This window comes from Bradyrhizobium sp. CB82 (assembly GCF_029714405.1).
Taxonomy (GTDB): Bacteria; Pseudomonadota; Alphaproteobacteria; order Rhizobiales; family Xanthobacteraceae; genus Bradyrhizobium.
Genome location: NZ_CP121650.1, coordinates 4,730,158 through 4,787,828, shown reverse-complemented (window position 1 = coordinate 4,787,828; position 57,671 = coordinate 4,730,158). Strand labels below are relative to the sequence as shown.

The following is a 57,671-nucleotide window of genomic DNA, read 5'->3' as shown; positions in this document are numbered from 1 at the left end:
CTGCTGCTCGATATTGCGCAATCCCTCGCGAGCGCCGGAAACCTGATTCTCCGCGGCCCGGGTCCGGTTAGCTGTCTGGTTGCCGTTGAACAGCGTCTGGGACACGGTGAGACCGGCAGCACGCGGTGCATTATTGCCACTTAGGATCTGGTGTATCACGCGGCCATTACCACTGGCCGCCGTCGAGTCGGTGTGTAAGTATTGCACGCCGACGCTCGCACTCAGCGAGACTTTGGGCCGATAGCCCGACAATGCTTGGGGCACGTTTTCGTCTGTCGTGCGGACAAATGCGCGCTGCGCGTTGAGCTGCGGATTGTCCTGATAAGCGCGCACCAGCGCGCCTTCGATCGTCTCCGCCAAGGCAGACGACTGTCCGGCGAGCGCCATCAAGAGGACCGAAACCGCAGCTCCGGTGAAGAGCTTCACCCCATGCATCCCAGAAATTCCGTTCATTCTTATCGCCGGCTCGTGCCCGCGAGCCGGGTGACCGAGAGTCGTTGCCCCCGGCGCACCATAGGACGGGGCCAAGCCCGACGGAACTACCTGCGGGTTGCTCGAAGCGGAAAGTCTTCACGTGCAGCATCCCTGCCACACTTCTGATTTAGAAAGGTATTTTTAAGGGGTTCCACCACGTCAAATCCGGGTTCCACCTCGTCAAAAGACGAAGGCGGGCGACCGCGCGAGGCCGGGAAGGACCGGGGCTGCTGCGTCGAACAGCGCCCGGTGGCCGAATTCGCCGTGGGCGCGGGTCACGATCATGGCCCGCTGTGGCGTCGTCTCCGCTGACACGCCGACCAGCCGCCCACCCTCCTTGAGCTGCTCGAAAAGCGCGCTGGGCGTCACTTCGGTCGCCCCATTCAGGACGATCACATCGTAGGGAGCCGCGGCCGGATGCCCATCCCCGCTGGGCGCCGCTGCGCACGCCACATTCGCAAATCCCAGGGCGGCTAGATTGCTCTTCGCTTTTGCCGCGAGTGCTGAATCGCTTTCGGTCGCCGTGACTTGCGCAGCGAGCCTGGCGGCAAGGGCGGCGACGTAACCGGTGGCGCAGCCGACCACCAGGACACGATCGGCCTCGCGAATCTCGGCCGCCTGCAGCAACTTGGCGGTTAGCGCCGGCTTGATCAGATAGCGCTTGGCCGATCCGCCCTCGGCAACATCGAGATCAAGGTCGAGATAGGCCAGCGCCTGCCGGCTTGCGGGCACGAAAATCTCGCGGGGAATCGTGAGCATGGCATCGAGGATGCGGCGATCGGTGACGTCACTGGTGCGCACCTGGCCATCGACCATCTTTTGGCGCGCGGTCGCAAAACCGGACATTGGGGAACCCTGGAATGCGGACGGCGCCGCGGGAAAACGTGGCGGCATCTTTGGAACATGCCTCGCCAAAACGCAACACGGCGATTGCCCGAAGGCAGCAGCCTCGGGCCCGGTCCACCACAGGCCCTGGCGCCTTACACTCCTATTCGATCGCGACGGCGAGCCGGCCAATCAAGGCTGCAACTTCGTCCAGCCGGGCCGAATCGCGAGTCTCCACCGCGCGCGCGAGCAACGCGAGACATTCGTCGTCGCTGAGCTCGGGGATGTCGGAGGGCGGAATCGAGGGGGCGAACTGGGAATGGTCGATCTGAACGTTCGGCATCGGAATCAGCTCCGCGTAAGCCCGGCGTCAGGAAACCTCGATTTGAATTGAGTCGATTTGGCGTCGTTCCGATGTCGCGCGCCAGACAACGTGCACGACCGCGTGAATGGCTTCGCGCGCCGGCGCAGAGGTGTGCCGCAAGATACTGAATTTTATAAGGAATTTGGCTCCCCGGGCTGGATTCGAACCAGCGACCATCCGATTAACAGTCGGATGCTCTACCGCTGAGCTACCGAGGAAAAGGGCGAACCAGCGTTCGCGCGCGGCTGCGTATAACAAAGCCTCCGGCGCTTGCAAAGGACGAATTCGTCATATCCTCGCCCTCAGAGGCTGTGAATCTTTTTGACTGGTCGCAAGCGGTATAGCCGAAAGCTGGTGCTGTGTGATTCTCTTGCGGTGATGGATTCGCAGGAGGGATGATGGCCGCTGATGAATTGTTTGGGGATCTGCCGGAGCAGGCAAAGCCGCAAGCCGGTGCGGCGCCGCTCGCAGCGCCGCGACTTCGTGAGCCCCAACGCGATCAAATCGAGTTGCGAGCAGTGGATATCGAGAGCCTGATCGGGGAAGACCATCCGGTGCGCCTGATCTGGTCCTATGTCGAGGAACTCGACCTGAGTGAGCCGGATCAAAGCGCGGGGCGATCGGCCTGGTCACCCCGCGACATCGCCGCGGCTTTTGCTGGCGCTGTGGCTCTATGCCACCAGCGAGGGCGTCGGCAGCGCGCGCGCGTTGGAGCGGCTTTGCGAGAGCCATGACGCCTATCGTTGGCTGTGTGGCGGGGTGTCGGTGAACCATCACACGCTGGCGGACTTCCGGGTCGGTTGCGCCGACCTGCTCGACCGGCTGCTTTGCGAGCATTTGGCGGTGCTGGCGAAGGTCGGCCTCGTCAATCTGGAAACGCTGGCGCAGGACGGTGTTCGGGTCCGGGCCAGCGCCGGGGCCGCTTCGTTCCGGCGGGAGGCGACGCTCGATCGGCACCTGGCCTTGGCTGAGGCGGTGGTGGAAGACCTCAAACGCGAGGTTGACGCTCGTTCGGATGCTAGCAATCAGCGCATGAAGGCCGCCAAGGAGCGCGCCGCGCGTGAGCGCAGAGCGCGCGTCAAAGCGGCGCAGACGGCGCTCGCCGAAATCAAGCAGCAGCGCAAGGAGCGCGAAGAAAAGCGCGGCAACGGCAAGAAGCCGAAAGAGCCGCGGGCCTCCACGACGGACGCCGACGCACGGGTCATGAAGATGGCCGACGGCGGCTTCCGCCCCGCCTACAACGTGCAGGTGACGAGTGCCGCCGGCCAGCCGATCGTCGTTGACATCAAGGTCTGCAACACCGGGTCCGACCGCGGCCTGATGCGGCCCATGCTGGAGCGGCAGCGCGCGCGTCCTGGCGGGTTGCCCAAGGACCATCTCGTCGATGGCGGCTTTGGCAGTGCCGAGGACATCGAGTGGGCGCACGCCGAGGGCATCGATATCTTTTGCCCGCCCACTCAATCCAAGCACGGCACCGATCCCCATCTACCGCGACGCGGCGACGGCCCGGGGGTGTTGGCCTGGCGTGCGCGCATGGCGAGCGAAGAGGGCAAGGCCCGATACAAGCCCCGGTCGATTTGCGAGTGCATACATGCCCGCTGGCGCAACTGGGACCTGCGCCAATTGACCGTGCGCGGCTTCGAAAAGGTCCGCGCCGTCGTGCTCTGGTACGCCCTCGCCAACAACATCCTGCAAGGCAACCGCCTCGCTAGCGCATAGAGGAGCGTTCATCGACATCCCCCAACCTCGCCACAGCCGCCCAGCCCACGCGTTGCCACGACGAGGAACTGCCACATCCTTCGATGACCACGCAAAACGAGAAAGATTGGCAAGCTCTCAGGAGGAAGGGCGCTCGTCCCCTTCCCGCCGGTCGTGCCGCGGGCACACATACGCCGTGATCCGACGCTCACTCCGCGACGAAGGAGGTCGTCTTGGTGCCGGGGTCGTAGCGCAGGCTCAGCACGAACTTGCAGAGGTTGACGTTCTTCCACAGCACGGCCTCGTTGTAGTTCTGCCAGTCGACACGAATGTTCCAGACGCATCCTTCATCGTCGTCGTCGAACTCGACGTAAGTGCTTGCCTGGTTCTGCAAGACTTTGTCGAGTTCGTTGTCCCATTCGTCCTGACCATCGTCCAGCGAATTGAAGCCGAGGAACTTGATGGCGTAACCGGTCTCGTTGACGACGGAGACGTTGCGGGAATCTGCGGCCTGCGACGGCGCGGCTGCGATCGAGAGGCCGAACGCAATGAGTGCAGCAAGAAAATATTTCATGAGAAAGCCCCGATCAAAAGAACGTCCGGCGCCGCAACTCCCTGGGCAACCAATGGCGTTGCCGGCAAGGTTCGTCCGGAGCGCGATCGAGAGGTTCAACAACACGATCGATCTGCGCTCCGGAACGGTGCGCCACGCGAGAAGCGCACGGCCTGTTCTTATCGACTAGGGCTCATGCCAGCAATGAATGGGCATTCATAGCCGACACATTCGTTGCCTACTCTGCGGCGTCGGTTTGAGCCGCAGGCACACTCGCGGAAACCTCGCGTGCGACGCCATTGCTCTTGCCGGTGACGGCGCCGACCAGCGCCTTCACGGGATCCTCACCCGGCCTGCTGCCGCGCCTCGAGGTCCTTTTGCGCGATCGCCACCTCGTTGTCACGCACGATGGCGTTGCGGTCGCGCCGGCGGGTCTCATTGCGCCGCCGTCGAGTACGACCTTCTTGCCACCGAGGCCAGTGCGGACGAACGCCTCGTCGCGCGTGGCGCGCTTGTACAGGACGGTGAAGACGATGCCCAGGACGACGATCAGCGCGACGCCGATCATGGCCGGGACTCCGAGCAATCACGTTCCAGATCCTTATGCACGGTAGCGATTAGTCGCCGCCGGCACGCGGGCGGCGTTCAAGACGCGCGGATCAAGACTTCTTGCAGGCGCCGCTTGCAATTTTCATCGAAATAGGGGGATCCGGGACGATGTTGGCTCGCGACGGGCGGCGAGACACATCTTTGTCCGCAGCATATCCACAGGCCGGCGGCGCCGATTCCCTCGACTCGCTGCGCACAAACCCACAGGGCGGCGCGGCCTCAACCGCCCGCCTGCTCGAAAACGGCTCGGCAGGCCTCGCTCAGGCTCGCCTTGTTGCGACGCAGGCAGGCGGTGATGGCGCGGACGTTGGGGATCTCGCCGGCGCAGAGGCGGTAGACGTCTGGGGTGCAGGCCCGGCGCTGCTCGGGTGTGCCTTGCGCGGAGGCGGCGGATGCAAACAGCGTCAGGAATAGTCCGAGAGTCGAGGCCCGGCGAGCCCGGTTCTTCACGCCCGCGAACCTCAGGAACCTCGCCTTCATAGGTGCGTCTCCCGTCGGCCTCGTCCCGTCCCTGGCCTCTTGTTGGCCGTCACACCAGATCTACGGGAAAGAAACATTTGGGAATGTGATCTCTTTCACACTGGCGGGTCGCTGGACCCGCCTAGGTTGTGTCCGGGATTTTCTTAGGGAATCACTAACCAAACGAGCGCCGATCGCCGGATCGATAAAATTCGACCGATCCGCTCAATTGGGAAAAAAGCCGGTTTTGCCAATTTGCGCCGTCGGGAATGGTCCGGAGAGTGCGATGAGCGAAGCCGAATTCAACTTGCTGCTGGATGCCGTGCGGGCCGAGATCGAGCCCGTGCCGGAGGAGGAATTCGTGCCCCGCACGTGGAAATTCGACGCGCCGCCCAAAGCCGCCAACGACAACGAGGGCGCCTGGCCGCTGCTGCCTTTTCCGGATGGATGGTACGCCGCCAGCTGAGCGCAACGTCTCGCGCCCTTCTCCCGCTTCGCCACGTCCGCCAGCCAGAACGGCGGAGACAAGCAATCAGCTTCGAGTCCCGGACTGGTCTTCCGACGCGCGCGGCTCCTTGACGGGTTCTGCGGACGGAAAGATGCTCTCGTAGATTGCGCGGGCTTCTCGTATCAGACGGGCCCGCTCGAGCTCGGACTTCGGAATAAATCGGACAATCTCGCCCACATGCGCTCCAGGATTCGAGGCTTCGGATTCATCATCTGGGTAATGCGATCTTCATGCCAAGGCACCTGAATCGCGGTTAGCCGCCAACCCCGGACAAATCCGGGTGAGTTCCGGACGCGCCGCATCCTCCGGCGGAAAAAGACCGGCGCGCTGGCGTAATTATGCTGGGAAATCAGGAGTTTGTGATGGAGGCCACGTCCGGAATTGAACCGGAGTAAACGGTTTTGCAGACCGCTGCGTAACCACTCCGCCACGTGGCCTCAACGCAATGTTTTCAAGTACTTATGGCGCCAATCTCAAAGAACGAACCATGAAATTGGCACCCAATTGGCACCCTTTCGAGTGTCAGCGCAGGGCCGCGTTGATAGCGGCGGCGGCCTTGGCGTCGGTCTTCTTAAACATGTGAGCGTAGACCGCAAGAGTAATTGCCGGGCTGGCGTGCCCGAGGCGTTTAGAAATCGTGACAATATCCACATCCCCGTCGATGAGCTGCGACGCATGGGTGTGGCGCAGATTGTGATAGATCGTAGCCACCGACTTCGGCGGCTTCTGATCACGATGCCTTTAACTCACCGCAGGAACGCCGATCAGTACGGGATGGGAATCAAAGGTGATCGCTAGATAGGCAGCAACGCCGACCGCAACCGCGATCAGGTCCTTGGCGATCCCTCCGACCGGAATCGATGGGCTGCCTTGGTCGGCGCGGTGCTTGAGCGAAATCCGATCGTACACGGCCCAGCCCAGGATCGAACCAAAAAGAATGATCCCGCCGAGATCACCATTGGCCAAGAGATGCCCGAACGCCCACAATTTGACGCCGGCCAGCATCGGATGCTTGACCGTCGCATAGATACGTCCGCGGATATAGGACGCCGCCACCAGGATTATCGCCGGCAGCATCAGCGCGACGTTCAGGTGTTTGAGGAACCTTGGCGGCGTCCAGACCTGGACCCAGCCGGTCGCACGGTAATGCCCAAAGCCCCAAGCGATCAGAGCAATGCCTGCGAGAGACACCAGCACATAGACACCCTTGTAACGCGCCTCGCCCATTGCGGTGATCAGGCGACCGCGCAGTTTGCGTTGCGCAGTGAGGGTGTGAACGCCGAGAAACAGCACCAGACCCAGGATCATCACCGACAATGCCACGATGCCCATTCCCCCCAACGGTGTTCTTTACAATACACCGACACTTTCACGGGCGGGAATAGTGTTCGCTAAAGGCTCATACAACTTTGAGGTACCAAAGTGACCGATATAGTTGGCGAACAAATCAGGCCGGCCCCATTGACTAAGGTGGCGGGCCGAGCGCGAGATTTCGGCTTAGCCGCGTGTGGCGCGATTGCCACTGGTCTCGTAGAGTGGGCTGCGGAAGCGGCGCCTAGCTGTCCCCAGAGCCGGGCAACAGGCGCGGGATTTCACGCTTGCGTCGTGATCGGACTTGCCATCGCAGATAGAACCTCAAATAAGGATCGCTAACGTTAACCTCACGCTTATCGTCATCCCAGTCTATCGCCGCTTCAGAACTCAGGCTTCATTGCAATTATAGCGATATGTTTCAGCGCCGAGGTAATTTCGTGTTTCTGGGGCATCATCTCGACGAGCAGCGCATTAAGATTAGTTCTCAATTCCTCGTAGGAAATCGAAGGCTTCGGTCCCGTTTCGGCCAATGCGAGCAGCATCACCTGATAGATGTCAGCCTCTCCGCCGCTCCTGAGCGGGCGTTTCGTCCTTACTTTCCGGCTTTGTGGCCCGGCAACGAGGCGCTGATAGATCGGTAACCCTGCATCCTTCGCGAGGCGCTCGAACATCCTGGATTGCGCTTCGCTCCAGCCGGGCTACGGATTGTTGCAGACCTTCATCCTGGTGACACCAGCACCGATCGGATGACCGAAAATTTCCGACAAGGTCCGGCATTTTCCCTCGCTGCGGCCGGACTGATATAGGGGATCAAGGACTTAGGCAACCGCCTTCATCCGACTTCCCGATCGGTTGTGGAAGGTCGTTCAGATTGCGGCGGGGGTGCCGCTATCCAACCATATGCGCCAGCTTGGTGCCTGGACCCGATCACGGGATGGCGAAATCCCCTCGGGTCTGTACTGCCCGCTCCGCAGCGGGCAAGCCCTCGGCGGTCAGGTCAGCCGCGGCGGTTGCGGCGGAAATCGCGCCGGCGGCCACGGCCTGCCGGTTTTGGTGCAAGTTCGGGCGTCTCGGCCAGCACTTCGCGATAGCGTGTTAACATCCGTTCAAAACTCGCTTGCAGCGTCGCGGCGATGTCGGGCCGCCGCTGGAGGCTCGCGAGCATCATGGCTGCCGCCTCGATGGTGGCGAGCCCGTCGCGGCGCGGCTCGCGGCGCAAGCGCCCATAACGCGAGGGCCTCGCGGGATTGAGAATCACGCGCTGGCACTTCAGCATCCATGGATTGCGCCACCAGAGCGCCTTGGCCTGGCTCCAGGTGCCGTCGAGCAGCACCACGCCCTCGATCCTGTTCAGGATGGCGCGCTGATTGTCGGCGATCTCGCCCTTGCGCGTGAGCGCGATGATGTCGGCGTCGCTATCGAGATCGGTGGCGCGCGCCGATCCGAGATAGAGCACCGCCCAGCGGGCGGGATCCGCGACCGGCCGCCCGAGCGCCTTGGCAAGGCTCGGCCACGACAGCCCGACCCGCAGCGTCGCATCGGTAAAATGCCGCGCCGTCAGCCGCGCAGTGCCGAGCGCCCTGTCCTGCTCCTGCGGATGCTGAAGGATCAGGAGCGCGACGCGGCTGTCGAGCGGCGTGACGCTGTCGCAGATGCACAGCGGTATCGGCTTCTGGCAGTGCGGACATTCGGCGACGGGTTCGGGCGCTGCGGCGGTGACGTCAGACGGGTACGACATCCAGCCGCTATACGCTCGGCCCAGGGCTCCAACAACCGTTATTCCGCTGGCGCATGAACGGCGCCCGGCTCGGAGCGGCGGCGCAGGCGATCGATCAGCAGATAGATCACCGGCGTCGTGTAGAGCGTCAGGATCTGCGACACGAACAGCCCGCCGATGATGGTGATGCCGAGCGGACGGCGCAGTTCCGTGCCGGGCCCCGTCGCGATGACGAGCGGAATGCCGGCGAACAGCGCCGCCATCGTCGTCATCAGGATCGGGCGGAAGCGCGCCTGGCACGCCTCGAAAATCGCATCGGCCGACGACAGACCGCGCTGCCGCTCGGCGTCGAGCGCGAAGTCGACCATCATGATGCCGTTCTTCTTGACGATCCCGATCAACAGAATGATGCCGACGAAGGCGATCACGGTCAGCGGCGTGTTGGTGAGCTGCAAGGCAAGCAGCGCGCCGAGCCCCGCCGATGGCAGCGTCGAGATGATGGTCAGGGGATGGGCGAGGCTCTCATAGAGCACGCCCAGCACGATGTACATCGCAACCAGCGCGCCCAGGATCAGGAGTGGCTGACGGCCGCTGGTCCTGGCGAAATCGCCGGCATTGCCGTCAAAGCTGCCGCGAATGCCTTCCGGCATGTGCAGCTCTTCGACCGCGCGCTGGATGTTTTGGATGGCGCTCTGCAGCGGCACGTCGGGCAAGGTGTTGAACGACACGGTCGTCGAGGGAAATCCCTGCGAGTGAAACACGGCGAGCGCGGCGAGCCCGCGCTGGGCGCGGACCACGGCCGACAGCGGGACCTGCACGTCGCCGGCGCCGGCGACATAGATGCGATCCAGATTGGACGGATCGACCTGGAATTTCGGGTCCGTCTCCAGCACGATCATGTACTGGTTGCGCTGGGTGTAGACGATCGAGATCTGACGCTGCGAAAACGCGTTGTTGAGCGCGTTGTCGATGTCCTGCACGCGGACGCCGAGGCGTGAAGCGGCCTGCCGATCGATCGCAAGGGTAAGCTGCAAGCCGCCGGGATCGCGATCGGCGGAAACGTCGGTGATGCCTTCGACCGTCTCCATGCGCTTGGCGACGATCGGCGCCCACTGCTGCAAGAGGTCGAGATCGGTGCTCGACAGCGTGTACTGGTAGTTGGAGTCGCTCTGCCGACCGCCGGCGCGGACATCCTGCGCCGCAAACATGAACAATCGGATGCCGGCGACGCGATAGAGATTGCGGCGCAGCCGGTCGATCACCGTCTCGGTGGAGATGTAGTCACGCTCGGCCGGCGGCTTCAGGCTGATGAACATGGTGCCGCGGTTCGAGGCGGCCCCGCCCGGCCCGCCGCCGCTCGGCAGCACCGAGGCGATGCCGGCGACCGCGCGATCCGCGAGCACGATATCGGCGAGCTGCTGCTGCAACCCCAGCATCGACTGGAACGAGATGTCGGCGGAGGCACGCGTCGCGCCGATCACGAAACCGGAATCGTCGGTCGGAAAATAGCCCTTGGGGACCTTGATGTAGAGCGTCACCGTCAACCCGATGGTGGAGAAGAACACGAGCAAGGTCAGCAGTGGAAATTCCAGCCCCGCGCGCAAGGTGCGCGCATAGAAGGCAACGATGCGCGACAGGGAGCCTTCGATGATACGATCGAACAGCGTCGCCGAGCCCGAGGTGGTCTGCCGGATGTAATGGGCGCAGATCATCGGCGTGACGGTGAGTGACACCAGCGTCGAGACCACGATCGCAAAAGTCAGCGTCAGCGAGAATTCGCGCAGCAGGCGTCCCACGATGCCGTCCATGAAGATCAGCGGCGTGAACGCCGCGATCAGCGACAGGCTGATCGACAGCACGGTGAAGCCGATCTGCTTCGCCCCCTCCCGTGCCGCCTGGAACGGCCGCATGCCGTGCTCGAGGTTGCGGAACATGTTCTCGATCATGACGATGGCGTCGTCGACCACAAAGCCGACGGAGATCGCGAGCGCCATCAGCGACAGATTGTCGATCGAGAAGCCGGCGACCCACATCCCGGCACAAGTCCCGGCGAGCGCAAGCGGCACGGAAATACCGGCTGCGATCGTCGGCGTGATCCGACGCAGGAACACGAACACCACGACCATGACCAGGATGGCCGTCGCCAGCAGCGTCCACTGCATATCCTCGACGCTCGCGCGGATCGTTCCGGTGCGGTCGACCAGCGTCGATATCTCCACGCCCGCCGGAATCCACTGCTTCAGCTCAGGGATCAGCGCCTTGACCCGGTCGACGGTGTCGATAACGTTCGCATCGCCCTGCTTGGTGATCTGGATGACCACCGCCGGCTGCTTGTTGAACCAGGCGATCGAGCGGGCGTTCTTGACGGAATCCCCAATCTCGGCGACGTCGGCGAGGCGCACGAAATTGCCATTCGAGCTCTTGATGATGATGTCGCGAAATTCCTTGGCCGTGCGCATTTGCCGGTTGAGCGCGAGCGTCTCGCTCTGCCGCTCGCCGTTGAAGATGCCGACGGGCCCGAGCGGATTGGCGTTGATGATCGCGGTGCGGACGTCGTCGGTGGCAATGCCGGCATTGGACAGCGCGACCGGGTTGAGCTGGATGCGGACTGCCGGCTGGTCCGCGCCAGAGATTGTCACATTGCCCACCCCCGGCACCTGCGAGATGCGCTGCGCCAGCACGGAATCGGCGATGTCATAGATCGCGGCGGTGGAGATCGTCTTCGAGGTCAGTGCCAGGACGAAGACCGGGGCCGCGGCCGTATTCGCTTTCCGAAAGCGCGGCAGCGACGGCAAGTCGCTGGGCAGATCGGACAGCGCGGCATTGATCGCCGCCTGCACATCGCGCGCGGCGCGGTCGGTGTCGCGCCCGATGTTGAACTGGAGCTGGATGTTGGTCAGGCCGATCGAGCTCGTCGAAGTGATCTGGTTGATGCCGGCGATCTCGCCGAGCCGCCGTTCCAGAGGTGCTGCGACGGTTGCCGCCATCACCGACGGATCGGCGCCGGGACGGTTGGCGAACACGAAGATCGCAGGGAAGTCGACGTTCGGGACGGCGGCCACGGGGAGGAATTCGTAGGCCACGACACCCAGCAGGAACAGTCCGATCGACAGCAGCGTGGTGGCCACCGGCCTGCGGATGAAGGGCTCCGAGATCGACGCCATCACTGCATCCCCTCGGTCGCGCCGGCGGCCGGCGGTCCCTCCGGCTCGGGCGGCGGCAGCATGTACTCTAGGCGACGGTTGATCCGGTCGAGCGCGAGATAGATCACCGGCGTGGTGTAGAGCGTCAGCAACTGGCTGAGCAGCAGGCCGCCGATGATGGAGATGCCGAGCGGAAACCGCAGCTCCGAGCCCGTGCCGCTTTCGATCGCGAGCGGAAGCGCACCGAACAGCGCCGCCAACGTCGTCATCATGATCGGGCGGAAACGTAACAGGCAGGCCTGCACGATCGCTTCTATGGGTGGTAGCCCCTGCCCGCGCTCAGCTTCCAGCGCGAAGTCGATCATCATGATGGCGTTCTTTTTGACGATGCCCATCAAGAGGATGATGCCGATCAGCCCGATCACGGAGAGGTCCTGTCCAAACAGCACCAGCGCAACAATCGCGCCGACGCCGGCGGACGGCAGCGTCGAGAGAATCGTGATCGGATGGATGTAGCTCTCATAGAGCACGCCCAGCACGATGTAGATCGTGATGACGGCAGCGAGCAGCAGCCAGGGCTGCCCGGCGAGCGCCTTGGCGAATTCGGCGGCATCGCCCGCGTAGACGCCGACGATGTTGCGGGGCATGCCGATGCGGGTCTCGATCGCCTTCACGGCCTCGACAGCGTCACCGAGGGCGGCGCCCGGCGCCAGATTGAAGCTGAGCGAGACGGCAGGGAATTGCGCCTGGTGAGAGATCGCAAGCGGCGCCGTGGTGCGCGTCAGCGTCGCCACCGCCGACAGCGGCACCTGCGCGCCGGCCGCGCCCGGCAGATAGAGCTTTGATAGGATCGAGGGATCGCGCTGGTACATCGGCAAGGCCTCCAGCACGACGCGATATTGGTTGGCCTGGCCGTAGATCGTGGAAATCTGCCGCTGTGCGAACGAATCGTTCAGCGTGTCGGTGACCCCTTGCAGGTTGACGCCGAGCTGGCCGGCGCGTGTGCGGTCGATATTGAGCTGCGCCCGAAGGCCACCTTCCTGCGCTTCCGAGGAGACATCGCGGAACAAGGGATCGCGCCGCATCTCCGCAACCAGCTTTCGCGACCACTCCGAGACCAGCGCCGCGTCGGTGCCGGTCAGCGTGTACTGATATTGCGAGCGGCTCGACTGCGTCGAGATCTGCACGTCCTGGACCGGCTGGAAGTACACAGTCATGCCGGGGATGCTTGCGACCTTCGCCTTCAGCCGGGCCACCACCACGCCGACATCGTCGCGTCGTTCGCCGCGTGGTTTCAGCGTCATGACGAGGCGTCCGACGTTGGTCGTCGGGTTGACCGAGCCGGCGCCGATCACGGAGACGACGCCGATCACGTCAGGGTCGGCCTTGATGACGTCGGCGGCCTCGGTCTGCCGTTTCTGCATCTCCGCGAACGACACATCAGGACCAGCCTCCGTCACCGCGGTGATCGAGGCGGTATCCTGGAGCGGCAGAAAGCCCTTGGGCGCGATGACGTAAAGGGCGAGGGTTGCAATCAGCGTGGCAAAGGTCACGACCAACGTCGCGCGCTGGCGTTCCAGCACCCATAAAAGGCTCCGGTGGTAAAAGCCGACTGTCCAGTCGATGAAGCGACTGACCGTGGTAAGCCCCGGCACGACCATCTCTTCGTGGGCGTGCTTGAGGAGGCGCGAGCACATCATCGGCGTCAGCGTCAGCGAGACCGCGGCCGAGGTGACGACCGCGATCGTCAGCGTCAGCGCGAATTCGCGGAACATGCGTCCGACAAGGCCCGACATGAACAGAAGCGGGATGAACACGGCGATCAGCGACACCGTCAGCGAGATCACGGTGAAGCCGATCTCGCTGGCGCCTTTGAGTGAGGCCTGCATCGCGCTCTCGCCGTTCTCCATGTGGCGGACGATGTTCTCGATCATCACGATGGCGTCGTCGACCACGAAACCTGTGCCGATGGTCAGCGCCATCAGCGACAGATTGTCCAGACTGAAGCCGGCGAAATACATGATGCCGAAGCTGGTGATCAGCGATAGCGGCAGTGCGACGCCGGCGATCACGGTTGCGCGCAGCGAGCGCAGGAACAGCAGCACGACCAGGGTCACCAGCACGACGGCGAGGATCAGCGTGAACTGCACGTCGTGGACTGAGGCCCGGATGGTCACGGTCCGGTCCGAGACCACGGTCAGGTTCACGCCAGCCGGGATCGCGCGCTGGACCTTCGGAATCTCGGCCCGGATCTGGCTGACCACGTCGATCACATTGGCGCCCGGCTGGCGCTGGATGTCGATGATCACCGCCGGCGTGCCCTGGTACCAGCCGCCGGTTCGGTCGTTTTCCAGGCCGTCGACGATCTGCGCGATATCCCCGATGGTGACGGGCGAGCCGTTGCGGTAGGCCACGATGATCGGCCGGTAGGCGTCTGCCGCGGCGATCTGGTCGTTCGCAGCGATCAGGTAGGACTGTTGCGCGCCGTCGAGCGAACCCTTCGGACCCGAGACGTTGGCGCCTGCGATCGCGTTGCGCAGATCCTCCATGGCGATGCCGTAGGCGGCAAGCCGCGCGAGGTCGGCCTGGATGCGCACCGCAGGCTTCAGCCCGCCAAGCACAGAGACGCGGCCAACACCGGAAATCTGGCTCAGCCGCTGTGCCAGGATCGTATCCGCGATGTCGCTCATCACCCGCAGAGAGATCGTGTCAGAGCGCAACGCGAGCGTCATGACCGGCGCATCCGCCGGGTTCACCTTGGCGTAGGTCGGCGGGTAAGGCAGCGTCCTGGGCAGCACGCCGGCGGCTGCGTTGATCGCGGCTTGCACGTCCTGCGTCGCACCGTCGATGTCGCGGTTGAGATCGAATTGCAGCGAGATCTGGCTGACGCCGAAGGAACTCGTCGAGTTCATCGCCGACAGCGACGGGATCTGGCCAAGCTGCCGCTCCAGCGGCGCCGTAATGAGCGAGGCGATGACGTCGGGGCTCGCGCCGGGCAGTTGCGTCGTTACCTGCACGGTCGGGAAGTCGACCTGCGGCAGCGCGGAGACCGGGAGTGAGAAATAGCCGAGCGCGCCGCCGATCAGCAGCGCGATGCCGAGCAGGAAGGTCGCAATCGGCCGGCGAATGAAGGGTTCGGAGACGCCCATGACGCGATCAGTCGGTCGAGGTCGGGATCATGGCTGCTTCGCTCCACTGCCCGATGAATCTGCCCCCTGCGCCGGTCCGGTCTGGCCCTTCTGATCGCCCTCACCGCTTTGCCGCTTGGCGCGGCGTTCACCATCCTTGCCTTGCCCCTCCTTCGCCTGACCGTCTTTGGCCTGGCCATCCTTGGCGCTATCCCTGGCGCCATCCTTGGCCTCCCCGTCCTTCGGGCCTTCCTTGCCCTGTGGCGCGCGGGTGCGCTTGCGCGGCGCAAGGTCGGCCGACGGCGTCTGGTCGTCGCGGCCGACGATCACCTTGGAGCCGTCGGAGAGATTGGCAAAGCCGGTGGTGACGACGCGATCGGTCGGCGCCAGGCCGCTTGCGATCACGGCGTCATGCTCGTTCTGCTGCGTCACCGTCACGGGTTTTGCCGAGACGATATCGCCCTCGCCGATCACATAGCTGAAGGTTCCGACTGGACCGCGCTGCACGGCCGATGTCGGCACCACCAGCGCTTTCGGCAGCGTCTCGACCTTTAGACGAACATTGACGAACTGGCCCGGCCAGAGCTGGTAGCGGGCGTTGGGGAATTCCGCCTTGAGCTTGAGCGTGCCGGTGGTCGGATCGACCTGGTTGTCGATGCCGGTCAGCTTGCCGCTATCGATCACCGTGACACCGTCATTGCCGAACACGTCGACCTGTAGCGCGCCCTTCGACGCCGCCGCGTTGACCCGCATGATCTGCTGTTGCGGCAGGCTGAACCACACCGCGATCGGTTGCAACTGCGTGATGACGACCAGGCCCGTGGTGTCGGAGGCGTGGATGATGTTGCCCTGGTCGACTTGGCGTAGACCCGCGCGGCCCGAGAGCGGCGCCACGATCTTGGTATAGCTCAGCGTCGCAGACGCATTGTCGATCGCGGCCTGGTCGGCCTTGACCAGCGCCTCGGTCTGCGCGACCAGCGCGCGCTGGGTGTCGGCCTGCTGCTTGGAGCCGGCGTTGGAGGCAGCGAGCTGCTCGTAGCGTGTGAGGTCGATACGCTGGTTGGCGAGCTGGGCCTGGTCCTGCGCCTTCTTCGCCACGGCCTGGTCATACTGTGCCTGGTAGATCGCGGGATCGATCTCGGCGAGCACGTCGCCCTTCTTGACGTCCTGGCCCTCGATGAAATTCACCGCGATCAGCTTGCCGTCGACCTGCGAACGCACGGTGACGGTGTTGAGCGCGCGGATCGCGCCGACGCCGTCGAGATAGACCGGCACGTCCTGGACACGTGGGGACGCCGCCAGCACCGGCACGGGCAGATCGGGCCGCGCATTGGGGTCATTCGCAGGCTTCTGGTGCCATGCGGTCCAGCCGAAATAGCCGAGCCCGCCGAGGATCGCGAGCGTGATCAGTGTGGAAACAAAGCGGCGGCCGCGCCGGGACGTGCTGCGCTTGCCCGCCTCTTCCTTCGCGCCTTCCTTCGTGTCCGGCTTAAAGAGCATTGACCGGCTTCTCCATTCTCGGCTCCCAACCGCCGCCCAATGCCTGGTACAGACTGACGATCGCGAGCAGGCGGGCGAGTTGCGCCTGCGACAGCGCATCTTCTGCCTGGAACAACGTCAGCTGGGTATTGAGCACCGTCACGATGTCGGCGGTGCCCGCGTGCAATTGCTGTTCGGCGAGATCGAACGCGCGGCGCGAGGCCGCCACCACCACGCGCTGCAGCTGCAGCTTGATCGTGGTCTGCTTGATCGAATACAGCGCGTTGTCGACATCCGCGAAGGCCTGGATGATCGTCTTGCGGTAGGTCTGGAGCAACTCGTCCTGACGCGCCTTGGCATTTTCGAAATTGCCGAGGATCTTGCCGCCGTCGAAGATCGGCTGCGTCGCGCTGCCGACCAGCTGGAAGAAGGCCGCGTGCGGCTGGAACAGCGACACCAGCGCAGAGCTCTGATAGCCGCCATTCCCGGTGAGCTGGATGGTCGGAAAAAACTGCGCGCGGGCATTGCCGATATTGGCGGTGGCGGAGGCGAGCTGCGCTTCCTGCCGGCGAATATCGGGCCGCTGTGTCAACAGTTCGGACGGCAGCCCGGGCGTGACGCGCGGGATTGCGATCCGGTTCAGCGAGCCGCCCGAGATGCGTACGCTCTCCCGCGGGCGCGACACCAGCACAGCCAGCGCGTTGATGTTCTGGTCGAGCGTCTGCCGCAGCGGCGGCACCAATGCCTTCTGATTCGCCAGCACGCTCTCCTGCTGGGCGACGTCGAGGTCGGTACCCGTGCCTGCCTTGCGCCGCTCCTTGATGGCATCGAGGATCCGCTCGGCGCTGGCGATATTGCTTTGCGAGGTGCGCAAGCGATCCTGCGCGGTCAGCACCTGGAAATAGGCGTTGGCCACGCTGGTCAGCGTCGTCAGCGCCACGACGTCGCGATCAAAGCGATTGGCGTGAGCCGTCTCTTCGGCCGACTGGAGGGCATCGCGATTCTGGCCCCAGAAGTCGAGCTGGTAGCTCGCGCTCAGCGAAGCCGAGTAGTTGACGACCTCGCGACCGCCAATGGTGAGACCGGAGGCCGATGAGCCGGAGGTGCGCGAATAGGTCTCCGAACCCGAGCCGGACACACTCGGCAGCAGGGCTGCACCGGCCTGTCGCGCCTGGGCATCTGCCTCGAAGATGCGTGAAACGGCGGCGGCGATGTCCAGATTGACGGTCTGCGCCTCCTCCATCAACTGCGTCAGCTCCGCCGATCGGAAGCCGCGCCACCAGTCGAGCGGCGGCGGCGCGTCGGGCTTGCCGGCATATTTATATTGGCTGGGCACGTCGAGCGCCGGATCGGGCAAATCCTGCGTCAGCACGCAGCCGGCGGAGCTCAGTGCCAGGCCAAGCACCACCACCCGGCTCGCTGCGCCCAGCAGCCGGGGTTCGGGACCGTACGATCGCCGCACGGCGACCATCGGGAATCTTCGGGTCACATCCACCCCCTGCCGGGCAGACGCAACTGCCACCGCGCGCTCGGATTAGCCGATTCGCGGCGCGTCAGTTGGGGCGTGGTCTCCGTTTCGTTCACAGCGTGATGCTTTCCTGGACGCGTGCCGCATATTAGCGGGGCGTGACCGGGGCGGACAGTCCCGCAGTTGCGAAGCCCGCGCCGCAAACAGGCTTCACGAAGTCGCGAAACAAAGAGGTTTTGCCTAGTTTTATAGGCCTTCTTGCATTTCGACGCGCTCCTCGGCAGCGGCAAGCTTACCAACATTTCATGTGACATTGTCGCCACAGCGGGGTCGGGACGGCCACAAACGGGGCCGCACTCCACTGAAACCTGCGCCGCGGCGCACCGTTGCTCGTCCGACATCAATCGGCAGGGGCATTGCACATGCGCATCGCTGTCGTCGGAACGGGCATTGCCGGCAACGCGGCGGCCTGGACGCTCTCACGACGCTATCCGGTGACGGTTTATGAGCGTGAGCTGCGTGCCGGCGGGCACAGCCACACCGTCCCCGTCGATTATGATGGCACGCCGATTGCCGTCGATACCGGCTTCATCGTCTATAACGAGCTCAACTATCCTGACCTGACTGCGATGTTCGCCCATCTCGGCGTCGAGACGGTAGGGAGCTGCATGAGCTTTGCCGTATCCGCTGACGCCGGACGATTCGAATGGCGCGGGGGCGGCAACGATGTCTGCGAGCATAATGCCGCGGCTTTCGCCGCCCAGAAGCGGCTCGACGCGATCCAGGGACGCCGGCATACCTGGTTCTGCGGTGCATGGACCGGCTACGGCTTTCACGAGGATGGCCTGCGCTCGGGCCTTCGCGTCGCCGAGGCGCTCGGCGCGGTCGCGCCCTGGCGTGAGGTGCCGGTCGAGCTGGCGCAAGCTGCGGAGTAGCACGATGGCGACAGAAGCCACCCTGCTCGCAAACGACGCCGTATCGCTCTATGTCGGCGACGTCATGCATGCGCGGTTGAAGCCGATCGGCCACCGCTTCAGCTATCGCGTCATGAGCCTCCTGATCGATCTCGACCGGCTCGAGGAGGCAGGCCGGCAATCGGCCCTCTTCGGCGTCAATCGCGCAGGCCTCTACAGTTTCCACGAGGCCGATCACGTCGAGCGTGACGGGGCTTCCTTGCGCGCCCACGCCCAGCGCTGCGCCGCGCGGCACGATGTCGATCTGACCGGCGGGCGCGTGATGCTGCTCTGCTACTCTGCTATCCCCGCCTGCTCGGCTACGGCTTCAATCCTCTGTCGGTGTGTTTTTGTTATCGCGCATGCGGCGAGCTCGTGCTGGTCATCTACGAGGTGCGCAACACCTTTGGCGATATCCATCCTTACGTCCTGCCGGTCGTACCAGGCGAGATGAGCGCCGCCGGTCTGCGGCAGCAGCAGGACAAGCAATTCCACGTCTCACCCTTCATCGCGATGGAGGCGCGCTACCATTTCCGCGTCCTGCCGCCAGCCGACACCGTCCGCCTGCGCATCCTCGAAACCGACCGCGACGGCCCACTTGCTCGCTGCGACATTGAGCGGCCGCCGCCGCGCGCTGACCTCGCGGGCGTTGTTGCGGTCGTTCGTCGGGTTGCCGCTCGTGCCCCTCAAGGTGATGGCGGCGATCCACTGGGAAGCCTTGCGGCTCTGGCTCAAGGGCGCGCGGCTGATGCCTCGACCGAATGTCGCAGGGCGGCTCGCCGACGGCGCTGCCGTTCAACCCGGCTTGCAAAGCGGCTTGGCGGCCGCCGAAACGCGCGCTTATACTCTTCGTCGCTAACCGCCTGTGGGGGCGCTCTCGGGTCGAACCCGGGATCGGCGCGGCTGCCTGAGCGGTCGGACAGTGCCAGTTCAGGTGATGCCGATGTCGAACGCGATCCCGATCACCCCCGACAATGTCGAGACGGTCCTCGCCGACCTGCCGCGTCTGGTTCGTCTCGCGCTTGCCTTCGGCTCACGCCTGAGGCGCGGCACGCTCGACGTGATCCTGCCTGACGGCCGCCTCGTCCGGCTCGGCGGCCTCGAACCCGGCCCGAATGCGGTGATGCGGCTGCACAATTACGGTTTTGCGCCGCGCCTGATCAATGGCGGCGATATCGGGATTGCGGAAGCCTATCTCGCCGGCGATTGGGACACGCCCGATCTCACGCAGTTCCTCTATCTCTTTTGCGTCAACCACGACCTGATCCAGGCCATGCTCCGCGACAAGCCGGTGATGCGCCTCGTCCAGGTGCTCCGGCACTGGTTCAACCGCAACACCAGGCGTCAGGCGCGGCGCAACATCCATGCCCATTACGACATCGGCAACGCCTTCTATTCGGCCTGGCTCGATCCGAGCATGACCTATTCCTCGGCGCTGTTCGAGGAGAACACCACCGATCTCACGGCAGCCCAGACCAACAAGTATCGCAGGCTCGCCGAAGCCATCGATCTGAGGCCTGGACAGAAGCTGCTCGAGATCGGCTGCGGCTGGGGTGGATTCGCCGAATACGCGGCCAAGACCTTTGGCGCGCGCGTCGTGGGACTGACGATCTCGACCGAGCAGCGCGACTTTGCGCAGAGGCGCATCCAGAGCGCCGGTCTCGCCGAGAAGGTCGAGATCCGCCTTCAGGACTACCGCGATGAGCGCGACCGGTACGACCGCATCGCCTCGATCGAGATGATCGAGGCCGTCGGCGAGCAGTTTTGGCCGAAATATTTCGCGCAATTGCGTGATCGCCTGCTGCCGGGCGGCCTTGCCGGCATCCAGGCCATCACCATCCAGGACGGGCTGTTTCAGACCTATCGGCGCGAGGTCGACTTCATCCAGCGCTACGTGTTTCCCGGCGGCATGCTGCCCTCGCCCGCGGTGCTCAAGTCGCTGGGCGAGACGTTTGGCGTGCCTGTCATCCGGGAGCGCATCTTTGGGCAAGATTATGCCAAGACGCTCGCCACGTGGCGAAATAACTTCCGCAGCGCCTGGCCGAACCTCGTGCCGCTCGGTTTCGACGATCGGTTCCGGCGTCTTTGGGAGTACTATCTCTCCTATTGTGAGGCCGGTTTCCTTTCCGGGAATATCGACGTCCGGCAGGTCGTCTTCGCAAAGCAGCATTAAGACTTTGCGCCCTCGCCTTGTGTGGCCGGAGACCCTACTTTAGGGTTTCGCCCACTTCACAGAACCAGCCGGTAATTGCCTGACATGACCATCAAAAACGACGTTGTCGAAGCCATCGGCAACACCCCCCTCATCAAGCTCAAGCGTGCGTCCGAACTGACCGGCTGCACCATTCTCGGCAAGGCCGAATTCATGAATCCCGGCCAGTCGGTGAAAGACCGCGCCGGCAAATGGATGATTTTGGAGGCCGAGAAGCGCGGCGAGCTGAGGCCGGGCGGCCTCGTGGTCGAGGCAACCGCCGGCAACACCGGCATTGGCCTCGCGGTCGTGGCGAGCGCGCGCGGCTACCGCACGCTGATCGTGATTCCGGAGACCCAGAGCCAGGAGAAGAAGGATTTTCTGAAGCTATGCGGCGCCGAGCTCGTCGAGGTGCCAGCGCTGCCTTACGCCAATCCCAACAGCTACCAGCATGTCGGCCGCAGGCTCGCCGACGAGCTGCGTAGGAGCGAGCCGAACGGCGTGCTGTTCGCCGATCAGTGGAACAACCTCGACAATGCCAAGGCGCATTTCGAATCCACCGGTCCCGAGATCTGGGAGCAGACCGGCGGCAAGGTCGACGGCTTCGTCTGCTCGGTCGGCAGCGGCGGCACGCTCGCCGGCGTCAGCCGTTATCTGAAGGAAAAGAACAAGAACGTGAGCATCGCCTGCGCCGATCCGCACGGCGCGGGGATGTACGAGTATTTCCGGACCGGCGACGCCAAGGCGACGCCCGGCGGTTCGATCACCGAAGGCATCGGGCTCAACCGCGCGACCGCGATCGTGGAGACCGCGAAGGTCGACGATGCCTTCCTCATTCCCGACGACGAAGCGGTCAACCTGATCTACGACCTGCTCCAGCACGAGGGTCTATGCCTCGGCGGCTCGACCGGCATCAACATCGCCGGCGCCATTCACCTTGCGAAGAAGCTCGGGCCCGACAAGACCATCGTCACCGTGCTCGCCGATTCCGGCAGCCGCTACCAGTCGAAGCTTTTCAATTCGGACTTCATGCGCGCCAAGAATCTGCCAGTGCCGACGTGGCTTGAGAAGCGCAGCAACATCAAGCCGCCGTTCGTGTAGAGGCGAGCGAATTGGGGGTAGCGAATGGCGAGTAGAAATCCCTATTCGCTACTCGCCATCCACCATTCGCGCCTACCGCAAAATCTGGCTCAGGAACAGCTGTGAGCGCGCGTGCTGCGGGTGCGCGAAGAATTCCTGCGGCGTGTTGGATTCGATGATCTGACCGGCGTCCATGAACACCACGCGGTTGGCGACCTCCTTCGCAAAGCCCATCTCGTGGGTCACGACCAGCATGGTCATGCCCTCCTTGGCGAGGTCGACCATGGTGTCGAGCACCTCCTTGACCATTTCGGGGTCGAGCGCCGAGGTGGGCTCGTCGAACAGCATCACCTTCGGGTTCATGGTGAGCGCGCGTGCGATCGCGACGCGTTGCTGCTGGCCGCCGGACATCTGGCCCGGAAACTTGTTGGCCTGGTGCGGGATTTTCACGCGCTCCAGGAATTTCATCGCGGTCGCCTCGGCATCCTTCTTCGGGATGTTGCGCACCCAGATCGGCGCCAGCGTGCAATTGTCGAGGACCGTGAGGTGCGGGAACAGATTAAAGCTCTGGAACACCATGCCGACCTCGCGCCGCACCGCGTCGACGTGCTTGAGGTTCGGTCCGAGCTCGATGCCGTCGACGACGATCTCGCCTTCCTGAAACTCCTCCAGCGCATTGATGCAGCGGATCAGCGTCGACTTGCCCGAGCCCGACGGCCCGCAGATCACGATGCGCTCGCCCTTCTCGACTTCGAGATCGACGTCGCGCAGGACGTGAAAGTCGCCGTACCACTTGTTGAGGCCGGAAATCTTGACGATCGGGCTGGCGGACATGATGACTCCGTTCAGTTGCGGCGATGGGCGTTGAGCCGGTTCTCGACGAAGAGCGAGTAACGCGACATTCCAAAGCAGAAGAGGAAGTAGAGGACCCCGGCGAAGGCAAAGCCGGTGAACGCTGTCGACGGCGTCGACCAGACCGGGTCGGAGAAGGATGCCCTGAGCGAGCCGAGCAGGTCGAACAGCGCCACGATCGAGACCAGTGAGGTGTCCTTGAACAGCGATATGAAGCTGTTGACGAGGCTCGGGATGACGTGGCGCAGGGCCTGCGGGAGCACGATCAGCGAGGTGGTCTTCCACCAGGACAGCCCCAATGCGGAAGCCGCCTCGCCCTGCCCGCGCGGAACCGCAGCGAGCCCACCTCGGATATTTTCGGCCTGATAGGCGCCGGTAAACAGCGCAATGCCGATCAGGGCGCGCACCAGGCCGTCGACCGTGAAGTTACCCGGCAGGAACAAGGGCAGCATGTAGGTGGCAAAGAACAGCACAGTGATCAGCGGCACGCCGCGCCAGAACTCGATATAGGCGATCGAGAAGATCCGGATCAGCGGGATCGTCGAGCGGCGCCCGAGTGCCAGCGCGACGCCGATCGGCATGGAGGTGACGATGCCGGTCACGGCAACCACCAGCGTCACCAGGAGCCCGCCCCACAGACGCGTATCGACGATCGGCAGGCCGCCGTGGTCGAGGCCCATCAGCTTGATCACGATCGCGATGCCGAAGAAGGTCGCGATGCTCGATGCGAGCGCGCGCCAGCCGGTGCGCATTCCGCCGCCGAGGAAGAACAGGATCAACGAGACGACGACCGTCGTGATCGCGAAATCGATCCAGACCGACTGGCCACTCGCGTGGATCTGATCCCGCAGCCAGGTCAGCGGGAAGATCAGCCATTGAATCGCGGTGCCGACCAGCACGATGAAGTTTCCGACGACCCAGAGCAGCGGCCCGATGGCCGAACTCTTGCCGAGGCCGACCAGCACCTGTCCCGCGCCGATGACACTGTCGTCGAACAGTTGCAGCAGGTCGGCGGTCCAGCTCAGGCCGAAGCCGGTGATACCGCCGCCGTGCATTAGAAAGAATGCGACCACCGGAAGGGCGAAGAAGAACAGACCGGCATTGAGCCCCTTCGCCGGCAGGCGCGGTATCAGCAGCGGCAGCAAGAGGAGTGCCGCCAGGATGAAGGTCACATTGACCCGCCAGCGTTCCGCCTCGGGATAGAAGCCGTAGATGAGCTGCGGAAGCTTCGCCTGGATATAGGGCCAGCAGGCACCGACCGAATATCCGGCATTTTCCGGCAGGCACGCCGTACGGTCCTTGCCGGTCCAGACGGCGTCGATGAGCAGGAATTTGAACGCGGGAATGACGGTGTACCAGAGCAGCAACGCGCCGAGGATCGTCAGGAGAATGTTGGTCGGCGAGCTCAGCAGGCGCGTGCGCACAAGGCCGACGAAGCCGGTGGTCTTCACCGGCGCAGGCCGCTCGGCAACCAGGTCGTGGCGAACGAAGGATGACGCGGTGATGTCCGTCATGCTCCCAGGCTCCGGTTGATGCGCCACCCATAGACGCTCATGACCGCGCTGGTGAAGAGCGAGATCAGGAGGTAGACCGCCATGGTCATGGCGATGATCTCGATGGCCTGCCCGGTCTGGCTCAGCGAGGTACCGGCGAACACGGAGACCAGATCAGGATAGCCGATGCCGACGGCCAGCGAGGAGTTCTTGGTGAGGTTGAGATACTGGTTGGTCAGCGGTGGCACGATGACGCGCATGGCCTGCGGCACCACGATCAGCCGCAGCGTGCTGCCGCGGCTTAAGCCCAGCGATGATCCCGCCTCCATCTGCCCCTTGTGCACGGACAGGATGCCGGCGCGCACGATCTCGGCGATGAAGGCGGCTGTATAAGTCGACAGCGCCACCGACAGGGCCACGAATTCCGGGATGATCCGCGAGCCGCCGGCGAAATTGAAGCCCTTGAGCTGCGGCAGCTCGAAGGTGAACGGCAGACCGAATATCAGTATCGTGACGAGCGGCAGCCCGAACAGAAGGCCCAGCACGTAAGGCCAGATGCGGATCATGTGGCCGCGCTGATACAGCTCCCGCCGCGCATAGATGCGCAGCGCCAGCGAAGCGACGATACCGAGTGCCAGCACCACCAGGAACGCCTCCAATCCGCTCTCGCCGATCGGACGTGGAATGACCAGTCCGCGGTTGCTGATGAAGGCGATGCCCAGCAGCGAGATGCTCTGCCGTGGGTTGGGCAATGCCGCGAGCACCGCAAGGTACCAGAACAGAAGCTGGAACAGGAGCGGCAGGTTGCGAATGATCTCCACATAGATCTCGCCGACACGCGACAGCAGCCAGTTGGGCGAGAGCCGGCACAGCGCGACGATGAAGCCGATCACTGTGGCGAAGACAATGCCCACCACCGAGACGACCAGCGTGTTCAGGAGTCCGACCACGAACACACGCAGGAACGTGTCCGAGCCGGTGTAGGGGATCAGGGTCTGATTGACGTCGAAGCCCGCATTGTTCCTCAGGAATCCGAAACCCGCAGCAATGTGCTGGTTTTCCAGATTGGCGCGGGCGTTGGAGATGATCTCATAGGCCATCCAGCCCAGGATCGCGGCGAAGGCGAGCTGGACGGCGACGCCATTCCAGCCAGCCTTACCACCGAGAGCGCGCCTTAGCTTCAGCGCGATCTGCGGCGGTGGTTTTCGGGCCTCGGTGCTCATCGCCGCAAGCCGTGGGCTTGACAATCAGCGGATCGGCGGAGCGTATTGGAGGCCGCCCTTGTTCCAGAGACTGTTGAGGCCGCGGGCGATGCCGAGCGGTGAGCCGGAGCCGACGTTGCGGTCGAACACCTCGCCGTAATTGCCGACCAGCTTCACGATCCGGACCACCCAATCCTTGGTCAGGCCGAGCTGTTCGCCGAAATTGCCGTCGGTGCCGAGGACGCGCTTCAATTCCGGATTGTCCGACTTCGCCTTCTCGTCGACGTTCTTGGAGGTGATGCCGAGCTCTTCGGCCGTGACCATCGCGAACTGGGTCCATTTCACGATGTCGAACCACTGATCATCGCCGTGGCGCACCATCGGGCCGAGCGGCTCCTTGGAGATGATTTCCGGGAGCACCATGTGGTCGTTGGGATTGGCAAGCTTCAGGCGGTTGGCGTAGAGGCCCGACTGGTCCGTGGTAAAGACGTCGCAGCGCCCGGATTCGTAGGCCTTGACCGTCTCGTCGTTGGTGGCGAACGCGATCACCTCGTACTTCATGTTGTTGGCCTTGAAGTAGTCGGCGAGATTTTGCTCGGTGGTGGTGCCGGTCTGGACGCAGACCGAGGCACTGTTGAGTTCCAGCGCCGAATTCACCTTGAGTGACTTCTTCACCATGAAGCCCTGGCCGTCATAGTAGTTCACGCCGGCGAAATTGGCGCCGAGCGAGGTATCGCGCGAGATCGTCCAGGTGGTGTTGCGCGAGAGCAGGTCGATCTCGCCGGATTGCAGCGCGGTGAAACGGTCCTTGGCGGACGTCGGCACGTATTTGACTTTCGTCGGATCGTTGAAGATGGCGGCCGCGACCGCGCGGCAGAGGTCGACGTCGAGCCCGGTCCAGTTGCCCTTGTCGTCCGGCGACGAGAAGCCCGGCAGGCCCTGGCTGACGCCGCAGGACAGCATGCCCCTGTCCTTGATGGTCTTGAGCGTTTGCGCATGGGCGGCCGGGGCGGACAGGCCTGCGGCCAGAGCAAGGGTGAGAACCAGAGTTACGCGTTTCATGGGCTGATGCCTTTCAAGGGCGTCGTTTGGGGCGACGTGCGGTCGTCTCTAAGGGCGTATGGGAACGTTCGTTGAACATCTTTCGCTGAACGTCTTTTGCTGAACATCTTTCGCTGAACATCGTGCAAGCTGTGGGCCAACCCCATTGATCCCCCGCCGAAACCATTGGACGCCAGGCTCTCAGGCATGGTCCCCAGGCGGTGGATCGAAGGTCGCGGCAAGCCCCTCAACATGCGGCGACAGAATAGCACGTGCGCATCACAGAACGACTGGCGAGCCGGGTCAAGGGGTTGACGGGACTCTTCTGTGATCTGTTATTACCAGTTGCGGTTAACCGCCGTCCCGGGCGGGGACTTTCCGCGCCGACGATCCCAGTTTTGAAGGCAAACGCATGGATTCTTCTGCGGGCGCGAAGCCCTTCTCGCAACATCCCGACACCCGGCTGGTGACCTCCGGCCGCGACACCCAGGCGCAGAAGGGTTTTGTCAATCCGCCGGTCGTGCACGGCTCGACCGTGCTCTATCCGACCGCCGAGGACCTGCACGCCCATCGCGGCGAGTTCCAGTATGGCCGCCACGGCACTCCCACCACCAAGGCGCTCCAGGAGACGCTGATGGCGCTGGAGGGACCGAACTGCGCCGGCGTCGGCATCGCGCCGTCGGGCCTGGCTGCGATCACCACCACCCTGCTCGCGGTGCTGAAGGCGGGCGATCATCTGCTCGTCTGCGACAACGTCTATCGGCCCTCCCGCAATTTCTGCAACGGCCTGCTCGCGCGCTACGGCATCGAGACCACCTATTTCGATCCATTGATCGGCGCGCAGATCGAGACGCTGTTCAGGCCCAACACGCGCGCGGTGCTGGTGGAAGCGCCGGGCTCGCAGTCCTTCGAGATGCCCGACATTCGCGCGATCGCTGAGGTCGCACATGCCCGTGACGCGCTCGTCATCGACGACAACACCTGGGCGACGCCGCTCTACCATCGCTCGCTCGACCAGGGTGTCGACATCAGCATGCAGGCTGCGACCAAATATATCGGCGGCCATTCCGACGTCATGTTCGGCACCATCTCCGCCAATGCCAGGGCCTGGCCGCTCGTGACTGAGGCCATCCGCCTGCTTGGTGTCTGCGCAGGTCCCGACGACGTCTTCCTCGCGCTGCGCGGCCTGCGCACGCTGTCGGTGCGGCTGGCGCAGCATTATCGCTCGGGGCTGGAGATGGCGCGCTGGCTCGCCACGCGGCCAGAGGTCGCGCGCGTGCTCCATCCCGCGCTCGAGACCGATCCTGGCCACGCGATCTGGAAGCGCGACTTCACCGGCGCGTCCGGCCTGTTCAGCCTCGTGCTGAAGCCCGCGCCGCAGAAGGCCGTCGATGCCATGCTCGATAGCCTCAAGCTGTTCGGCATGGGCTATTCCTGGGGCGGCTTCGAGAGCCTTGCCATTCCCTTCGACTGCGACAGTTATCGCACGGCAACGAAGTGGGCTCCGGGCGGTCCGACGCTGCGTCTGCACATCGGGCTCGAGAGCGTCGAGGACCTCAAGGCCGATCTCGATCGCGGCTTTGCTGCCTTCAACGCGGCAATTTGAGCTTCGAGATTGGGCATCCCGCTCAACAAACGCGCCGCAACAAAGGTTGATGCCGGCACGTTGCAACAAAATCGTTGATCCGCGGTCGTTTGGGAATAGCCTGACCCTTCTCAATTCCGAAGGACGCGGAGCATGGGAAGCATGGTTCTGCTCGACCTGATGGGCGGCGTGGCGCTGCTGCTGTGGGGCCTGCATATGGTCCACAGCGGCATCTTGCGCGCTTTCGGTCCCGACCTGCGGCGGCTGCTCGGGCGAGCGCTGAGCAACCGCTTCAGCGCATTTGCGGCCGGGCTCGGACTGACCGCGCTGCTTCAGAGCAGCACGGCGACCGCCCTGATCACGAGTTCGTTCGCGGCGGAAGGCCTCGTAAGCCTGGTTGCCGCGCTGGCCATCATGCTCGGTGCCAATGTCGGCACCACGCTGATCGTGCAGGTGCTGTCCTTCAACATCGCGGCCATAGCTCCGGTTCTGTTCGTGCTCGGGCTCGTAGCCTTCCGCGCAGGGCCACGCTCGCGGATCAAGGACATCGGCCGCGTCTCGATCGGCCTCGGCCTGATGTTGCTGTCGCTGCATATCCTCCTGGATACGCTGGCGCCGGCCGAGAATGCGCCTGGCGTCCGCGTCGTGATGTCGGCCATCACCGGCGATCCCGTGCTCTGCATCGTCATCGCCGCCGTCACCACCTGGGCGGTGCATTCGAGCGTCGCCAGCGTGCTTCTGATCATGTCGCTGGCCTATTCCCAATTCATCTCGCCCTATGCCGCGCTGGCGCTCGTTCTCGGCGCCAATCTCGGCAGCGCGACCAATCCCGTGTTCGAGGGGGCGCGGCGTGACGATCCGGCCAGCTATCGTCTGCCGGTCGGCAACCTGATCAATCGCGTGGCCGGGATCGCGCTGCTGCTGCCGTTCCTTCATGCGATCGCCGACCAACTGCACTTCTGGCAGCCCGACCTCGCCAAGATGACGGCCGCCTTCCATGTCGCCTTCAATGTTGCAACTGCTGTGATCTTCATCGGGCAACTCGATGCCCTGTCGCGCCTGCTGACTTGGCTGTTTCCCGATCGCGTACGCCAGGAAGATCCTGCCCGCCCGCGTTATCTCGACGAGACTGCGCTCGAGACACCCTCTCTGGCGCTGGCGGACGCTGCCCGCGAAACGCTGCGCATGGGCGATCTCGTCGAGGTCATGCTGCGCAAGGTGATGGCGGCGATGATGACGGGCGACCGTGCGTTGGTCGACCAGGTCTCGAGAACGGACAACATCGTCGACAGCCTCGACGAGTCCATCAAGCTCTACGTGACGAAACTGACGCGTGGCAGCCTGGACGAGGGCGAGGGCCGGCGCGCGATGGAGATCATCTCCTTCGCCATCAATCTCGAGCATATCGGCGACATCATCGACAAGAATTTGAGCGAACTCGCCACCAAGAAGATCAAGCGCCGCTTCCAGTTCTCGGCCGAGGGCGCCGAGGAGCTGGCAGCCTTCCACAAGCGGACGATGGACTCGCTGCGCATCGCCTTTGGTGTGTTCATGTCGGGCGACGCCAACGAGGCGCGCAAGCTGCTGGCGGAAAAGGCTGCGCTGCGCAACACCGAGCTCGCCGCCGTCGAGCGGCATCTCGATCGCCTGCGCGAAGGGCGCCCCGAGACCATCGAGACCACCTCGCTGCATCTGGACGTGCTGCGCGACTTGCGCCGCATCCACTCGCACATCTGCTCGGTGGCCTATCCCGTGCTAGATGCGGCGGGCGAGCCCTACCGCGGAAACGAGGCCGAGACGGCCACCCTGCCCGCGTCCGACGCGGCGTCGGTCTTGCCGCGCTGAATAGAAGTCGCAAAGCTTGGGGCGCCGCGCCTACCGCGTCATTTTGAACTGGCGTCGAAAAAATATGGCCCCGCCAGTGAGCAGAAAGCCACCACAGCAAAGCAGGACTGGGGCTATCCACAACGTCAGGAACGACGGTAGGCGCGCATCCTCGGGCCGCCGAGGATCATAGACAATCTCCACGCGCTCGCCATCGGAATAGGGCTGATCGGTCGAGCCTGACGAGGACGTGAAGGTGATCGATCGGCCGTCGACCGTCAGGAATCGGAATCTTGGATAGAGAAACGTTCCGCCATGATTTCCGGCGCTCCGCGCGACGGCCCCCACGAAACGGGCCTCCGTCCGCTCGGCTCGCGCGAGAAATGCGACCGTGCCGCCGACCTTGAAGAGGCCGAGCGCAAGCAGCAGCAAACCGACCAGCAGGACTGACGAGAAGAGGACGACCGCTAGCTTGTTCATGCCGACCTGACGGATGTCTCGGTCTCCGTCCGACCGATGTCATCTTACATGCGGATAAGGATCAGCGATCCAGCGTCTTCGAGGCGCGACCACGGTTCTTCCAGATCAGCATGATGTTGCGAATGTAAATGATGGTCGCGAGCGCCTGTCCGAGGATGATGACCGGCTCGCGCTTCACGATGCCATAGACCAGCGTCATCAGCCCGCCGCCCATGGAGCAGAACCAGAAGGCCATCGGCACCACGCTGTTTCCGGCACGCTCGCTCGCGATCCATTGCACGAGAAAGCGCGCCGTGAAGAACAGCTGCGCGACCAGACCGAACGCGAGCCAGAAGTCGAACTTGGCGACGAAGACGTCATAGAGATAGTTGCTCAGCGCCTGGCCGTATTGGATGATCATGCCTTCACCTCAGTCACATCTGGTGTCGGCTTCTTGCGTCGGATCAGCCACCACACGCCGGCGAGATCCATGATCCCGATCCATAGCCTGTCGAAGAAACCGTAATTTGACACGCCGGCGCGGCGCGGCCGGTCGATCACGTCGACATAGGCGATCTCGAAACCCTCCCGGCGCACCAGCGCCGGCAGGAAGCGATGCAGCCCGTCGAAATAGGGTAGCATCAGAAACACCTCGCGGCGGAAGGCTTTCAGACCACACCCGGTGTCGCGCGTGCCGTCCTTCAGGATCGTGCCGCGCACGCCGTTGGCGATACGCGACTGCAGCTTCTTGAAGCCGGTATCCTTGCGCCCGACCCGCTGGCCGGCGGCGAGCCCGACGCGCTCGCTCTTCTCGACTGCCGCGATCAGGTCCGGCAGGAAGGCCGGATTGTTCTGGCCGTCGCCGTCGAGGGTTGCCACGATCGCGCCGCGCGCCGCCCGCACGCCGCTGCGCACCGCCGCCGACTGCCCGGTCGATCTGGCATGGCGGAGCTGACGCAGATTGCCCCGCTGCCTCATGATGGCGGACAGCCTCTCGCCGGTCGCGTCGGTCGAGCCGTCATTGACGTAGACGATCTCATAGGCCCAGCGGCCATCGAGCGCAGCGCCAATCTCTTCGATCAGGGGCGCGATATTGTCCGCCTCATTGCGCACCGGGACGACGATGGAAACCGAGGGCTGGAACGACAAATCGATGCTCGTGGTTGGAATTGGCCCGCAGCGGGAACCGGTCCGGTCGGCAGGCAGCCGCTTTTATGGGGCGGATGCCCCGCGGGCAACCCTTTTGAGGCGGACGAACACCGGCCCCGGAAGCGCCACGATCGCCCCGTCGCTCCGGATAGCGAAGCCGAGCCGGCGCGCCGCGAACCAGTAGCGGATGGCCATGGCGCCGACGATACCGACCAGGGCGCCGGCCACCACGTCACTCGGGTGATGGGCGAGCAGCACCAGCCGCGTCAGTGCAATCACGATGGCGTAGGTAAAGATGAGCACACGCAGCCGCGGCCAGAGTGCGCTCACCGCAAAGGCCAGCGCGAACGCCGTCACCGCATGCCCGGACGGCAGGCTGTAATGGGCTTCGGTCCCGCTGAACGGAACGAAGTTGAAGGGATTGGCCTTGCCGCCGACGAAGGGCCGCCCCCGCCCGATGACGAATTTCAGGATCTCGCCGACCAGCACCGAAAACAGCACGGAAAAGAAGATGTACTGCAACCGCGTGCCGAAGCCGAGCAGCAGCACCCGCGAGGTGCCGTGTCCGCCTGCCGCAATCAGTCCCACGGTCACGAGCGCGGCGGCGAGCGCCGTCAGCACGTACTCGTCCTTGCCGAAATCGGTGAGGATTTTGATCGGCCACAGGCCGGGCGTGCCGCGCGCGGGCATCATCTGGATCTCGGACGTGTCGAACGCGAGCATCAGCGCGATGATCACGGCCGCGCCGGCAACACTCAGCCACAGTGAATGCCGCGCCAGCCGGCGCGCCGCCTCTGCGCGCCGGGAATGCGAGGGCGCGCGTACGAGCTGCGTCAGCGCGCGGCCGGACAGCAGCAGCAACTGCGCGCCATAGCCGGAGCGATGTGCGACGTCGGTTGACATCCTACTCAGACCCCTCCGAGCGGAAGATCGCAATCGAGATCGCGCGCCCTTGCGAGAAGTTGTAGCCGTCGATGCGCGAGCCGACGCGGTAACGGAGCCCGATCGCCTCGGCACGCTGGACGAAGCTGCGCTCGGAACGCTGCTCGATGAACGCAAAGCGGCAGCTTCCTTGGCTGAGGAAGTCGGCAGCACCCGATCCGTCGGTCAGCAGCGTCGACGTGCCCGTCAGGAAGACCAGGCTCGGCTCGTGATAGCCGGCGGAAGCCGCCTTCGGGCCGACGCAACGCACGTTGCGCAATTCGCGCGCGATCTCGACGCTCGGAAACAGCGGAGTGAGTGACGGCAGGACCAGGCCGTAGACCACGACGGCCAGCATCAGCGCCGCAACCAGCGCATTGAGCAGCGAGCGTTCGGCGCGGTTGTTGTCGTAGAGCCACCAGGCGAAAAGGCCGAAGATCAGCGCCGCCGCGATGAACGGCCATGCGGCGAAAGCCGGCTGGCGCGTGAGCATGACCGCGCCGACGACCGCCATGATCGAGCCGAGCGCGGGAATTGCGAACCACCAGGCCGAGCCGCGCATCAGCCAGGAGCGCGACAGTACGCGACGCTCAATGGCACCGGCCGTGAGAATCGCGATCGCCGGGTACAGTGGCAGCACGTAGTGCGGCAGCTTGGTCAGCACCGCCTCGAACACGATCCAGGACGGGATCAGCCACGCCAGCAGATATTGCGCGCCGGGCTCCCGCCGTGCCCGCCACACCGCCGGCGCCGCCATCGCCGCAAGCGGCGCGCCCGGCCAGAAGGTGATCCAGAACAGCACCAGATAGAGTCCGGGCGGCGCGCCATGGGATTCCTGGGCGCCGAGCTTGCTCAGCATGTCGCCGCCGACGGAATCGGCGAAGAAGGCATCGCCCGCACGCCAGAAGATGGCGATGAACCAGGGCAGCACCAGCACCAGCACCCACATCAGGCCCCAGAGCGGGCGCAGCCGCCAGAGCCACGATGCGTCACGGTCCTGGATCGCCAGCACGATGATGGTGAGCGCTGCGAACATCAGGATCAGTGGCCCCTTGATCAGGATGCCGACGGCGATCGCGGTCCAGAAGATTGCGGGGTAGCTCCACGGCGGATGCGCCTCGTCCTCGCCGCGCTGCCAGGCGAGATAGACCCGCGCCATCGCTCCCATCGCCGCAACCACGGTGAAGAGCAGCACCGCGTCGGTCTTGGCGAGCCGCGCCTCGACGCCGAGCAGGACCGATGCGCACATCATCAGAGCCGCAAGCACGGCGGCCCGTCGTGTGACGAAGCCGAGCGCGGTCCAATAGGTCATCAGCACCGCACCGATCGCGCCGACCAGCGACGGCAACCGGTAGACCCAGATGCGCAGGTCCGCGCGCGGCAGCCCGAGCGCGGAAGCGGTGTGAACGGCGGCCGATTGCAGCCAGTAGATGCCGACCGGCTTCTTGTAGCGGACGTCGTCCTGGAAGCGGATGTCGACATAATCGCCGCTCTCGACCATCTGCTTGGTCGCCTGCGCAAAACGCGCCTCGTCCCGATCGACGGGCGGAATTGTGAAGAAGCCGGGCAAGAGCAGAAGCAGCGCACAGATCACCAGGAAGCCGATTGCGCGGGGATGACTGCCGGTTGCGGCATCGATCACCCGCACGAAACGGTTGCCCGGATTTACGGGGGTTTTCTGCTCGCGGGGCTCCCCAAAACGGGGACGGGTACGGGTGTCGGCCATTGGTTCCGCATACGCTGAAACCACTACCCGTTACAACCGCTTAAGCCGGGGATCATTGAATTCGAATGACAACTGTGTCGGCGGCGCCCATGGCGTCGATCACGGTGAGCCTGGCAAAGCCCGGCCCGGGCGGATCAATTAGGCGCTGGCGCCGTCCGTCGATCTCGCCGAGAGCGGTTCCATTGACCAGAATCGTCATGGGCAGAACGCCGCCAGCGACCTTCACAGGCATGGCGGCTGCATCGGCGCCGGCCGAGCGGTCGACGTCGATCCGGGAGCCGTTGAGGGGAAACTGGATGTGGGGCGCCTGCTCGCCGCTGGTGCGGACGAGCTCCCCGACGGGGCGGAACCGCCTCAGGGGTAACGGCAGCTGGGCGTTATTGGCGATCAGGGTTCCCTTGGGCGGCTTGGGCAGCGGAACCGGCAACTTTCCGCTTCGGGCGAAGGCATCAAACAGGATCGGCGCAGCCGCCGCACGGCCGATCAGTCCGGGAACCGGCGCGCCGTCGGGACGGCCGACCCAGACGGCGATGGTCATGCGGCCATCGAAGCCGACCGACCAGGCGTCGCGATAGCCGTAGGAGGTGCCGGTCTTGAAGGCGATGCGGTTGTGGGCGGCGTTTTCGGGGGGCGGCGTACCGAGGAGCACGTTGCCGACCTGCCAGGCCGCGACCTGGTCGAGCAGCCGCAGCGGCTCGCGCGCGTCCCTGTCGGTCATGACCTCGCGCAAGGGGCGCGTGGTTCCGAGCCTGGCGAGACCTGCATAGAGTTGCGCAAGATCCTGTAGCGTGACGCCGACTCCGCCGAGCCCCATGGCGAGACCCGGCGCCTCGTCCTTGGGGAGCACCAGATTGCCGCCGGCTTGCCGCAACCGCGAGGTCAGGCGGTTGGGGCCGACACGGTCCAGCAGCACGATTGCCGGCACGTTCAGCGACAGCTGCAGCGCCTTCTTCACCGGCACCGTGCCCTGGAACGTCATGTCGAAATTTTCGGGCGCGTAGGAGCCGAAGCGGACCGGGCGATCGTCGATGAGGCTGTCGGGGTGGACGAAGCCGTCCTCGAAAGCGAGGCCATAGATGAACGGCTTCAGGGTCGAGCCCGGTGAACGCAGCGCGCGGGTCATGTCGACCTGCCCGGCCCGGCTCTCGTCGAAATAATCGGCGGAGCCGACGCGCGCCAGCACGTCGCCGCTCTCGTTGTCGACGACGATGATGCCAACCGAGATGTTCGGCCCGAGCGCGATGGCGCGATCGCGTGCGAGCGGCTCCAGCACCTTCTGGAGGTTGGCATCCAACGTCAGCCTGATGACGGGCGTATCCTTGACGGTTGCAAGCGCGGTATCGGAGGCATGCGGCGCCAGGATCGGCATCGGCTTGCGCAGCATCGGCACGGGCACGGCCTTCGCCTGCTTCGCATCATCGGCGCTGATCTGGTGCTCCTCGACCATGCGGTCGAGGACGCGGTCGCGCGCGATGCGCGCCGCCTCGGGATAGCGGTCGAGCCGACGCGTTTCCGGCGATTGCGGCAATGCGACCAGAAGCGCGGCTTCAGCGAGCGACAGCCGCTTGGGCTCCTTGCCGAGATAGGCGATGGACGCGGCGCGAATGCCCTCGAGATTGCCGCCATAGGGCGCCAATGCGAGATAGAGATCGAGGATCTGGTCCTTGCTCAGGCTACGCTCCAGCTCGATCGCGCGCACGATCTGCCGCACTTTTGCATAGAGCGAACGCTGCCGCCGCGGCTCCATCAGCCGCGCGAGCTGCATCGTGATGGTCGAGCCGCCTGAGACGATGTGGCCGCGCGTCGCGAGCTGGATCGCGGCGCGCCCGAGCGCGAGCGGATCGACGCCGTCATGAGCGTAGAAGCGCTGGTCTTCATAGGCGAGCAGCAGCTTCACATAAGCCGGATCGACGTTCGCTTTGGTCTCGACCGGCAACCGCCAGCGCCCGTCGGCCATCGCATAGGCACGCAGCAGCTTGCCGTTGCGATCGACGATGGTGGTCGAGACCTGGCGCGCCTCGTCGAGTGGCAGAGGGCCGAGGGAGATGACCCAGGCTACGAAGGCGCAGGTGGCGAGGATGAACGTGAGGGCGGCAGCCGAGAGGACACGCGCGATTCCGCGCCCGCCTTCGCTGCCGTCATTCCGGGATGGTCCGAAGGACCAGGCCCGGAATCTCGAGATTCCACAATGCGCAATTGCGCATTGGGGCTCGGTACTTCGCACCGCCCCGGAATGACGAGAGGAACCTGCCGCTTCGCTCATCACTTCGCCGTCCGCACCTCGACGGAGCCCGTGCCCGTGCGGCCATAGCGCGAGGGATTGTACATGTCCTCGACATAGGCCTGCGGCAGCACGTATTTACCGGGCGAGACCGCGCGCACGACATAGGCGACGGTGAAGACCGACTTGGAGTCCGAGGCCCGATCGACTGCTGCGGTGAAGCGATCGTCGCGGAATTCGGTATCCTCGGGCTCCTGGCCGTCCTCGATCCAGTCGAGCGTGCCGCTGTCGCCCGACGAGACCAGCTTTGGATTGTCGATCTCGAGACCCGCTGGCAGATAGTCCGACACCATGATGTGCCCGTATTCCGGTTTCGCTTCGGTGATCTTCAGCACCACCGCAAAGCGGTCGTTCTGCCTGACCTTGCCGATGTCGGCGGGCTTGCCGTCGAGCGTGAAGTAGTTGCGCTCGATCTTGAAGCCGTTTGAAGCCGCAGGCTCCGGCGTCACCGGCGAGCCCGAGACCGAGACCACGGCCTGTATCGGAGCGTCACCGGTGTTGGTGATCTTCAGCGGCTTGCCGTCCAGCGTCGCCGCCTTGTAGCTGCGGTACAGCGCGGTCTTGACCGGCTGGCCGTCGACATCGAGCGACATATTCTCTTTCGCCAGCGCCCGCGCGGCCAGCACCAGCCACGCATTCTCCTGCGTCGACGTGTAGGACGTCAGTCCGCGCGCAGTCTCGACACGGGATACGGCCTGCGTCAGCGTCGCCTTCGGCGCGTTGCCTTCGCTGGCGAGCGAGACGAGGGCTGCGGCATCGCGGAGCTGCGAGCCGTAGTCGCTGCGGCCGAACTCCAGCGCGGGCTTGGGCGCGAGGCTATCGAGTGCTGCGCCGTAGACCCGCTCGGCGCGGTTGCGGTCGCCGACGAGCGCGAGCGCCGCCGCAAGCTGCGATTTGGCGATCGGCGTCGCCAGATTGTTCAGCTTGGTGTCGGCGAGATAGCGGAGGTCGCCGATCGGAGCCGTACCGTTACGCGCGAGCACGTAGAGGCCGTAGGCGAGATCGCGGCCGCCGTCCTTTTCCGGCTCGTTGGCATTGACGACGGAGTTGCGGATGCGATCGAGCGCGTTCTTGAACAGCACGTCGGGCACCACAAAGCCTTTTTCACGGGCGCGGGTGAGGAAGTCCGTTACGTAGGCGTCGAGCCAGGCGTCGTCGCCGCCCGCTGACCACAAGCCGAACGATCCATTCGAGCCCTGGCGCGCCAGGAGCCGCTCGATCGCGTCGCGGATGCGCTGGTCGACCTCGGTGTCCATGGCAAGGTGCGCGCCGGCCGCGAGCTCGTTGACGTAGAGCAACGGCATGGCGCGGCTCGTGATCTGCTCCGAGCAGCCATAGGGATAGCGATCGAGCGCCTTGAGGATCGTCGCGGCGTCGAGCGCGGTCGACAGGCTCGCCGAGACGGAGACGCTGCCGGTGCCCGGCACGAGGTCGGAGAACATGTCTGACGTCAGCGTCAGGCTCTCGCCCTTCGCAAGCGTCCGGATCGAGCGGCGCGCCAGCACTTGCGTCGCCGCCTTGACATCGAGCGCATAGTGCCGCGCGAGCACCAGCCCGTTCGGCCCCTTCATATCGACGTCGAGCGTCGCCTGCCCCGCCGCAGTCGCATCGAGCGCAAGCGAGAACGAGTTGCGCTGCTTGGCGGCGAGCTTGACCGTGGTCGCGGGACTGCCGGTCATCTTCACCGGGCCGCCTGTCTTCACGGAAATCGTGTAGTCGCCGGCCTGGCCGTCGACATTGTCAATCTCGAGGTTGACCGTGCCGTGGTCGCCATTGAGCAGGAAGCGCGGCAGAGTCGCCGTGAGCACCACGGGGTCGCGGATCACGACGTCGGTCGTGGCGCGGCCAAGCTTCGTGGCGGTCCACGCCACCGCCATGACGCGCGCGGTGCCGGCGAACTCTGGAATGTCGAAGCTCACTTCCGCGGTGCCGTCGGCGGCCACTGTGACGATGCCAGAATAGAGCGCGAGCGGCTTTTGTGTGGGCGGCGAGCCCTGGAGCTCGGCACCACCGGCGTCGCCGCCGGACTTGATCTGGCCGCGCGTGCCCTGCATGCCGTCGATGAGCTGGCCGTAGAGATCGCGGATCTCGGCAGTCAGGCTCCGCTGGCCGAGATAATAATCATCGGGCGCCGGGGGCTTGTAGTTGGTGAGGTTGAGAATGCCGACGTCGACCGCCGCGATGACGATCTTGGCGTCCTCGCCCGGATTGAGCCCGTCGAGCTTCACCGGGATCTTCAGCATCGAGTTCGGCCGGATCAGCGCCGGCGGCGTCAGCTTCACCGCGAGCGTGCGCGTCTGCTTGTCGATGCCGAACCATTTCAGCCCGATCGCCCGCCCCGGCATGCGCCGGGCAGCCGCATCGAGCGGTCGGCGCAGGGTCGCCACCACATAGGCGCCGGTGCCCCAGTCGTTGCCGACGGGGATCTTGAGCTGCGCGGTGCCCTCCTTGACGTCGACGGTCTGCGTTGTCAGCAGGCGATCGCCGAGCACGTTGATGATGAGTTTGCCGGCGCTACGCGCATTCACCGACACCGTCATGGTGTCGCCAGAGCCGTATTGCGGCTTGTCGATCGAGGTCTCCAAAAGGTCGGGCGTGTCGGCGCTGCCGTCCGAATACCAGCCGACATCGAACTGCACCGACGTCACCGGACCATCCGCGTCGTTCGATTTCACGTCCAGCCGGTAGCGGCCCGGCTGGGGATTCAGTGAAATGCGCGAGGGCCTGTCGGCGGCAATGGTGAGATCGCCATCAGCGACGCGCGAGGTGGACTTGACCGGCTCGTACTCCCAGTAATTGTTCTGGCGATACCACTGGTAGCGCGACTCCAGCTTGAGGAGCTCGTAGCGCAGGCCGTCGCGGGGAAGCGTCTTGCCCTCGGGCGAGACGAACACGATGTCGAACTCGGCCTTGTCGCCTTCGGCAACGTTCCGGTCGCCGAACAGCGGCTTGACGCCGATCATCGCGGCGGCGGGTGCGACCGGCAGCACGAGCTTGCGCTCGACCGCGCGACCGCCAGTCTCCGCCATGCGGACGAAGATCTGCGCCTCTTGCGGCCGGCTCGAGGCCGGCTGCTTGTCCAGCGTGACCGGGAAGGTCGCCACGCCATTGGCGTCGGCCTCCGGGAGGTTTTCGAGCGGCGTGCGTTCGTTGCTGGTGGTCTCCTCGTCGGCAACGCCGAACTGGTAGCCGGCAAAGCCGGGCCGCTCCGCGGCAGGCGCCACGAGCATGTCGCCTTCGAGCTGGAGGCCCGAGGCGGGCGCGCCATAGAGGAAATGGCCGTCGACCTTCAGTTCAACCGGGGCATTCGCCTTGATCAGCTTGTCCCTGGCGCTGAGATCGAACTCGATTCTATCTGGGACGTAATCCTCGACCATGAAGGTGGTCTCGCCGACTGATGAGCCCTTCGGATCGGTGAAGGCGCGCACCCGCCAGGTCCCGGTCGGGACCGCGGAGTTGAGCGGAACGGAGAGCGTGCGGCCGCCGGCGCCCTGGTCGGACAGTACGGCGCGGCGGAATTCGACGCCGTCGGGACGCTCGATCACCAGCGTGAGCGGTCCGCCGGTGACGGCATTGCCCTGCCCGTCGCGCAACAGCGCGGTCAGGTACACGGTCTCGTTGGAGCGGTAGACGCCGCGCTCGGCATAGACGAAGGCGTCGGCGCCGGGCGGTACCGCGCGTCCCGCAACGCCACGATCGGACAGATCGAAGGCGCTGGTTTTCAGGCTGAGGAAGGCATAGTCGGCCTTCTCGCCGCTGACGGTGAGCAGCGCAGGTGATAGCCCGCCCTCGCCGCGCGCCAAGCCCGCCTCGAACAGTACATGGCCGGCCTCGTCGCTCTTGCGGGTCGCCAAAATCTCGTTGTTGCGGGCGACCAGGCGCACCTCGGCCTTCGCCACAGGTTCAGTCGACGCCAGCGAGTTGACGAACACATGGATGCCGTCGTTGCCGGAGTACGCAGTGATCCCGAGGTCGGAGACAATGAACCATTGCGTTGCGAGCTGGTAATCGTCGTCGCTGCCCGGCCCCTTGGCCGTTGCCGTCATCACGTACACGCCGGGCTGGAGATCGCCGAGTGCCTGGTCGACCGGGAATGCGGTGGTGACGTCCTGGTTCAGCGTCATCGCGGTCGAAAGTTCGCCGGACCAGACTTTTACACCGCGCTCGCCACCGAGATCGGAGAGCTGGTAGCGCGACAGGGTTTTCTGGAAGTCGCTGTCGACGACCGTGTTGATCAGGTTGCGGTCGCCGATCCGGAACACGTTGATGTTGACCGCCGGCGTATTGACGCTGACCACGGGAATGCCCCGCTGACCTGTCCGCGGCAGCACATAGGCCCGGCTGGTGAAGCGCACGAACGGCTTGCGGTCGCGCACATAGATGTTGAACTCGGCCGATTTCGGCAGCCCCTCCTTCACCGTCGAAGGCAGGCCGGCGCGTAAGTTGATGTTGTAGCGTTCGCCATGCTTCAGGCCGTCGACGCAGAGCTGCTTGCCCTCGGCCGACAGTGCCGGCTTGTCGGTGCCTGCGAGCGCCAGGAACGGCGCGAAATCGGTGCGCTTGGCCAATTCCTCGGAGAACTGGAAGCAGGCGCGCGGGCTCGCCGAGTCGGAATCGACGGTATAGTCGAGCAGCCGGAAGCCATGCTCGTCGCGCAGCTTCTCATATTGGCCGCGGACGTCGGCGACCTCCCGCATGTCGAGCGACAGCCGCAGCGCATCCAGCGCCGGCCGCCACAATTTCCGCTCGGCGAGCGACTTGCCGAGGACTGCGAGCGCATCAGCCTCCTCGCCCGCATTGCCGGCGCGCTGATAGGCGATGTAGGCGGCAGTCGAGGCGCGCTCGAGCAGAAAGGTCTGCTCGCTCGAGCTCTTCGGCACGATCTGGAAGATGACGCGCGCAAGGCGCAGCCAGTTGCCGGCATCCTCAGGCGTGGTGGCGGCGATCTGGCCGAGGATCGAAAGGCCGCTGCGGCCATCGTTGCGCCGGAAGGCGGCATCCGCGTCGGTGCGCAGGGTCGCGTTGGTCTTGGCAACCGGCCCCGCCTCGGTTTTGATCTGCGCCTCCAGCTTGATCGCGGCATCGGCGAGATCGTCGCGCTTGAAGGCCTTGTCGGCCGCCTGCGCCGATACCAGGCCGAGCACCAGCGTTGCGCAGATTGTGACGGCGCGAACCAAATCGATCATGATGGACTCCCGGGAGCGCGGGCGAGCGCCGCGTGCGCGATGAAATGCGCGGAAAGGTGACAGACCCAAGGCGATGGAACCAGAATAGCAAAACGTCGCATGCGCCATTGGCAAGCAAGCCCGAGTGGGCCTCCGAAGTGCCGCCCCTGGCGCCGCCTCAGCCATGGCAGCACCGGACAAAATCAGCCGGTGGACAGAGTCCCGGACGCGCGTGCTACGTCTAAGCGCAGCTGGCGCAGAACGGGACCGTGAAAAGTCCATCGCTCTGCTTTGTCGCTGACTTGAGGAAAACGGTTCGATCCGGACTTGGCGGGGGCGCGGATTTTTCATATTTGGCGTGCTAAAGACGTCGCCGGGCCCCATCCCCCGGGGCCGTCCAGACGGTCCCGTAGCTCAACTGGATAGAGTAGCGGATTTCTACTCCGCGGGTTGCAGGTTCGAGTCCTGCCGGGATCGCCAGAAAAATCAATGACTTAGGGAATATTTAGGCCCTCGAATCGTGTTGCGCCTGTTGCGCAAAATTCCCTTGAATTCTCAATGCCTCCCCTGCGCTCCCGGCAAATCGGCGCGACATGGTGCGCGACATGGGCTCCTCTCGTCCACCGGCGCACAAGCGTCGGCGCGCGCCGAGAGCTGACGGATCACGTCTCCGCCAGCGCATTAATTCGCCTCGATTCGCCACCAGCCGAAAACACCCTGATTATACACAGAAGCGACACGATCGGCGCGGTGTGGACCGAGGTTGACCGGGTGGTGACCACCTGGACGGTCCCCGCCACCCGCCTGAAGGGCAACAAGAAGGGCGCCCGCAAGCGTGACCACGTCGTCCCGCTGTCGGACCGCGCGCTCGAGATCCTGGGCCACCTGCCAGATCGCGGCGAATGTCTGTTCGCCCATGAGGACGGCGACCGCTGTCCAACATGGCCATGCTCGAGCTGTTGGAGGGCATGGGCTTCGGCGAGGACTTGACCGTCCACGGCTTTCGTTCGACCTTCAAGGACTGGTGCACCGAGCAGACCGGCTTCCCGAACGAGATGTCCGAGATGGCACTTGCGCACAACGTGTCAGACAAGGTCGAGGCGACTTACCGCCGCGGCAACATGCGCGAGAAGCGGCTGCGCATGATCGCCGATTGGGCGACCTATTGCGCCGGTCCCGTGCCAGCCAAGGCAGGCAACGTGGTGCCGATGAGGGCCTGATTCTGCGCCGGTATGGGCCGCGTTCGCTTGTAAAGCGTCAAATTAAGTTGACGAGTCAGGCATCCTGTGTGCCTTTACTTCCCTTGCATGGCCACCGAACTTCTTCATTAACGCGACGTTAATTGCAGAGATGTTCGGATTTGAATTAGGGCATTTTCTGAGTCGCAGAGGGAGACCACCATGTCTATGGCAACCGGCCGTCTGCACGGCCCGGTAGATGAGCGTCCCGATCAAAACTACAGCACCCTTTTGGGGTTTGTTTCTCCACCCGTGAGGATTGATCCGCATACCTACGATGCCGAGCAGAGCCCGCAGGTCAATTTGCGAGATCTTGCGGAATCAATTCGTCAGCGATCGGCGACGACACCCACGGAATAGCATGGCTGGAGACCCGCCGGCACCACCCGTGCCCGTACCAGCAGCGGCCGAGGAGCAATTTCCGCGGTCGACGAGTTTGCCTAAGCAATCTCCGCTGTTTTGGGTCGCGGAGAAGGACAGGTATCTCCGGCAATTACTGATACGCGATATCCAGGCCGTAACGGGCCGGACCTTGCTTGTTTACTTTGCCTCCATGGCCGACCAACGGGCGCAAATCAGCCTCGGTGACGAAGTCTATTTCACCGAGATGTTGCGTGACGCCAAAGGCGGCCCGGTGGATCTTCTCATTGAGACCCCCGGCGGCTACACGGATCCCACCGAGAAGATTGCATCGTTGCTTCGCACTCTCGCACCAGATCTCAGGGTGGTCGTTCCATGCCGAGCAAAGAGCAACGGAACGATGCTCGCGCTCGTCGGATCAAATGTCATCATGGGACCCGCCTCGGAACTTGGCCCAGCTGATCCGTTCATTTCTCTCGGACCAAACAATATCGTTCCGGCGCATTTTTTGATCGGAGTGCAAGGTGTCGACCCGGTCTTTATGCAGGCTGCACAGCACGCCATCGCGCAGACCATGAAGCTGGCAGAAACCCTTCTCGGCACCGGCATGATGAAGGGCAAGCAGCCCGGAGAGATAAATTCTGTGGTCCAAGCGTTAGCGTCGCGCCAACAGTACCCGTCTCACGGTTCAGTCATTGATGCCGACGAAGCTATGCGCCTCGGTCTCTCAGTGACGAAGCTGAACTCGTCGGACGACCTGTGGCAGCGGTTGTGGCTCTTGCGCTGCATGTACGAGCACGACATCCGCCGCGCCGGAGCGATCAAGATCTTTGAAGGCCCAACCATCAGCAACAGCTTGCGGGCTGCTTAGGCCGCTATCGCGTAAATTTCTTTGTCAGCCCTGCCGCAAGGTTTGGCGGCACGTCAGGACATGCTCGAAGAACTTCGCAGTCCTATTGCTTAGCCGGTTCGGGCTGTGGCGTGGCCCTCGAGGCTTTGACTTTGCGCGAGGCTTGGATTGTGCGACCTGCTGTGGCGGCTCGGGTTCGGCCGTGGCCGCGGTCGCGCCATCAGGCTTGCCCTGGAATTGGATGCTGCACTTCTTGGCAATCGAGGCCTGCTCGATCGCGACCAACTGCCCTTTCATCTGCCCAAGCTCTGCCGCGGTCTGCTTGTCGCCACCCACAAGGAAAGCTGCAGGCCAGAAGATCACGACGGCGGCGGTCGTAGCGACAACATCCTTTGTGCGTTGGCTATCTTGTGCGCCCGATAAAGCTGCCGCTCGCGCCGAGTGGCTTGAGCTTCCATTCCAAGCTGCTGACACGTGAAGCTCTGGTAACTGACCGGCGACACGTAAGTGGCCGCGATATCGGCTGAAGATGAAGCGCAGCCGGCAAGCGCGACGGCAAGAGCCGCCAGACCCAAATTGCGCATAGTATTCCCCCCCAGAAATGGGCATGCGATCACATCCGCGGTGAACTTCCTCGGCTCGGCCGCTATGCGCGCCGCGAGCGTCTTCGCCTCAGGCCGGCATCCACGGAGCCCAGGCATGCGCCCAATCGACAATGTGCCCGACGACGTCCCCGCCGAGATGTGCGACATGATGGGCCGGGAAGCAGATCGCCCCTTTGCTCGAACGACGCGGCTTCCCCAAAATCGACGCGCTGATGGGCGGACGGTATACGCCGGCGGTCAAGCGCTACTTTGACGATGAATATCGCTTGAACACAGCCCAGCCGGCTGCGCTGCCGGATGGCCCAGAGGCGTTGGGGATATGGAAGGGCAAGAGGGGAAACGCCCCGCCGTGCCAAACCCTAGTTCGAGCTCAGCGCGCGGCGCAGGCCGGGGTGCATCCAATAATTCTCGCCTAGTTTGGGGATGTTGTCGTAACTGATCCTGTCCCAATGAATGCGGTCGGAGTCCTCCCGCATGAACGCGATCCTCAGCATCTCCTCGGTCGATTCGTTGCCGCGGATGTCGTGGAAGGGTCCACTTTCCCGGAAAATGATCGAATTCACCTGCGGGAATCTGGCGAAGATGACCGGCACCATCCGCGCGACGTTCACGTTGAAGCCGCTCACGGCCGTGCTAGCCGAAAGGACAGCGTCGAGGGTGTGTCCGACTACCAGGACGCCATTATCAAACGTCACCTGCGATTTGCCGCCGTCCAGAAGCGCTGCCGCAAGTTGCTCTGGCGTGGTTGCCTGGTCGATGCGTATCTGCCGCTCGTTCTCCGTGTTGAAGACCAGCACCATGACCAAGCCGACGAAGGCCGCGACCAGGATAAAAAGCACCTTCTTCATTCGCCGTGCCTCTTCGAAAACTCTCCTATCCGCCGCCGGGGCGGTGCAGGCGGAAGAGCCGCCTGGGCGTCGTACAAGGCGCGGTGCCGACTCTTCCGCCATGCGTCGATGGCATCGAGATCGAACATGCCCGTCGTCTGATCAGCGGCTGGGAAGCCGCGCTTGAGCAGGTCGGGCAACACCTTCTGAAATTCGTGGAGCGTGAGGTGCAAGCGGCGCGCGGCCTTCTCCGCAGGCACGTCGCCGGGATCAACGCGGAAGCGGATTTTCGATGACGGCGGTGTGTTCATCTATGGAGGGTTAGTGCATTTCAGCGCCGAAGCCGGCGACTTCGTCGAGCACCTTGATGTGGTCCCGGAGCAGGTCGGCCGCCTCCGCGATCTTCGCTTCGCGATCGGCCTCGTGGGCGCAGATGTAAAGCACGCCGGCGAGCACGCCGATCGCCTTCACGAATGCGACATGCGGGTCGGACCCTGCAGCGTCAACGTACTGCGATGCGATGTCGAAGGTGTCCTGCAGATGCGCCGCCAGTTTGGCGTTTGCCTCGTCCGTTGCCATTGCTGATTCCCAACACGCCCACGCCCGGCGTGTGTTCTAGCAGGCCTGCGCGCGGATGTCGTGCCTTCGGATCAGCCCATCCGAGGGCCGTAGAGCAGCCTTCAACGCGCCAGGATCCGCCGGGCCTGCTGCTGATCTAGATAGGATCGGCCAGCATCCGTGATGGCGAGAAGAAAATGGCCGTGTCTGGAATAGACTTGGCGGACCATGCCGGTGTATCCGGGGCCGGCTTTCAGGCGCTTTGTCGAGGGCCGTAGTGATGCTCATCGAGCCACCGATGCTTAGGGTTTTGCCGATCAATGCCTGCGTGAGGGCGCGGCACATGGGTTGGCTCTCATCTCCGAGCGCTCTGAACTGCTTCACCTTGGCGAATTCGCGCAGTATGTCGATCATGTTGAAGCCGTTGGCGGCGAGGTCGATGGCCGTTTCAAGCATGAGGTCGAGCCGCTGCTTATCGTCCAGGTCGTCCCGCCAGCTGAACACGGATGCCCCAAGGATGTCGCCCCGTCCCCTACCCCCGTTCACGGACACGCGACGTCTCATGTCGGTAAGCTGGACAATTTGCAAGTGCTGATTGGCGTGGAAAACGGCAACGGGAGCATGCCCGGCCGGTGATGGCGCGGTAGTGTCGGCCTGCACAAACGGGGGCGGTCAAAAGATGAACATACCTGACTTCGCGACCACCACAGGCACCATAGTGTTTGCGGGGATAGCTGTACGCTCATTCATCTTTGATGCGCCGTGAATCGCCGGCGGCAGGTCATCAGCGACCCACCAGCGGAGAGGTTTCGAGCTCTCGCTCCCATCCCAAGACTAGAAATTGTTTCTTCCGATGCTCACATCGTTAGCTCTCAAGCTCAACGCCGCGACATCCCGGTTTGCGACTGAAGCGTCCCTCGCGTGTACCACCTGGAGTGGCCCCGAGCTGGCCCGCGCGGGAGCTCTACGAAGTCGCAACATTGACGTCGCGGTGCTGGGCCTTGCGGCGGTATTGCCTTGGTCGACCAGTGCAACCAGCATATTTGGGATCGCAATTTTCTTTCTCATTTGGCCAACGATCAAGACGGAGCGGCTGGTTGCAGCCTTAAGTCAGCCTGCCGGAGCTTTGCCGATTGCGCTTGTAGTTCTTGCCGCCATCGGAACGGCCTGGGCAACCGGAGTACCTTGCTCAGAGCGGCTCGGCGCTCTCGACAAGATGATCAAGCTGCTGCTGCTCCCGCTCCTGTTGCTGCACTTCCGGTACAGTCGACGGGCAACATGGATATTCGCCGCCTTCGTCGGATCGAACGTCATTTTGCTGGGGTATTCCTTCCTAGCATACGCAGTGCCCTCGATGGCCATTGTTGAAAAAGTTGGTTACGCGGGCGTTCCGGTGAGAAATTATATCGACCAAAGTCAGGGATTTGCGTTCGTTGCGACTGCCTTGGCAGGTCTCGCGTTCGAGGCCGCGTCTCGGAAAGACCGCTATTCAGCTGCGGCCCTCGGAGCGACCGCTAGTCTATTCTTTGTCAACCTCGCCTTCGTCAACGTCGCTCGGACCGCATTTTTTTATATCCCCATCATGTTGGTCCTGTTGACGGTGCGCTACGTAAATCGAAGGCAAGTCGTTGCAGGACTGATCGGAGCAGCGATCATCTGCGGGGGACTGTGGCAGATATCTCCTAACCTCCATCGAAAAGTCTCCACGATTTTCGCGGAATTGGCTGTGCAGCCGGATGCTCCAATAGGAGAGAACGAGCCTTCAGCAGCTATGAGACTTGAATTTTGGCGCAAATCATTGCGATTTTTTGAAATGGCGCCCGTCATGGGCCACGGGACCGGTTCGATCCGAGGTCTCTTCCAGCAAGATGCGATCGGCCAGGCAGGGGTTTCGGCCGTCATTGTCAGAAATCCTCACAACCAGACGCTTGCCGCTGCCGTCCAGTGGGGCAGCATCGGAATCATAATTCTTTGGGTAATGTGGATAGCCCATCTGCGACTCTTCTGCATCAGCGCCCCGGTCGCCTGGATCGGTATGCTGGCGACAGTACAGAATATCGCAAGCTCGGTTTTCAACTCTCATTTGATGGATACGTACGAGGGTTGGCTCTACGTTCTAGCGGTTGGGGTTGCAGGAGGAGAAGTGCTCCGCATTCAGAGCAACACCGCCATCGCCTCGAAAGGCGCACACCAGGAAGCCTGCATCTAAGCCCGCCGCATCGCTGCGCATCTGGGGTGCGGATACATTGTCGCGTCAGATCCGTGGTAAGCTAAGCGTGAGGTTGCGTCAGCCGCGGCCGCTTCGAGGCGCGCTCATAGACTACTCAATCGCGCAGATTTGTCTCGATTATCTTGAGTTCCATTTCTTGCATAGGTATCGCGACCATAACGCCGTTACGGTGCCGCGAGTGCACGTCGAACAGCAGCGCGTCGTGTAGCCAATGATGCTGCACATGGACGTCGAGAGTGCCGGAGGCGATTGCCGTCGTGACGGAGTAGCGTCCGGATGCGAGGTTAGGGAGAACGAACACGAAGCGGGCCGCGACCTCCTGTCCTTGCCGGAAAGCCAGTCCTTGGTCGGCATGGCTCAAAAATGTGTTGTCCCCGAACAATGGTTGGCCGAGGCGATCTTTGACATGAAAGCCGACGATGGGACTTTCCATATCCGCGGCGATCTTGATCCGAATGGTTATCGCGACTGCCTCGCCGCCCTCGATCCAGGACAGTGGTGTGCCGTCCGGAGCTGTCATCGTTGTTTCGACAATTTCCGCAAGCCCGCTGCCGAAAGAGCTGCTCTCCTCGCGGGCATCGAAGATAGCTGGCTCCACCTGTGGCGCCGGTGGCCGAGCCCTCCTGGTCACCCCGTCTTCCTTAACAAGAGACATTGCCAAGGACCCCGCCCCCTTGTCGGAGGTTTGGTTCTGACTGGCCGCTACCTGACGAGGCCGTGGGCGGGCCAATCGAACAACATTTTCCGGCAGGCCCATCGCCTGGGCTTGTATCGCCGCGGCGTAGGCCTCGCAGACATCCTTTGCGGAGCCCTCCATTTGCAGTCGTCCCTTGTCGAGCCAGAGGGCGCGCTGGCAGAGACTCATCACGGCGCCGGTGTCATGGCCGCAAAAGAGAACCGTGCCGGTTTCTCGGAATTGCCGCAGCCAGCGTAGGCATTTTTGCTGGAAATAGGCGTCACCGACTGCCAGCGCCTCATCGATGATAAGAATATCGGCGTCGACATGGGCGATCACGGCGAACGCCAACCGCATCGCCATGCCGCTGGAATATGTCTTGACAGGCTGGTCCACGAAGTCGCCGATATCTGCGAAGGCGACTATGTCGTCCATTCGTGCCCTAGTCTCCTCCTGCGACAGTCCGAGCACCGAGGCATTCAGAATCACGTTCTCGCGACCCGTATATTCCGGATTGAAACCCGACCCTAGTTCCAACAGCGCTGCGACCCTCCCTTTGACCTGAACGTCACCGGTCGTCGGAGTCAAGGTGCCGCATACTAATTGCAACAGCGTCGACTTGCCTGATCCGTTGCGGCCGATCACGCCTACAGTCTCACCGCGGGCTACTCTGAAATCGAGCTCCTGCAACGCCCAGTGACGGCTGAAATAGGTCTTCTCGCCGAGTTCAGCGCCGAAGCAGCGCGCCACCGGGCGGACGAACCGTTGCAGACGCGGCACTACGCCCTGCAGCAGACGGTCCGTTGGCTGGGAATAGATTAGATACGCCTTCGAGAGGCCTTTGGCCGAAATGGCCGGGTCAGAGGACATCGGCGAATCCGTTTCGTAACCTCTGAAAAATCCAAAATCCGCACGCAAGCGCTGCCAGCGCCGCCACACTGTAAATCGTAAGTCCGACGAAATCCGGCCACCGGCCGAAAATCGTGACGTCGCGCGCTTGTTGCACCACGAAGGTGAGTGGATTGAGTAGGATGGCGCGTCTGAACGATTCTGGAATGGCCTCGATCGGAAAGAAGATCGGCGTCAGGAACAACGTCACGGTGATGAGCAAGGACACAAGTTGGGAAAGGTCACGCAGATAGACGCCCGCGGCTGCAAAGAAGAACACCAAGCCGATCACAAACAGCAGATAAGGAGCAATCACGAGCGGCAGCATCAGAACCGTGAAATAGATCTTTCCGTTCAGGAGAAGGTTGCCGATGAGGACGATGGCGATGCCGATGCCTGCGTTCACGAGCGCCGTAAGGACGGTAACGACCGGCAATATCTCGAGCGGGAACACCACCTTTGTGACGTAGCTTGCGTTTCCAAGCACAAGCGCAGGAGCGCGCGCCACTGCCTCGGCGAATATCGTATGGACCACCATTCCGGTCAGACAGATGACCGCGAAGTCGAACGGTCCGTCAGACATGCCTGGCCATCGCGCCTGGAACACCTTGCTGAAAACGAAGGTATAGACTGCCGCCGTGAACAGCGGCATCAGCACCGCCCAGGTGGCGCCAAGCATGCTGCCGCGAAACCGCTGCGTGAACTCCCGCGCCGCGAGACGAAAGATCAGCACGCGGTGGCGTCCCAATGCTTTGACGAATTCGGCGAGCGAGGCTGGGTGGTGCCGCATTGTTGAGGTTCAGTTTTTCCGGGACAGTTCGTCCTGGATGAAATCCAGGTTCAAAAGGACGTTTTCCAACCAGTCGACATCGAGCAATTCCGTATTTTCGGAGGTGTCGTCCGATAGGTCAGCGTGATCGGACGGCCGGCCTTCGCTTGCGTCACGAAACGCGGAATCTCGGACTCGCGGGAGGGTGTGACATTTCCGTAGCGGGTGGCGCACAGGATCGTGCCCGTGTCGAGTGCCAGGGAGCGTGCTTTGGCAACCATCAGCTTTTCCATCAGCGCATTGCTCATGCCCATGGCATTGATGGGACATACCGCCTTGTCGGTCGACAACACGACGACGCGCTGAACGACAGGTGAGGCTTCCGAGCATCCCGGAAACTCCAATCACGAGAACCTTCTGCATGGAAATCCCCAACTGGCGCGTACCTGCCCCAATTTCGATCTGATGTCTACCCAAGGCATACGTCCCGCTTTTGATACCCAAGAAACTGGCGTACGCCGGCTTCCATGCGTTCGAGGGTAAAGTCCGCCATGAAGGATTCCTGAGCAGAAAGGGCGAGACGCGCATAGAGCTGGGCATCCTCGACCAAATGCATCAAGCCGTCATATACAGCGTCGGGGTCCATGGACCGGCAAATGAACCCGGCGCGCGTCGATTTCAGGTATTGCGCAGGACTCGCATAGTCCGGCCCGTGGAAAAGGATTGGTCTCCCCGAGGCGAGGTAGGTTGGGATTTTGGATGGAAAACTGAGTTTGGCGACGTCGGCCATCGAAGTCGCATAGGGGTACGGACAGTAGAGAATGTCGCAGGTATCCGATAATAGCTCCACGGATTTCGCCTGCGATTGCCAACCAAGAAAATCAAGATGATCCTCTGGTATGGCTACCGGGCGCTGATGCCCGAATACGCGAATGGTTACTCGACGGCCGGCCACTTGCCAACGAGCGAGTTCGAGCGCCCTCACGAGCGCAAGCCATTCTTCATTGGCATAAAATTGCCCGGCCATTCCGATCACTAGCTCGCCGGTGGTTCGCAAGGCCGGCTCTGGCCGTCGCGCGATAGACCGATCGAGCGAGGCAATGATGGCCTGGCTCGGTGTCCCATAGAGCTCTTCGTATTGCCCCGCCATGGCCCACGAGGCGGCAGCACAGGCCGTCGCCGCCCGCATCGTTCGGTCGAAGGCGGCGACATCCCATCTGCGGTTGAAACGATCGACGCCGTGAGCTCGGAGCCACCAATCCAGCGGATCCCAAATCTGGGCTCGGAGCGGAACGCCGAGTCCGTCTGCAACCCCAGCGGCCATTCGGACCATGGTTTGGCCCTGAAGGATGACCCAGAGGGATGAGACGTTCTGTTCTTTGCCGTAGGCGACAGCCTGACGCACCAGCGGCGAAATCCTGGTCCGGCGACGGAACGTCTCGATTGCGGTCGCGCCAGCCAATCCGACCGAAATCCCCCGAATACTGCGACAGCTGAGTTCGTTAGGTTTGACCGCGAAGCGTATCGGGATATCAGCCAGGTCCGGATAAAGCTCCGGGCTCAGATGACGGTTTTGCACGCAAAAGATCGCCAATTCTCCGGCGGGGACGAACCGGCACATTTGCGCTGTGACAATCCCGGCCGTGAGATTGCTGGAGGGCGGTATGTCGGTGAGCAGTAGCGTCTTCATTATGACGCAGGCTCGCTGGGACTGTTCAAGGCATGCTTGTCGGCCACGGACCGGTACAGTCCGGCCAGCCGCCGGGCAAATAGTCGATCGCCGTACAAATCTTCGGCGGTGGTCCGCCCCGCCGATCCTCGCGCACGTCTTTCCGCTTCATCCCCGGCAAGGCGGCATATGGCCGCGGCGAGGCCGTCGATATCCCCCATCGGGACCGATATACCGACATCAGGAGCCCGGGCGACTTCAGGCAGGGAGGTGCCGTCAAATACGATGACCGGTTTCCCGCACGCCATCGCCTCGATCGCCATCATGCCGAACGCTTCCGCGGTCGACGGCATGACGAAGAAATCCGCAGCCTTGAAGGTGTCTAGAATCAAAGCCTCGTCGTTTGTCCATCCCAAATCGATGATCTGATGCCTTCCGATGAATTCATTCAGCTGCGCCTTAGCGTGGGTCGCTACAATGCAGAGCGGGACATTGATCTCTCCCAGACGGCGCAGGGCTTCAAGGAAGAAACCAAAGCCTTTATACGGGCTATCGGGAAAAGCCCGCACGCCTATCACCACCCGGTTTGGCAGCACCCCGAGGCGCGCGCGCGCGGCGGCGCCATCGCCTGGACAGAATTTCTCCAGCTCGATGCCGAAGGGAATGCAATGCAGCCGGAGGGCTCGACCGATCGGCGAAGATTGCACCATCCGCCGCATATGCTCGGATGCAACCACAACATCGATGTCGCTCTTGTGGATCAGCCGCTGCTTCCATTGAAAGTCCTGGGCCGTGCGATCGCGGCGCATCTCGAACACGAGGTCCAGCCTCGGGCATTCCCCACAGCCGATCTTCCACCTTTCGCAGCCCAGCGGGTAGATGCAGTGCCCCGTCATCGGCCAGGGATCGTGCCAAGTCCAGATACTCGGCTTGAGTCGGCTGAGCCAGGGCAGCGCATCGAGGCCGAAATAGCCATCGTGAATGATGTGATAGTGAACCACATCTGCTTCGCGGAACGCGCGATGTAGCGGCAGCGTGAACGATTGAAGCTGAAGACGCGAATGGAAAGAATACGCCCGTTCGATTCTTCCTAGCACTTTCGTTAAGTCGCGACTGCGAGGAATTTCAAAAAACTTGCTCGAGGAGTCGCTATCGCTCAGCCTGTTCCAGACTAGATGATGCGTTTCGATCCCGTCCGCCGCGAGTAGGTGGCGAACGTCGAAGCCGTTAAAACGACTTCCGATCAGGTCCGATGAATTAAGTTGAAGCACCTTCATGCTTTGAAAGCCAACACGCAGATCGCAATCATTGGGCAAATGCCCGTCGGTAGAACTCATCCATTTTCGGACGAAGCACTTCGACCGCCAGTCTCGATTTTATGATTTCGAAATTCTCGACGGCAGCAGTGTCAACCAGATTGTCGTCGGTCAACGCGCTTGCGAAGCGCTCGCATATCTTCTCAAAATCGTCAGGCGGGATGGCAAAGCCGGTCTTTTCGTGAACGAACCATTCCTCACAGCACGAGGTATTGGTCTGGATCGGAAAAGCTCCCATCACCATTGCTTCCAGCACCGACGTCGAAATAGCGTCAGAGATGCTGATTCCGAGATAGATTCGCGCCTGCCCGAAATGCCGCAGAATATCGTCATGAGTGGCCCAGTCGATCACCTTGATTTTGAGAGTTCCTGCTTCGGCGAGTTCGAGTGCGCGGACGCGTGGTTTTGCGCTGATCGAGAACAGAACGATCGTGTGATCCTTCAGCTGCTCGGCAAAGCGCTCGAGCACGGCAAGCGACACCATCGCGCGCCCGGCAAAATGATCATAACCCTTGACCATGATCAGCTTGCGCCTTGAGGGGGGCTCTGGATTACGGAGCGACAGGACGTGGTTGATGTCCATGCCGCCGGAATTCGGCAGAACCGGCAGGTCCGGTCCGCGATATCCGAATTCCCGTCCAAGTGCGAGGTCGCGATGGCATTCGCAGGAGTAGAGATCGATAGCTTCGCACACCCGCCGGATCTGCCGCGCATGGTCGGGTTGCCGGCCGAATAAAAAGATATCGCTGCCCCAGTTAGTCGCGAGCCAGCGAGGAAACGGACCTTTAATACGATCGCGCGCAGCGAGCACGAGATAGGCCGAATGTTGAAACTCCATCGAGTGGATCAAATCCGGCTTGAGCTTGCTGATGAGAGAGGCAAGCACGTCAGGACCATGAATGCGCAGTGTGGTTTGATCACTCTCGTCATCGCGTCCGAGGCGAACGGTTTCCGTGACATCGGCAATGGCGCCGATAGTCTGAAAAGTCGACAAGTGTCGAATTTTCACGCCTGAACTTGTGGTGTCAAAGGGCGGCGACTCAACGTCGATAACTTCCGCTGCCGGACTGATCAACATTGCTTGCTTGATGCGCTTCAAGGCATGAGCTGGGTCGGATCGCAGGAGACGCAGGAAGTTGAGGACGCGAGAACGGATACCTTTCCGGCGGGCTTCCTTCACGGCCTCTTTTGGCGGCTCGTCCAGGACCGGAACGTGAAGCGTCAAATCCCGCAGCTTGTGGTGTGGAGTGCTCGGCTCGAGCGGAAAAATATGGAGGTCGTAACCCAGATCCGCCGCGATATCGATCCATCGCGCGGTGTGCGGGCTATTGTGCATCGCTACAAAGAGTATCTTGCGCCGCACGGTCATTCAGCGATCCAACGACGAGATGACTGAACAAAACGCATCTCGCGCCCGCTCCACGTGGAATTCCTCGGCAAGGAGTGCTGCGTTCTTGGTGAGACGGCGCCTAAGTTTGGGGTCGTTGGAAATCGTGGTCAACGCCGCGACCAGCCGATCCGGATCGGAGGTGTCGACAATCAGGCCGGCGTCAGCATTCCGCAGGAGCTCGGTCGCAAACGACCCGGCGGGCGCATGAACCAGGATAGGGGTGCCGGCGGCAAGATATTCTCCGAGCTTGGCGGGCGAAGACGATAGGATCGCCTCGGGGATCGCGGAGTCGAATGACAGCGGCAGAAAAAGGACGTCCGCATTTCGTTGCAACGACAGTGCGGTCGACTGAGGAGTATGTGCATGATGGCGCACATAGGGGCCGTCGAGGCCGTTTGCGGCCAGCGCAGTAATGGGCTGAGAGGTGTAGACGTCGAGTTCGAAGCGGCCCGCCAACCGGTTAAGCGCCGCGTTCAGATTGCGAAAGGCGCTCGCCTGCGCCGAATACACTGATCCCGTGTACAGTAATCGGCAGGGTCGCCCGGCGTGTCGTTCCGGCTCATCCTGCGGTATGCCGGTGGGCTCATTGGAGAAGCCCGCGGGGTCAACGGGATTTCTCACAATATAGATCTTCGCCGCTGGGAGACGCCCGCGCACGTCGTTCGCCAGGACTTCGTTCGGTGCGATTATGGCGGCGGCGCCGCGGCCCCATATCGGCTCCCAAAATCGCGCCAGCCACCGGTAGATGCCTGGCTCCCACTGAAAGATGGGATCATCGAACAGATAGGCGACGAAGGGAACTTTCAGCCGCCGCGACGCAAAATAAGCTGCGGGAAGGTCGAACGGACTGGCCGTGCAGCCAACGATCGCATCGACCGACTCGTTTCGCAGGATCGATGTGATTTCCTTCGTTCTCGACATCGCACTGCGCAGCAACCCACCATAGTTGTTTAATTTCCGCAACGCTTCCGGTGCGGGAGATATCAATTGATGGCGGGGAGGACCAAGCGAATGATAGCTGCCGAAGCGGTTGCCTTCGGCCTCGAGCGCTTGAAGTTGATCCGTGAGGTAGACCGGAGGAGCAACTCTTGCAGGTACCATGAGACGCTCCAGAACTCTCGCTTGTCCACTCGCAGACGGAGGCGCGGCCGTGGTGACCACGGCGATTTTCGGCAAACGTGATGGATGTTCGCCGGCCACAGGCAGGCTTTCCTGAGGAACGCTGCGGTTCATGCCTCACCGCTGAGATTGGCTGGAGATCCGGCAGGCGAATCCTTTGGCACCTGCCACCAAACCGCCGCGCCGTCGACTTCGTGCATGGGTGCTAAAATTCCATAACGAGCTCGGAAGTCATCCACGGCCTGGGCGCAGGCCTTGAGAATGTAGTCGTCGACAATCACGAACCCGCCTGGAGATACTTTCGCGTAGAGTGCGTTGAGGGTATCCATCGTGCTTTCGTACATGTCGCCATCGAGCCGCAGAACTGCCAATTTCTCGATGGGGGCGGTCGGCAAGGTGTCCTTGAACCATCCCTCCAAGAACACGACCTGTTCGTCCAGCAGGGCGTACCGACGAAAATTGGCCTCGACTTCGGCGCGCGAGACGGCGAGCTGATCGAACGTGTGGTGCTGGTCGCCGGCGTCCGCGGGGTAGGCGGCTTCGTCAGGAGCAGGAAGGCCGCGGAAGCTATCGGCGACAAATACCCGGCGGCTTGTATCGCCGGCCGCTGCCAGAATGCCGCGCATGTAAATACATGCACCGCCGCGCCACACGCCGGTTTCGATCAGATCGCCGGGCACTTTTTCCTCGAGAGCCCGCTGCGTCAGCGCCCGCAAATTCTTCATCCGCGCGGTACCGATCATCGTCTCTGCGTGCGACGGCCAATCTCGTCCAACCGCCCGACGCGCGGGGTCAAACACGTTCTTCGCCCAAGGCGCCTGCGAAACGTCCGAACGCAGCGTTCCCGTTAACGAACCCTCTAGCAAGTCCAGATAGAGACCGACGGCATTTCCGTCGGCCGACCGCCTATCTCCTTCGAGGCGGGTTCGTATTTCACGCATCTGCGCTTCTGCTTGACTACCAATGGCGGTGACGTTTGCGGTTAACAATTCGATTTTCTGCTCTTGCGTTTGAGCCGCAACGTGGACTTTTTTTAGAACGAGGTCAGTGTGCTCGCTAGTAATCTCACCTATTGAACGAAGTACTACGTCGAAACGACTTGAGACCTCTCCCGAGAGTTTGGTTTGGAACGCGTCCTTCGCTAGATCCCGCTCAACCTCGCGCGATGATGCGAGAGCTAAGGCTGCATCGAGCTTCTCGGTGACACCCGCTAATCCAGCTTTGAGATGAGCGGATTCGGCCATTGCGACTAAGAGTTTGGTTTGGACCACGCCATTTGCTAGATCCCGTTCGACCTCGAGCGATGACGCGAGAGCTAAGGCTGCATCAAGTTTCTCGGCAACACTCGCTAAATCAGCTTTGAGATGAGCGGATTCGGCCGTTGCGATTGAGAGTTTGGTTTGGAGCGCGCCATTCGCTAGATCCCGTTCGACCTCGAGCGATGACGCCAGAGCTAAAGCTGCATCAAGCTTCTCGGTGACACTCGCTAATTCATCTTTGAGCTGAGCGGATTCG

General features: G+C 63.1%; 48 protein-coding genes, 3 tRNA genes and 3 pseudogenes (2 of these 54 only partly in view). 14 read left to right on the top strand and 40 right to left on the bottom strand.

Annotated elements, in window-relative coordinates:
• From QA640_RS23245 to QA640_RS23230, 4 genes are all read right to left on the bottom strand, one after another.
• On the bottom strand, positions 1-435 hold the start of the coding sequence (locus QA640_RS23245; protein ID WP_283042863.1) for a TolC family outer membrane protein. Its footprint begins 972 nt before the window's first position; only the first 435 of its 1,407 coding nucleotides appear in the window; the start codon lies at positions 433-435; the stop codon falls past the left edge of the window.
• Between the two features lie 219 nt (positions 436-654).
• Positions 655-1,320, bottom strand: a complete 666-nt coding sequence (locus QA640_RS23240) for a protein-L-isoaspartate O-methyltransferase (protein ID WP_283035282.1) — start codon at positions 1,318-1,320, stop codon at positions 655-657.
• Positions 1,321-1,462: 142 nt separating this feature from the next.
• The gene (locus tag QA640_RS23235; protein ID WP_283035281.1) at positions 1,463-1,642 is read right to left on the bottom strand and encodes a hypothetical protein; all 180 of its coding nucleotides are present in this window, start codon (positions 1,640-1,642) and stop codon (positions 1,463-1,465) included.
• Between the two features lie 164 nt (positions 1,643-1,806).
• Positions 1,807-1,881, bottom strand: a tRNA-Asn gene (locus QA640_RS23230).
• A 177-nt stretch (positions 1,882-2,058) separates the two neighbouring features.
• Between QA640_RS23230 and QA640_RS23225 the strand changes: the two are divergent.
• Positions 2,059-3,382, top strand: a pseudogene (locus QA640_RS23225) (IS1182 family transposase).
• A gap of 187 nt (positions 3,383-3,569) precedes the next feature.
• Here QA640_RS23225 and QA640_RS23220 read toward each other — a convergent pair.
• The 3 genes from QA640_RS23220 to QA640_RS23210 all read right to left on the bottom strand — a co-directional run bounded on the left by QA640_RS23220 (position 3,570) and on the right by QA640_RS23210 (position 5,003).
• Positions 3,570-3,935, bottom strand: a complete 366-nt coding sequence (locus QA640_RS23220; RefSeq protein WP_283035280.1) for a hypothetical protein — start codon at positions 3,933-3,935, stop codon at positions 3,570-3,572.
• Between the two features lie 217 nt (positions 3,936-4,152).
• The gene (locus QA640_RS23215; RefSeq protein ID WP_283043128.1) at positions 4,153-4,482 is read right to left on the bottom strand and encodes a hypothetical protein; all 330 of its coding nucleotides are present in this window, start codon (positions 4,480-4,482) and stop codon (positions 4,153-4,155) included.
• 260 nt (positions 4,483-4,742) lie between these two features.
• A complete protein-coding gene (locus QA640_RS23210) occupies positions 4,743-5,003 on the bottom strand; it encodes a hypothetical protein (protein ID WP_283035279.1) in 261 nt (86 codons plus the stop codon).
• A gap of 265 nt (positions 5,004-5,268) precedes the next feature.
• On the opposite strand from QA640_RS23210, the gene QA640_RS23205 reads away from it, so the two are divergent.
• Entirely contained in the window at positions 5,269-5,448 is a 180-nt protein-coding gene (locus QA640_RS23205) for a hypothetical protein (RefSeq protein ID WP_283035278.1), read from the top strand.
• 405 nt (positions 5,449-5,853) lie between these two features.
• Here the strand turns inward: QA640_RS23205 and QA640_RS23200 are convergent.
• From QA640_RS23200 to QA640_RS23155, 10 genes and pseudogenes are all read right to left on the bottom strand, one after another.
• Positions 5,854-5,927, bottom strand: a tRNA-Cys gene (locus QA640_RS23200).
• An 85-nt stretch (positions 5,928-6,012) separates the two neighbouring features.
• A complete protein-coding gene (locus QA640_RS23195; protein WP_283035277.1) occupies positions 6,013-6,201 on the bottom strand; it encodes a tyrosine-type recombinase/integrase in 189 nt (62 codons plus the stop codon).
• Between the two features lie 30 nt (positions 6,202-6,231).
• The gene (locus tag QA640_RS23190; protein WP_283035276.1) at positions 6,232-6,813 is read right to left on the bottom strand and encodes an NnrU family protein; all 582 of its coding nucleotides are present in this window, start codon (positions 6,811-6,813) and stop codon (positions 6,232-6,234) included.
• Positions 6,814-7,184: 371 nt separating this feature from the next.
• On the bottom strand, positions 7,185-7,475 hold the full coding sequence (locus QA640_RS23185; protein WP_283035275.1) for a hypothetical protein: 291 nt from the start codon (positions 7,473-7,475) through the stop codon (positions 7,185-7,187).
• 27 nt (positions 7,476-7,502) lie between these two features.
• Positions 7,503-7,589 (bottom strand): annotated as a pseudogene (locus QA640_RS23180) (DUF1850 domain-containing protein); the annotation flags it as partial.
• A 212-nt stretch (positions 7,590-7,801) separates the two neighbouring features.
• A complete protein-coding gene (locus tag QA640_RS23175) occupies positions 7,802-8,542 on the bottom strand; it encodes a tRNA-uridine aminocarboxypropyltransferase (protein WP_283035274.1) in 741 nt (246 codons plus the stop codon).
• 38 nt (positions 8,543-8,580) lie between these two features.
• On the bottom strand, positions 8,581-11,685 hold the full coding sequence (locus QA640_RS23170; RefSeq protein ID WP_283035273.1) for an efflux RND transporter permease subunit: 3,105 nt from the start codon (positions 11,683-11,685) through the stop codon (positions 8,581-8,583).
• Complete coding sequence (locus QA640_RS23165) at positions 11,685-14,813, bottom strand: efflux RND transporter permease subunit (RefSeq protein WP_283035272.1); 3,129 nt, start codon at positions 14,811-14,813, stop codon at positions 11,685-11,687. Before QA640_RS23165 ends, QA640_RS23170 begins: the two co-directional genes overlap by 1 nt.
• A 27-nt stretch (positions 14,814-14,840) precedes the next feature.
• The gene (locus QA640_RS23160; protein ID WP_283035271.1) at positions 14,841-16,292 is read right to left on the bottom strand and encodes an efflux RND transporter periplasmic adaptor subunit; all 1,452 of its coding nucleotides are present in this window, start codon (positions 16,290-16,292) and stop codon (positions 14,841-14,843) included.
• Positions 16,282-17,766 (bottom strand): efflux transporter outer membrane subunit, encoded by a 1,485-nt coding sequence (locus QA640_RS23155; RefSeq protein ID WP_283042862.1) that lies wholly within the window; start codon positions 17,764-17,766, stop codon positions 16,282-16,284. The genes QA640_RS23160 and QA640_RS23155 overlap by 11 nt, the downstream gene beginning before the upstream one ends.
• 395 nt (positions 17,767-18,161) lie before the next feature.
• On the opposite strand from QA640_RS23155, the gene QA640_RS23150 reads away from it, so the two are divergent.
• The 4 genes and pseudogenes from QA640_RS23150 to QA640_RS23135 all read left to right on the top strand — a co-directional run bounded on the left by QA640_RS23150 (position 18,162) and on the right by QA640_RS23135 (position 21,984).
• The gene (locus QA640_RS23150) at positions 18,162-18,674 is read left to right on the top strand and encodes an NAD(P)-binding protein (protein ID WP_283035270.1); all 513 of its coding nucleotides are present in this window, start codon (positions 18,162-18,164) and stop codon (positions 18,672-18,674) included.
• Between the two features lie 4 nt (positions 18,675-18,678).
• Positions 18,679-19,551: pseudogene (locus tag QA640_RS23145) on the top strand (DUF1365 domain-containing protein).
• 84 nt (positions 19,552-19,635) lie between these two features.
• Positions 19,636-20,865, top strand: coding sequence for a cyclopropane-fatty-acyl-phospholipid synthase family protein (locus QA640_RS23140; RefSeq protein WP_283035269.1), 1,230 nt, complete (start codon positions 19,636-19,638; stop codon positions 20,863-20,865).
• 84 nt (positions 20,866-20,949) lie between these two features.
• The gene (locus QA640_RS23135; RefSeq protein ID WP_283035268.1) at positions 20,950-21,984 is read left to right on the top strand and encodes a cysteine synthase A; all 1,035 of its coding nucleotides are present in this window, start codon (positions 20,950-20,952) and stop codon (positions 21,982-21,984) included.
• Between the two features lie 72 nt (positions 21,985-22,056).
• Here QA640_RS23135 and QA640_RS23130 read toward each other — a convergent pair whose 3' ends face one another.
• From QA640_RS23130 to QA640_RS23115, 4 genes are read right to left on the bottom strand one after another with little or no spacing between them, the layout of a single operon-like run.
• Positions 22,057-22,797 (bottom strand): amino acid ABC transporter ATP-binding protein, encoded by a 741-nt coding sequence (locus tag QA640_RS23130; protein WP_283035267.1) that lies wholly within the window; start codon positions 22,795-22,797, stop codon positions 22,057-22,059.
• Between the two features lie 11 nt (positions 22,798-22,808).
• Positions 22,809-24,329, bottom strand: a complete 1,521-nt coding sequence (locus QA640_RS23125; protein ID WP_283035266.1) for an amino acid ABC transporter permease — start codon at positions 24,327-24,329, stop codon at positions 22,809-22,811.
• Positions 24,326-25,531, bottom strand: a complete 1,206-nt coding sequence (locus QA640_RS23120; protein ID WP_283035265.1) for an ABC transporter permease subunit — start codon at positions 25,529-25,531, stop codon at positions 24,326-24,328. Before QA640_RS23120 ends, QA640_RS23125 begins: the two co-directional genes overlap by 4 nt.
• A 24-nt stretch (positions 25,532-25,555) precedes the next feature.
• On the bottom strand, positions 25,556-26,572 hold the full coding sequence (locus tag QA640_RS23115) for an amino acid ABC transporter substrate-binding protein (protein ID WP_283035264.1): 1,017 nt from the start codon (positions 26,570-26,572) through the stop codon (positions 25,556-25,558).
• Between the two features lie 391 nt (positions 26,573-26,963).
• Between QA640_RS23115 and metC the strand changes: the two genes are divergently transcribed.
• Together metC and QA640_RS23105 are read left to right on the top strand one after the other, a co-directional pair.
• Positions 26,964-28,157 (top strand): cystathionine beta-lyase, encoded by a 1,194-nt coding sequence (gene metC, locus QA640_RS23110; RefSeq protein WP_283035263.1) that lies wholly within the window; start codon positions 26,964-26,966, stop codon positions 28,155-28,157.
• Positions 28,158-28,289: 132 nt separating this feature from the next.
• Positions 28,290-29,981 carry a Na/Pi cotransporter family protein gene (locus QA640_RS23105; protein ID WP_283035262.1) on the top strand — a complete coding sequence of 564 codons (1,692 nt, stop codon included), beginning with the start codon at positions 28,290-28,292 and terminating at the stop codon, positions 29,979-29,981.
• 30 nt (positions 29,982-30,011) lie between these two features.
• Here QA640_RS23105 and QA640_RS23100 read toward each other — a convergent pair whose 3' ends face one another.
• The 7 genes from QA640_RS23100 to QA640_RS23070 all read right to left on the bottom strand — a co-directional run bounded on the left by QA640_RS23100 (position 30,012) and on the right by QA640_RS23070 (position 41,682).
• Positions 30,012-30,440 (bottom strand): DUF3592 domain-containing protein, encoded by a 429-nt coding sequence (locus tag QA640_RS23100; protein ID WP_283035261.1) that lies wholly within the window; start codon positions 30,438-30,440, stop codon positions 30,012-30,014.
• Positions 30,441-30,501: 61 nt separating this feature from the next.
• Entirely contained in the window at positions 30,502-30,840 is a 339-nt protein-coding gene (locus tag QA640_RS23095; RefSeq protein ID WP_283035260.1) for a lipid-A-disaccharide synthase N-terminal domain-containing protein, read from the bottom strand.
• Positions 30,837-31,568, bottom strand: a complete 732-nt coding sequence (locus QA640_RS23090; protein WP_283035259.1) for a glycosyltransferase family 2 protein — start codon at positions 31,566-31,568, stop codon at positions 30,837-30,839. The genes QA640_RS23095 and QA640_RS23090 overlap by 4 nt, the downstream gene beginning before the upstream one ends.
• A gap of 63 nt (positions 31,569-31,631) precedes the next feature.
• Complete coding sequence (locus QA640_RS23085; protein WP_283035258.1) at positions 31,632-32,471, bottom strand: phosphatase PAP2 family protein; 840 nt, start codon at positions 32,469-32,471, stop codon at positions 31,632-31,634.
• Position 32,472: 1 nt separating this feature from the next.
• Positions 32,473-34,215 (bottom strand): glycosyltransferase family 39 protein, encoded by a 1,743-nt coding sequence (locus QA640_RS23080; protein WP_283035257.1) that lies wholly within the window; start codon positions 34,213-34,215, stop codon positions 32,473-32,475.
• 52 nt (positions 34,216-34,267) lie between these two features.
• On the bottom strand, positions 34,268-36,478 hold the full coding sequence (pbpC, locus tag QA640_RS23075) for a penicillin-binding protein 1C (RefSeq protein ID WP_283035256.1): 2,211 nt from the start codon (positions 36,476-36,478) through the stop codon (positions 34,268-34,270).
• Positions 36,478-41,682: an alpha-2-macroglobulin gene (locus tag QA640_RS23070; protein ID WP_283035255.1), complete on the bottom strand. Its 5,205-nt coding sequence runs from the start codon at positions 41,680-41,682 to the stop codon at positions 36,478-36,480. Before QA640_RS23070 ends, pbpC begins: the two co-directional genes overlap by 1 nt.
• Before the next feature lie 382 nt (positions 41,683-42,064).
• Here QA640_RS23070 and QA640_RS23065 point away from each other — a divergent pair.
• Positions 42,065-42,141 (top strand) — tRNA-Arg (locus tag QA640_RS23065).
• A gap of 201 nt (positions 42,142-42,342) precedes the next feature.
• Here the strand turns inward: QA640_RS23065 and QA640_RS23060 are convergent.
• Positions 42,343-42,579, bottom strand: a complete 237-nt coding sequence (locus QA640_RS23060; protein WP_283035254.1) for a hypothetical protein — start codon at positions 42,577-42,579, stop codon at positions 42,343-42,345.
• 29 nt (positions 42,580-42,608) lie between these two features.
• Here QA640_RS23060 and QA640_RS23055 point away from each other — a divergent pair, with 29 nt between their 5' ends.
• The 4 genes from QA640_RS23055 (at position 42,609) to QA640_RS23040 (ending at position 44,532) form a co-directional block, all read left to right on the top strand.
• Entirely contained in the window at positions 42,609-42,881 is a 273-nt protein-coding gene (locus QA640_RS23055; protein WP_283035253.1) for a hypothetical protein, read from the top strand.
• Positions 42,882-43,061: 180 nt separating this feature from the next.
• Complete coding sequence (locus QA640_RS23050) at positions 43,062-43,259, top strand: hypothetical protein (RefSeq protein ID WP_283035252.1); 198 nt, start codon at positions 43,062-43,064, stop codon at positions 43,257-43,259.
• 1 nt (position 43,260) lies between these two features.
• Positions 43,261-44,130 carry a hypothetical protein gene (locus tag QA640_RS23045; protein ID WP_283035251.1) on the top strand — a complete coding sequence of 290 codons (870 nt, stop codon included), beginning with the start codon at positions 43,261-43,263 and terminating at the stop codon, positions 44,128-44,130.
• A 147-nt stretch (positions 44,131-44,277) separates the two neighbouring features.
• Positions 44,278-44,532, top strand: coding sequence for a hypothetical protein (locus QA640_RS23040; RefSeq protein WP_283035250.1), 255 nt, complete (start codon positions 44,278-44,280; stop codon positions 44,530-44,532).
• Positions 44,533-45,073: 541 nt separating this feature from the next.
• Here the strand turns inward: QA640_RS23040 and QA640_RS23035 are convergent.
• The 3 genes from QA640_RS23035 to QA640_RS23025 form a co-directional block, all read right to left on the bottom strand.
• Positions 45,074-45,664, bottom strand: a complete 591-nt coding sequence (locus QA640_RS23035) for a hypothetical protein (RefSeq protein ID WP_283035249.1) — start codon at positions 45,662-45,664, stop codon at positions 45,074-45,076.
• 198 nt (positions 45,665-45,862) lie between these two features.
• Positions 45,863-46,120 carry a hypothetical protein gene (locus tag QA640_RS23030; protein WP_283035248.1) on the bottom strand — a complete coding sequence of 86 codons (258 nt, stop codon included), beginning with the start codon at positions 46,118-46,120 and terminating at the stop codon, positions 45,863-45,865.
• A gap of 36 nt (positions 46,121-46,156) precedes the next feature.
• Positions 46,157-46,603: a hypothetical protein gene (locus QA640_RS23025; protein ID WP_283035247.1), complete on the bottom strand. Its 447-nt coding sequence runs from the start codon at positions 46,601-46,603 to the stop codon at positions 46,157-46,159.
• Positions 46,604-46,940: 337 nt separating this feature from the next.
• Here QA640_RS23025 and QA640_RS23020 point away from each other — a divergent pair, with 337 nt between their 5' ends.
• Positions 46,941-48,308: an O-antigen ligase family protein gene (locus QA640_RS23020; protein WP_283035246.1), complete on the top strand. Its 1,368-nt coding sequence runs from the start codon at positions 46,941-46,943 to the stop codon at positions 48,306-48,308.
• A 115-nt stretch (positions 48,309-48,423) separates the two neighbouring features.
• On the opposite strand, the gene QA640_RS23015 is transcribed toward QA640_RS23020, so the two are convergent.
• From QA640_RS23015 to QA640_RS22980, 8 genes are all read right to left on the bottom strand, one after another.
• Positions 48,424-49,875, bottom strand: a complete 1,452-nt coding sequence (locus tag QA640_RS23015) for an ABC transporter ATP-binding protein (protein ID WP_283035245.1) — start codon at positions 49,873-49,875, stop codon at positions 48,424-48,426.
• Positions 49,865-50,572, bottom strand: a complete 708-nt coding sequence (locus tag QA640_RS23010; protein ID WP_283035244.1) for an ABC transporter permease — start codon at positions 50,570-50,572, stop codon at positions 49,865-49,867. The genes QA640_RS23015 and QA640_RS23010 overlap by 11 nt, the downstream gene beginning before the upstream one ends.
• A gap of 161 nt (positions 50,573-50,733) precedes the next feature.
• Complete coding sequence (locus QA640_RS23005) at positions 50,734-51,012, bottom strand: polysaccharide biosynthesis protein (protein WP_349253637.1); 279 nt, start codon at positions 51,010-51,012, stop codon at positions 50,734-50,736.
• A 119-nt stretch (positions 51,013-51,131) separates the two neighbouring features.
• The gene (locus QA640_RS23000) at positions 51,132-52,352 is read right to left on the bottom strand and encodes a hypothetical protein (RefSeq protein ID WP_283035243.1); all 1,221 of its coding nucleotides are present in this window, start codon (positions 52,350-52,352) and stop codon (positions 51,132-51,134) included.
• A complete protein-coding gene (locus tag QA640_RS22995) occupies positions 52,352-53,668 on the bottom strand; it encodes a glycosyltransferase (protein ID WP_283035242.1) in 1,317 nt (438 codons plus the stop codon). The genes QA640_RS23000 and QA640_RS22995 overlap by 1 nt, the downstream gene beginning before the upstream one ends.
• The gene (locus QA640_RS22990; RefSeq protein ID WP_283035241.1) at positions 53,637-55,016 is read right to left on the bottom strand and encodes a glycosyltransferase; all 1,380 of its coding nucleotides are present in this window, start codon (positions 55,014-55,016) and stop codon (positions 53,637-53,639) included. The genes QA640_RS22995 and QA640_RS22990 overlap by 32 nt, the downstream gene beginning before the upstream one ends.
• Positions 55,017-56,270, bottom strand: a complete 1,254-nt coding sequence (locus QA640_RS22985) for a glycosyltransferase (RefSeq protein WP_283035240.1) — start codon at positions 56,268-56,270, stop codon at positions 55,017-55,019. It lies immediately after the preceding gene.
• Positions 56,267-57,671, bottom strand: partial view of a TylF/MycF/NovP-related O-methyltransferase gene (locus QA640_RS22980; protein ID WP_283035239.1) — the 3' portion only. Its footprint extends 146 nt past the window's final position; only the last 1,405 of its 1,551 coding nucleotides appear in the window; its start codon lies off the right edge, out of view; it ends in the stop codon at positions 56,267-56,269. Before QA640_RS22980 ends, QA640_RS22985 begins: the two co-directional genes overlap by 4 nt.

What these genes read in the sequence shown, in the direction of transcription:
- QA640_RS22995 (WP_283035242.1), bottom strand. Translation starts at nt 53,668, where the DNA reads ATGAGTTCTACCGACGGGCATTTGCCCAATGATTGCGATCTGCGTGTT.
- QA640_RS23030 (WP_283035248.1), bottom strand. Translation starts at nt 46,120, where the DNA reads ATGGCAACGGACGAGGCAAACGCCAAACTGGCGGCGCATCTGCAGGAC.
- QA640_RS23115 (WP_283035264.1), bottom strand. Translation starts at nt 26,572, where the DNA reads ATGAAACGCGTAACTCTGGTTCTCACCCTTGCTCTGGCCGCAGGCCTG.
- QA640_RS23185 (WP_283035275.1), bottom strand. Translation starts at nt 7,475, where the DNA reads ATGTTCGAGCGCCTCGCGAAGGATGCAGGGTTACCGATCTATCAGCGC.
- QA640_RS22990 (WP_283035241.1), bottom strand. Translation starts at nt 55,016, where the DNA reads ATGACCGTGCGGCGCAAGATACTCTTTGTAGCGATGCACAATAGCCCG.
- QA640_RS23220 (WP_283035280.1), bottom strand. Translation starts at nt 3,935, where the DNA reads ATGAAATATTTTCTTGCTGCACTCATTGCGTTCGGCCTCTCGATCGCA.
- QA640_RS23235 (WP_283035281.1), bottom strand. Translation starts at nt 1,642, where the DNA reads ATGCCGAACGTTCAGATCGACCATTCCCAGTTCGCCCCCTCGATTCCG.
- QA640_RS23080 (WP_283035257.1), bottom strand. Translation starts at nt 34,215, where the DNA reads ATGGCCGACACCCGTACCCGTCCCCGTTTTGGGGAGCCCCGCGAGCAG.
- QA640_RS22985 (WP_283035240.1), bottom strand. Translation starts at nt 56,270, where the DNA reads ATGAACCGCAGCGTTCCTCAGGAAAGCCTGCCTGTGGCCGGCGAACAT.
- QA640_RS23165 (WP_283035272.1), bottom strand. Translation starts at nt 14,813, where the DNA reads ATGGGCGTCTCCGAACCCTTCATTCGCCGGCCGATTGCGACCTTCCTG.
- QA640_RS23130 (WP_283035267.1), bottom strand. Translation starts at nt 22,797, where the DNA reads ATGTCCGCCAGCCCGATCGTCAAGATTTCCGGCCTCAACAAGTGGTAC.
- QA640_RS23050 (WP_283035252.1), top strand. Translation starts at nt 43,062, where the DNA reads ATGTCTATGGCAACCGGCCGTCTGCACGGCCCGGTAGATGAGCGTCCC.
- QA640_RS23135 (WP_283035268.1), top strand. Translation starts at nt 20,950, where the DNA reads ATGACCATCAAAAACGACGTTGTCGAAGCCATCGGCAACACCCCCCTC.
- QA640_RS23240 (WP_283035282.1), bottom strand. Translation starts at nt 1,320, where the DNA reads ATGTCCGGTTTTGCGACCGCGCGCCAAAAGATGGTCGATGGCCAGGTG.
- QA640_RS23055 (WP_283035253.1), top strand. Translation starts at nt 42,609, where the DNA reads ATGCTCGAGCTGTTGGAGGGCATGGGCTTCGGCGAGGACTTGACCGTC.
- QA640_RS23010 (WP_283035244.1), bottom strand. Translation starts at nt 50,572, where the DNA reads ATGCTTGGCGCCACCTGGGCGGTGCTGATGCCGCTGTTCACGGCGGCA.
- QA640_RS23160 (WP_283035271.1), bottom strand. Translation starts at nt 16,292, where the DNA reads ATGCTCTTTAAGCCGGACACGAAGGAAGGCGCGAAGGAAGAGGCGGGC.
- QA640_RS23105 (WP_283035262.1), top strand. Translation starts at nt 28,290, where the DNA reads ATGGGAAGCATGGTTCTGCTCGACCTGATGGGCGGCGTGGCGCTGCTG.
- QA640_RS23170 (WP_283035273.1), bottom strand. Translation starts at nt 11,685, where the DNA reads ATGGCGTCGATCTCGGAGCCCTTCATCCGCAGGCCGGTGGCCACCACG.
- QA640_RS23060 (WP_283035254.1), bottom strand. Translation starts at nt 42,579, where the DNA reads ATGGGCGAACAGACATTCGCCGCGATCTGGCAGGTGGCCCAGGATCTC.
- QA640_RS23045 (WP_283035251.1), top strand. Translation starts at nt 43,261, where the DNA reads ATGGCTGGAGACCCGCCGGCACCACCCGTGCCCGTACCAGCAGCGGCC.
- QA640_RS23035 (WP_283035249.1), bottom strand. Translation starts at nt 45,664, where the DNA reads ATGGCGGAAGAGTCGGCACCGCGCCTTGTACGACGCCCAGGCGGCTCT.
- QA640_RS23205 (WP_283035278.1), top strand. Translation starts at nt 5,269, where the DNA reads ATGAGCGAAGCCGAATTCAACTTGCTGCTGGATGCCGTGCGGGCCGAG.
- QA640_RS23125 (WP_283035266.1), bottom strand. Translation starts at nt 24,329, where the DNA reads ATGACGGACATCACCGCGTCATCCTTCGTTCGCCACGACCTGGTTGCC.
- metC (WP_283035263.1), top strand. Translation starts at nt 26,964, where the DNA reads ATGGATTCTTCTGCGGGCGCGAAGCCCTTCTCGCAACATCCCGACACC.
- QA640_RS23015 (WP_283035245.1), bottom strand. Translation starts at nt 49,875, where the DNA reads ATGTCCTCTGACCCGGCCATTTCGGCCAAAGGCCTCTCGAAGGCGTAT.
- QA640_RS23120 (WP_283035265.1), bottom strand. Translation starts at nt 25,531, where the DNA reads ATGAGCACCGAGGCCCGAAAACCACCGCCGCAGATCGCGCTGAAGCTA.
- QA640_RS23095 (WP_283035260.1), bottom strand. Translation starts at nt 30,840, where the DNA reads ATGATCATCCAATACGGCCAGGCGCTGAGCAACTATCTCTATGACGTC.
- QA640_RS23085 (WP_283035258.1), bottom strand. Translation starts at nt 32,471, where the DNA reads ATGTCAACCGACGTCGCACATCGCTCCGGCTATGGCGCGCAGTTGCTG.
- pbpC (WP_283035256.1), bottom strand. Translation starts at nt 36,478, where the DNA reads ATGAGCGAAGCGGCAGGTTCCTCTCGTCATTCCGGGGCGGTGCGAAGT.
- QA640_RS23210 (WP_283035279.1), bottom strand. Translation starts at nt 5,003, where the DNA reads ATGAAGGCGAGGTTCCTGAGGTTCGCGGGCGTGAAGAACCGGGCTCGC.
- QA640_RS23100 (WP_283035261.1), bottom strand. Translation starts at nt 30,440, where the DNA reads ATGAACAAGCTAGCGGTCGTCCTCTTCTCGTCAGTCCTGCTGGTCGGT.
- QA640_RS23070 (WP_283035255.1), bottom strand. Translation starts at nt 41,682, where the DNA reads ATGATCGATTTGGTTCGCGCCGTCACAATCTGCGCAACGCTGGTGCTC.
- QA640_RS23000 (WP_283035243.1), bottom strand. Translation starts at nt 52,352, where the DNA reads ATGAAGACGCTACTGCTCACCGACATACCGCCCTCCAGCAATCTCACG.
- QA640_RS23140 (WP_283035269.1), top strand. Translation starts at nt 19,636, where the DNA reads ATGTCGAACGCGATCCCGATCACCCCCGACAATGTCGAGACGGTCCTC.
- QA640_RS23150 (WP_283035270.1), top strand. Translation starts at nt 18,162, where the DNA reads ATGCGCATCGCTGTCGTCGGAACGGGCATTGCCGGCAACGCGGCGGCC.
- QA640_RS23175 (WP_283035274.1), bottom strand. Translation starts at nt 8,542, where the DNA reads ATGTCGTACCCGTCTGACGTCACCGCCGCAGCGCCCGAACCCGTCGCC.
- QA640_RS23215 (WP_283043128.1), bottom strand. Translation starts at nt 4,482, where the DNA reads ATGATCGGCGTCGCGCTGATCGTCGTCCTGGGCATCGTCTTCACCGTC.